The sequence below is a fragment of the Actinomadura sp. NPDC049753 genome (assembly GCF_040674655.1).
Taxonomy (GTDB): Bacteria; Actinomycetota; Actinomycetes; order Streptosporangiales; family Streptosporangiaceae; genus Spirillospora; species Spirillospora verrucosospora.
The window spans coordinates 55,215-109,364 of the sequence record NZ_JBFARL010000004.1 but is presented as its reverse complement, the minus strand read 5'-3'; the positions used below and the strand labels follow the sequence as shown (position 1 = coordinate 109,364).

Below are 54,150 nucleotides of genomic sequence, written 5' to 3'. Positions count from 1 at the left end.
GCGAGGGCGCCGTCCGGAAGGGCGTGCGCCGGGGCGCCGTCGAGGGTCAGGTGCCCGGCGGCGTCGCGGCTGGTGGTCTCCGCGCGCTCCCACGATGGGGCCTTCGCGGAGCACCGAGCCGTGCATGACGACCGGTGCGCAGGGGTCGGACAGGGCCGGGCGCACCGCGTCGACGTCGGCCAGCAGCCACTGCGCGGCCTCGTCGGTGATGCGCCTGGCCACGGGATCGCCCGCGGCCGCGGCGGCGGCGACCACCGGGCCGAGGCGGCCCAGGGCCGCGGGCGGGCGGCCGTACACCTCCTTGATGATCGCCTGGGCGAGGCGGGGATTGGGCGGGGTGCCGGGAGACTCGGGATGGCACGGCGGCCCGTGCGGGCCCGGCGGCCCGCCGCCGCAGGCGGGGCGGGCGGACGGCGGGTAGGCGGACTCGGGAGCGAGTACGGCGGTGGCGCGCCCGCCGGGGGAGCCCCCGCCGGCGGACAGCGCGGCGGGGTGCGGCAGCGCGGGAGAGCCCGGTGACGGCGAAGGGGCGCCGGCCATGGCCAGCGCCCTTGGGTGGCGGGGTCTTCGCCGTTCCGAGTCGATCTGCGCCACCACGGTGGGGCCGAGCAGCGCCCGGGGGACCGAGTCGGTGAGCAGCGTCGGGGAGCCGCGGCCGTCGTAGGCGGCGAGCGCGGCCCGGACGGCCTCCTTCCCGAGCCACACCGCCGAACCCTCGTCACCGACGAGCCAGCCGTAGCCGTCCGCGCGCTGCACGATCGCGCCGTCGTTGATGACCGCCGCGCCGGCGCCCGTGCCGGAGAACACCACGATGCCCTTGGGCTCGCTGGTCCCCGCGGCGAACGCCACCGCGATGTCGGTCACCACCGCGGGCGAGCCGCGCAGCCCGACGGACTGCCAGGCCCGCCGGGCCGCCGCGACCGCGGCGGGACGGCCGGCCGAGCCGGCGCCGGCGATGCCGAACACGCCGGTGAGGATGTGGGTGCGGTCTAGGTCCCCGAGCGCCTCCCGCAGGGCGGTGGTCAGCGCCCCGGCGGTGTCGCCTCCAGAGTTGGGGTTGGCCCCTGGGCCGGTGCCGGAACCGGCCAGGGCTCCCCCGAGCGTCAGCACGACGCAGCGGGTCTTCGTGCCACCCGCGTCGATACCGACCACGTAAGGACCGGCCAAATGGGTCAACACATGGCGACCGTAGCCTTTCCTAACGTTGACGTGACATCCAGCGCGTAAGAAAATTTCCTCCATGAGGAAACCCATCGGCCCCGACCGGGGCCCCGAGCGGGGGATCACGGGGGAGCCCGCGGCGCCACGGGGCGACGCGGCGGGCAAGGACAGGGACGCCACGCCGCTGAGCACGGTGGTGCGGGTCCGTTCGCTGCTGCCCTCGCTGCCCCCCGCCGAGCGAAGAGTCGCTCAACGCGTCATCGACGACCCCGAAGGGGTCGCCAACTCGACCATCACCGAGCTCGCCCAGAACTGCGGCACCTCCGAGACCACGGTCATCAGGTTCTGCCGGGCGATCGGGTTCCATGGTTACCCAGAGCTGCGGCTGACCCTCGCCACCGAGGCGGGACGGGCCCAGAGCGCCACCGGCGGCCGGGTCATCGGCAGCGACATCAGTCCCGACGACTCGCTGGAGCAGATCGTCGAGAAGGTCACCTTCGCCGACGCGCGGGCCGTCGAGGAGACCGCGTCCCAGCTCGACATCAAGATGCTGGAGCAGGTCGTCGACGCGGTCGTCAACGCGAACCGGGTCGACGTCTACGGCGTCGGCGCGAGCGCGTTCGTCGCCGCCGACTTCCAGCAGAAGCTGCACCGCATCGGCCGGGTCTGCTCCGCCTGGGCGGACGCCCACATCATGCTGACCAGCGCCGCCGTCCTGAGCCCCGGCGACGTGGCGATCGGCATCTCGCACACCGGGGCGACCGTGGAGACCATCGACGCGCTGGAGGTCGCCAAGACCCGGGGCGCCCGGACCGTGGGGCTCACCAACTTCCCGAAGTCCCCCATAGCGGAGGTCGCGGACATGATCCTGACGACCGCCGCCCGGGAGACGACGTTCCGCTCGGGCGCCACCGCCAGCCGGCTGGCGCAGCTCACGGTGGTGGACTGCCTCTTCGTCGGAGTAGCGCAGCGCACCTACGGGTCTACCCGCAAGGCCCTCGAAGCCACGTACGAGGCGGTCCGCGGACGGACCGTGCGACCCGACCGGAGGCGTCGGTGATCGATTGCGAGCTCCCCACGGAGGGACGGAACCCGCGGACCCTCGACGTCGACACGCTGCCGACCATGGAGGTGCTACGCCTGATCAACTCTGAGGACGCGACCGTGCCGAGGGTCGTCGGCTCCGTGCTGCCCGAGGTCGCCCGGCTGGTCGACCTCGCCGTGGAGTCCCTGCGCGCGGGCGGCCGCGTGCACTACTTCGGCGCCGGCACGTCCGGCCGGCTCGCGGTCCTCGACGCCGCCGAGCTGCCCCCCACCTTCGGCATCTGGGGCCGGGTCGTGGCCCACAACGCCGGCGGCCCCGGCGCGCTGTCGCAGGCCGTCTCCGGCGTGGAGGACGACGTCGAGCTCGGCCGCCGGGACGCCCGCGACGTCCGGCCGGGCGACGTCGCCGTCGGCGTCGCGGCGAGCGGCCGCACCCCGTACGTGGTGGGGGCGCTGCGCGCCGCCGCCGCGGTCGGGGCGCGCACGGCGCTGATCAGCTGCAACCCGCACACGCCGTACGGGGACGAGGTGGAGGTGCACATCGGGCTCGCCACCGGGCCCGAGGTGATCAGCGGTTCCACCCGGATGAAGGCGGGCACCGCGACCAAGCTGGTGCTCAACTCCTTCTCCACCACCCTGATGATCAGGATGGGGCGCACCTACTCCAACCTGATGGTCAGCGTGAACGCGCTGAACTCCAAGCTGCGCGCCCGGCTGGTGCGCATCCTCACCGAGGCGACCGGGATGGACGCCCGCACCTGTGAGAACGCGCTGGCCGAGGCGGGCGGCAACACCCGCGTCGCCCTGGTCTCGCTCCTCGGCGAGGTCCCCGCGGCACGCGCCACGATGGTCCTGGAGGAAACCGACGGCGGCGTCCGCGAGGCGCTGCAACGCCTCAGATCCGCCTAGCGGTGTTCATGGCAGTGCCCTCCTCCTTCGGGCCCGGAGGGCCCTCCATCGTCGGGCACTGCGGGCGATCGCTGCATCGCTCCGTCTCGCCTTGACGGCTCGCTGCGCGATCAGGTTCTCGCTTCGCTCGAACCTGCCTTCGGACGCGATCGCGGGCCCCAGGTCGTCGCGGGGTTGCGGGGGTGGCCGATGTTGTCGGGGCGGCGGGCGGAGGTGAGGTGAGGGTGCCGCTTGCAGCGCCCGTTGCGGCGGGTGCTGCGGCGGCCGGGGTCAGCTTTCGTGGCGGCGGAGTTCCTGGCGGGCCACGGTGCGGACGTGGACCTCGTCGGGGCCGTCGAAGATGCGCATCGCGCGGACCCAGGAGTACATCGCCGCCAGAGGGGTGTCGTCGGAGACGCCTGCGGCGCCGTGCACCTGGATCGCGCGGTCGAGCACCTCGTGGACGATGCGCGGCACGACCACCTTGATCGCGGCGATCTCCGTCCGGGCGCCCTTGGCGCCGTGCCGGTCGATCAGCCAGGCGGTCTTGAGGGTCAGCAGCCGGGCCTGCTCGATCGCCATCCGCGACTCGGCGATCTGCTCGCGGACCACGCCCTGCCGGGCCAGCGGCCCGCCGAACGCCTCGCGGGACAGCGCGCGCCGGCACATCAGCTCCAGCGCCCGCTCCGCCATGCCGAGGGCCCGCATGCAGTGGTGGATGCGGCCGGGCCCGAGCCGCGCCTGGGCGATCATGAATCCGTCGCCCTCGCCCGCGACCAGGTTCGACGCGGGCACCCGGACGTCCTCGAAGAGGATCTCCGAATGCCCGTGCTGGTCCTGGTAGCCGAACACGGGCAGGTGCCGCACGACCGTCACCCCCGGGGCGTCGCGGGGCACGAGCACCTGCGACTGCTGCCGGTGCGGCGGCGCGCCGGGGTCCGTCCTGCCCATCACGATGAAGATCTTGCAGCGTTCGTCGGCGGCGCCGGTGATGAACCACTTGCGGCCGTTGACCACGTACTCGTCGCCGTCCCGGACGATCGAGGTGGTGATGTTGGTGGCGTCGGAGGAGGCGACATCGGGCTCGGTCATCGCGAACGCGCTGCGGATCTCGCCGTCCAGCAGGGGACGGAGCCAGCGCTCCTTCTGCTCGTCCGTGCCGAACATGTGCAGGACTTCCATGTTCCCGGTGTCGGGCGCCGCGCAGTTGACCGCCTCCGGGGCGAGGTCGGGCGAGCGTCCGGTCAGCTCGGCGAGCGTCGCGTACTCCAGGTTGGACAGCCCGGACACGTCCGGCAGGAAGAGGTTCCACAGGCCCCGCTCGCGCGCCTCGGCCTTCAGCTCCTCGACGACCGGGGGCAGCGCGTGCGGGTCGTTCTCCGCCCGCCAGGCGGCGTAGACGGGCTCGGCCGGGTAGACGCGCGCGTCCATGAACTCCTGGAGCCGGTCCCGGTAGTCGCGTGCCTTCGGGCTGAGTTCGAAGTCCATGGCCCGCATTCTGACAGAACGGGATTCGGTTGTTTCGCCGGGGATCGCCTACCATCGGCGCGTGAGCGTCAAAGCTGTGATCACCGACTGGGGCGGCGTCCTCACCTCCCCCCTGGCCGAAGCCGTCGAGGTTTGGCTCACCGCCGACCGCATCGACGTCGAGCGCTACAAGACCGTCATGCGCGCCTGGGTGAAGCAGGCCTACGACGGAGCCGGGACGAACCCCATCCACGGCCTGGAGGACGGCACCCTGCCGACCGCCGAGTTCGAGCGGCTCCTCGCGGCCGAGCTGCTCACCGTCGACGGCGCCCCTGTGGAGGCCGCCGGGCTCATCGCCCGGATGTTCGGCGCGTTCGCGCCGGTCGAGCCGATGTACGAGGCGCTGCGCGCGGTCCGCGCCGCGGGCGCCCGCACCGCCCTGCTGTCGAACTCCTGGGGCAACGAGTACCCCCGCGACCTGTTCGCCGAGATCTTCGACGCGATCGTCATCTCCTGCGAGGTCGGGATGCGCAAGCCCGACGAGCGGATCTTCCGGCACGCCCTGGACCTGCTCGGCCTGGCCGCCGCCGAGTGCGTCTTCATCGACGACATCGAGCACAACGTCCGCGCCGCGCAGGCCCTCGGAATCCGCGGCATCCTGCACACCGCCCCCGACACCACCATCGCCGAACTGCGCGGAATGGACCTGCTGCCCTGACCGTCTGGCAGACTTGCTGACCGTCATGCGCGTCTACCTGCCGTCCACGCTCACGCTGCTCGCCGGCGTCCACGCCGCGCGCGAGATCGGTCCCGCGCCGCTCGCCGCCCACGCGGTCACGCCCGCGCTGCGCGAGTGGTACGCGGGCGGCGACGAGGAGGAGCTGGAGTACGCGGCGATGTCCGCCGCCGCCCGCGCCTCCCTGCGCCTGCTCGCCGCCGACCCGTCCGTCCCGCGCCGCCGGGTCGTGCTGGCCGCCGAGGTCCCCGACGGCCAGGTCGCCTGGCCGCGCGGCGACGCGGCCCTCGGCAACGGCGACCGCGCCCGCGTCGAGCTCGCCGCCCCCGTCCCCTGGAAGCTGATCGCCTCCGGTCACGTCGACGACCCCGGCGCGGTCCCCGACATCGCCGCCGCCGCGGAGGCCCTCGCGGCCGCCGACGCCGGAGACGAGGACGCCCGCTTCACCGTGGACGGCGCCGAGGGCCACGAGCTGCTCTGGTACGCCACCCAGGAACTCGGCGACCTCCTCGACTAGCGGCCCGGGCGCGGGGTAGGTCCCTCGGCACGTCGACAATGCCGCCGGATCGCAGGGGGACGTCATGGACGCCGTCACCACCGTGCCGGTTCCGATGAACGAACCGGTCAGGACGTACGCGCCGGGAAGCGCCGAGCGGGCCGCGCTGGAAGCCAGGATCAAGGAGCTGGGCGGCGCCCAGACCGAGCTGACCATGGCGATCGGGGGCGAGCGGCGCATGGGCGCGGGCACGCCCGTCGACGTCGTGGAGCCGCACGACCACGGGCACGTGCTCGGCCGGCTGGGCGAGGCGACCGAGGCGGACGTGACCGAGGCGATCGCCGCGGCGCGGGAGGCGGCGCCCGCCTGGCGGGCCATGTCCTTCGACGACCGCGCCGCGATCTTCCTGCGCGCCGCCGAGCTGCTGGCCGGGCCGTGGCGGGCGACGGTGAACGCCGCCACGATCCTCGGCCAGTCCAAGTCGGTGCAGCAGGCCGAGATCGACGCCGCCTGCGAGCTGATCGACTTCTGGCGGTACAACGTCCGGTACGCCCGGCAGATCCACGAGCAGCAGCCGCTGTCGCCGCCCGGCGTGTGGAACAGGCTGGAGTACCGGCCGCTGGAGGGCTTCGTCCTCGCCATCACGCCGTTCAACTTCACCGCGATCGCCGGGAACCTGCCGACCTCGCCCGCGCTGATGGGCAACGTCGTGGTGTGGAAGCCGTCCCCGACGCAGCAGCTCGCCGCCCACCACACGATGCGCCTGCTGGAGGCCGCCGGCCTCCCGCCCGGCGTGATCAACATGGTCACCGGCAACGGGCGCGCCGTCTCCGCCGTGGCGCTGCGCCACCCCGAACTCGCCGGCCTGCACTTCACCGGCTCGGCCGCCACGTTCCAGGGGCTCTGGCGGACGATCGGCGAGAACATCTCCGGCTACCGCGGCTACCCGCGCATCGTCGGCGAGACCGGCGGCAAGGACTTCGTGGTCGCCCACCCGTCCGCGGACCCGGCCGTCCTCAAGACGGCGCTCGTCCGCGGCGCCTTCGAGTACCAGGGCCAGAAGTGCTCCGCCGCGTCCCGCGCCTACATCCCGCGCTCCGTCTGGACGGGCATGCGCGACGACTTCTGCGCCGAGGTCGAGGCCCTCACCATGGGCGACGTCGCCGACGACCTGTCGGCCTTCATGGGCGCCGTGATCGACGACCGGGCCTTCGCCAAGCACCGCCGCGCCATCGAGCGCGCCCGCGGGATCGACACCATGCAGATCCTCGCCGGCGGCGAGCTGGACGACTCGCGCGGCTACTTCGTCCGTCCGACGGTCCTGGAGTCGTCCGACCCGACCGACGAGATCTTCACCACCGAGTACTTCGGCCCGATCCTCGGCGTCCACGTCTACGACGACACCGACTACGACAGGGTCCTCACCCAGATGGAGGGCGTCTCGGACTACGGCCTGACCGGTGCCGTCATCGCCGACGACCGCGCCGCCATCGCCGAGGCCACCGAGCGGCTCCGCTTCGCCGCCGGGAACTTCTACATCAACGACAAGCCGACCGGCTCGATCGTCGGCCAGCAGCCCTTCGGCGGCGCTCGGGGGTCCGGCACCAACGACAAGGCCGGCTCGATCTTCAACCTCACCCGCTGGACGAGCGCCCGCTCCATCAAGGAGACCTTCGTCCCGCCCACCGACCACCGCTACCCGCACATGGGCTGAGGCCCCGCACCGTTCTGGGGGGCGACCCCCGGCCCCCCGGAGACCCCTTCGCCGCGGCGGTCGAAGGGGCGGCAGGCTTGACGATAGGCTCGCCTCGCCGTCCGCCGGACGGCACCGGAGCACACCCCCTGGAGCCGTCATGGGAACGGGATGTCGACGCTGAACCGTCTCGTGCTGTGGAACATCGACCACACCCTGGTCGACGTCGGGCGGATCACCCGGGACGCCTACGCCGAGGCGTTCCAGCGGACCATCGGGCGTCCGCTGCTGCGCCTGGCGCCCACCCCCGGCCGCACCGAATCCGAGATCATCTTCGAGACCCTCGCGTTCAACGACGTCGTCACCACCGACGACCACCTGCCCGCCTTCTTCGACGCGCTGGCGGAGGCGTTCGCGAGCCGCCGCGCCGACCTGCGCGCGCACGGCCGCGTCCTGGCCGGCGCCGGGGAGGCCGTGGAGGCGCTCGCGCACGTGCCCGGCGTCGTCCAGTCGGTGCTGACGGGGTCCCTCCAGCCGAACGCGGTGCTGAAGGTGACCGAGCTGGGGCTCGCCGGACGCCTCGACCTTGAGGCCGGCGGTTACGAGAACGGCGTCTACAGCAAGGCCGCCCTCCTGGAGGTCGCCCGCGCCCGCGCCGGCGAGCGCCACGGCGCCCGCTATCCCGAGTCCGCGACCGTCTACGTCGCCGACTCGCCCCGCGACGTCCAGGCCGCGCACATCGCCGGCTCGCCGATCCTCGCCGTCGCCACCGGGAGCGCCACCGAGGCCGAGCTCCGCGCCGCCGGCGCGGACCGGGTCCTGGCCACGCTCGCCGACACGGACGCGGTGGTGAGCGCGGTCGCCGACCTGACCCGTATGTAAGGGCCCGCATGTGAGAAGGCCGGCATGGTGAGAAGGCCGGCAAGGTGAGACAAGGTTGTCACCTCGGAAAGGCGGCGCCGCCCGCACGCGCTCGGTAACTTCTGGTAATCGCTTGACCTCAAGGAGTGATCGCCGTGCCGTGTCGTGCCGTCGCCCTGTCCACCGTCCTCGCCGCCGCTCTCGGCGCCGCCGCGCTCCTGCTCACCACGCCCCCTGCCGATCCCGCCCGGGCCGCGGCGGAACGCGCCGGAGAGATGTTCGTGTGCGAGCAGGTGGAGTCGCGGTACCCCCAGGTCTTCGGCCGGACCTGCGACCCCGGCCGGTGGGGGCCGCTCTCGGACTTCACCGTCATCGACCGCCGCGACGACAGCACCTACCGCTGCCAGACCGGCTGGGCCGAGGGGCCGCTCAGGGTCAGCGGCCAGAGTTGCCAGCTCCAGCGGGGCTGATCCCCCCGGGAGGGCGCGTCCCGGTGCGGTGGCCGACACACCGCAGCCCCTACGGGTGTGCGCTCCATGAGCTGCCCGTTCGTGCGATGTGTGGGGACGGGGGATGTCCGCCCCCGGGTCTGTGTGGGGGCGCGGGGTTGCCCGGGCCCGCGTTTTGACCTGCGATAGGACGGGTTTCGGGGCTTGGCGGCGTGCGTGGCGGGCAGGTTGCGCGGTGTGCCGGGCGGGCCCGATATTGGGATGGTCGCGCAGCGTGGCGCGGCGGGGAGGGAGAGAGATGGCCCGGGAGGTATCCGAGGGTTCGGCGCTGTGGGAGCCGTCGGAGGAGGTGGTCGCGAACGCGCGGGTGACGCGGTTCGCCCACTGGCTGGGGGACCGGGGCGTCCTCAAGGAGTCCTACGACGAGCTCTGGCAGTGGTCGGTCACGGAGGTCGACGCGTTCTGGGACGCGATCTGGTCGTATTTCGACGTCGTCGGCGAGCGCGGCGACGGGCCCGTCCGGACGGGCGGGCCCATGCCGGTCGACGGGCTGAAGTGGTTCCCGGGCGCGACCCTCAACTACGCGGCCAACGCGCTGCGCCGGGTTCAGGAGTCGCCCGACGAGACGGCGGTCGTCTTCCGGTCGGAGGCGGGCGGGCACCGGCTGCTGTCGTACCGTGAGCTGGGCCTGCACGTCGCGCAGGTGCGCGCGGGCCTGGCCGGACTGGGCGTGGGCAAGGGCGACCGGGTCGCCGCCTACATCCCGAACATCCCCGAGGCGCTGATCTGCTTCCTGGCCACGGCGTCGCTGGGGGCGGTGTGGTCGTCGTGCTCTCCCGACTTCGGGTCCTCCTCGGTGATCGACCGGTTCGCGCAGATCGAGCCGAAGGTCCTGATCGCCGTGGACGGCTACGCCTACAACGGCAAGCGGTTCGACCGCCGCGAGGTCGTCGAGGAGATCGAGGCCGCGCTGCCGACCCTCGCCGCCACCGTGCTCGTCCCGTATCTGGACCCGGCCGCGACGCCGGAGGGGCTGCGCGTCGGCATGCACTACGCCGAACTGCCCCGCCAGGGCCACGAGACCCTGGAGTTCGAGGCCGTCCCGTTCGACCATCCGCTGTGGGTCGTGTACTCGTCCGGCACGACCGGGCTGCCGAAGCCGATCGTCCACGGCCACGGCGGCGTGGTCCTGGAGCACCTCAAGGCGCTGTCCTTCCACCAGGACCTCGGTCCCGAGGACGTGTTCTTCTGGTACACCACCACCGGCTGGATGATGTGGAACTACCTCATCGGCGGCCTGCTGGTGGGGTCCACCGTCGTCATGTACGACGGGGCGCCCCTCGACCTGTGGACGCTCGCCGCCGAGAACGGCGTCACCTACATGGGGGTCGGCGCCCCCTACATCTCCGCCTCGGCGAAGGAGGGGCGCCGCCCCGGCGAGGAACTCGACCTGTCCGCCCTGCGCGGCATCGGCTCCACCGGCTCGCCGCTCCCGCCCGAGGGCTTCGCCTGGGTGTACGAGGCGGTCGGCCGCGACCTGCTGCTCGGCTCGTTCTCCGGCGGAACCGACCTGTGCACCGGCTTCGTCGGCCCGTCGCCGCTCCTGCCGCTGCGCGCGGGCGTCATCCAGTGCCGCGGCCTCGGCGCCAAGGTGGAGGCGTTCGGCGAGGACGGCAAGCCGGTGATCGACGAGGTGGGGGAGCTGGTCATCACCGAGCCCATGCCGTCCATGCCAGTCTTCTTCTGGAACGACGAGGGCGGCGAGCGCTACCGCGACTCCTACTTCGACATGTACCCGGGCGTGTGGCGGCACGGCGACTGGATCAAGGTCCTGCCGGACGGCGGCTGCGTGATCTACGGGCGGTCCGACTCCACCCTCAACCGCGGCGGCGTCCGCATGGGCACCGCCGACTTCTACCGCGTCGTCGAGGCGTTCGACGAGATCACCGACAGCCTCGTCATCGACACCGGCCGGCTGGGCCAGGAGGGCCGGCTGCTCCTGTACGTCCAGCTCGCGGAGGGCGCGGCGCTCACCGATGAGCTGGCGGCGGACCTTCGCAGGCGGATCCGGTCGGCGCTGTCGCCCCGGCACGTCCCGGACGAGATCACCGCCGTGCCCGGCATCCCGCGCACGCTGTCCGGCAAGAAGCTGGAGGTCCCCGTCCGCAAGATCCTCCAGGGCACCCCGGTCGACAGGGCCGCCAACCGCGACTCCATGGCCAACCCCGAGGTGCTCACCCACTTCACCCCTTAGCGGCCGCGTAGGCGAGGACGTCGCGGCGGCGGTACAGGCGCCGCACGCGTCCCCCTGCCAGCGGCTCCACCCTGGCGGGCTCCGGCCAGCCCGCGGGCGGGCGCCTGGCGTAGACGGTGACGCTCGTCTGCGCCAGGCCGAGGATGCGTGCGGCCTCCGCCAGGGTGACCAGGTCGTCCGGCCCTTCCTCGGCGGGGCGCTGCTCCAAGGCGCGGTACCAGGCCGTCCAGGCGGCCTCGTCCCAGTACAGGGCCTTGCCGGCGCGGTGCGCGACGTCGGGGTGGCCGTTGGACGCGCGGTCCGCCCAGAGCTGCTTGAGGCGGTGGCGGCTGAGCCCGTGGCGCTCCGCCAGCTCGTCGCGGGTGGCGAGGCCGGGCGGGACGTCCCGGGACCGGCGCGCCGCGTACCAGCGGTCCCACTCGGCGGCGTCCCACGCGAGCTGGGAGCCGACCGTCCCCACCGGCTCGGGGTGGCCGTTGGAGGCGCGCTCGCGGTACCACTTCTCCAGGGTGCTGCGGCCGAGCCCGTGCTCGTCCATGAGTTCGGCGCGCGTGCGAACGCGGCGGCCGTCGAGTGTCGCCATGGGCTCAGTCTCCCGCGTGTGGCAGCGTTCCGCTTGTACGCCCCCGCCCCGCCGGTGACACTGTTCTCCGGCGACACCGTTCACCGGCGACGCCGCTTCCGTAGTGACAGTGGGCGCGCCCCCAACGCTGGGGGAAGTAACGCCATTAGGGTGGTCTACGACCCAAAGCCGGCCCGCGGAGATGATCGTCCGTATCGCTCCGAATGGTCGCGGGATCGGGTGAACTCGACTCCGGTCTCGCGCGTCACACAGTCGGAGGGGTGAACTCGGGTCGGGCCCGCTCGATTCGCCGATCAAGGAGAGGGACGGTTCCACTCATGGAGGTTGGGGCGCTGCGGTCCGGAGACCCGGACCGGCTGGGAACCTACGCCCTGATCGGCCGGGTGGGCGAGGGCGGCCAGGGCACGGTGTTCCTCGGCGTGGCCGAGGACGGCCGGCAGGTCGCGATCAAGCTGCTGCACGCCGAGCTGACGTCCGACGACAAGGCGCTCGCCCGCTTCCTGCGGGAGCTGGAGGTCGCCAAGCAGGTGGCGCCGTTCTGCACGGCGCAGGTGATCGACGCCGACGCGACCGGCGACCGCCCCTACATCGTCAGCGAGTACGTGCCGGGCCCGTCGCTGAACCAGCAGGTGCTGGAGCACGGCCCGCTCGCCGGCGCCGCGCTTGACCGGCTCGCCGTCGGCACCGCCACGGCCCTCGCCGCCATCCACCAGGCCGACATCGTGCACCGCGACTTCAAGCCGCACAACGTGCTGATCGGCCCCGACGGCCCGCGCGTCATCGACTTCGGCGTCGCCCGCGCGCTCAGCGGCGGCACCACCCTCACCAGCCGGGTGATCGGCACCCCGTCCTACATGGCGCCCGAGCAGATCAGCGGCGACGAGGTCGGGACGCCCGCGGACGTGTTCTGCTGGGCGGCGACGCTGGCGTACGCCGCGACCGGGGAGCCGCCCTTCGGGCAGGACACCATCCCCGCCGTGATCAACCGGATCCTGCACGAGGAGCCGGAGCTCGGCGGCCTCGACGGGCCGCTGCGCGACCTGGTGCTCGACTGCCTGGACAAGGACCCCTCCCGCCGCCCGGGCGCCCGGCAGGTGCTGATGCGGCTGCTCGGGCACGAGGAGGCCGCGGCGCGCCCGGCCGCCCGCCCGTCCGGCGACACCGACGAGACCGCGATGCTGGCCGCCGGGTCCGTCCTCGCGGCCGAGGCCGGCGAGGACGACGAGGCGTTCGAGCCCGCCGCCGCGTTCGCCGACGACCCCGGCCGCGCCGAGAGCCCGGTCTTCGACGACGACGCCGCCTTCGCGGCCCCGGCGGAGGCCGCCGGGGACGTCCCGGACGCCTACGGGGCCGGCCCGCCCGCCGCATGGGGCGCCGACGACACCATGCCCGGCGCCGGCGGGAAGGGCGGCGGTCTGCGGCGCTCGCTCGCCGGTTCGGGACGCTCCGCCGTGCTCGCCGGGGCGGCCGCCCTGGTGGTCGCGTTCATCGTGATCTCCTCCGTCCTGCTGCTCGGCTCCGGCGACAGCGGCAAGGCGGGCCGCAAGGTCAGCGACCCGAGCGCGCCGCCCGCCTCGACCGACGTCGTGCCCACCACCGCGCCGCCGACGACCCGCCGGCCCGTGCAGGAGGAGCCGCCGACGTCCTACGACCCGACGCCCACCGGCAGCCCGACGCCCACCGGCAGTCCCTCGTCGACGGGGTCCCCGACCCCGACCGGCTCGCCGACCGAGACGCCGACCGGCCCGAGCACGCCGACCGCTCCGAGCACGCCCACGGACCCGAGCACGCCCACCGACCCCGGTCCGACCGACCCCGGAGACGGCGGCACCAACCCGGGAGACGGCACCGGCACGGGAACGGGCACGGGCACGGGGACCGGCGCGCAGGGCGCGGGCTGACACCCGCACCCACCGATTTTCAAGATCACCCGGAGCCGCCCCCGGCGTCCTGGCAAGGTGGGATAGGCCACGTCGGCCATGCACGGGACCAGGTCGGCTTTGCGGCGATTCCTGGTTACGCTCGTGCAGTGAGCGGCGCCACAACGAGGTGGCGATGGGTCTCAAGGGGAGATTGTCGATGAGCGGCATGCTCGATCAAGCGAAGGACGACCTGCTCCGGCGGGCCGCCGAGGCGTGCGCGCGGCGTCCGGACGCGCGCGGGGACGTGGAGGAGGCCCTCGCCTACCTCCGCCTCTACTACCGGCAGGTCGCGCGCGAGGACCTGGTGGAGCGCGACCCGGCCGCCGTCTGCGGGGCCGCGATGGCGCACCGCGCGCTCGGCGAGGAGCGGCCGCAGGGACGCGCGAAGGTGCGCGTCTTCACGCCGACGCTGGAGGAGGACGGCTGGAACCCCGGCCGCACCGTCGTCCAGGTCGTCACCGACGACATGCCGTTCCTGGTCGACTCGGTGACGATGGAGCTGAGCCGGCACCAGTTCGCGACCCAGATGATCGTCCACCCGCTGCTCGGCGTCGACCGGGACGTCGCGGGCCATCTCCGGGCGTTCCGCGGCAAGCACGACAGCGACGCCGACGTCGACGAGTCGTGGATGCACTTCGAGGTCGACCGCACCACCGACCAGGCCGTCCTGGACGTGCTGGAGAAGGACCTGATCCGCGTCCTGCAGGACGTGCGCGTCGCCGTCGAGGACGAGCCCAAGATGCGCGCCCGCGCCCACGAGATCGCGACCGCGATCCAGGAGGTCCCGCCGCCGCTGTCCGACAAGGAGATCGGGGAGGGCGTCGAGCTGCTCGACTGGCTGGCCGACGGGCACTTCACGTTCCTCGGCTACCGCGACTACACGCTCACCGAGGACGGCACGGCGCTGCGCCCCGAGCCCGGCTCGGGCCTCGGCGTGCTGCGCATGGACAAGCGCGAGTCCGCCGGCTTCGCCGCGCTGCCGCCGGAGGTCCGCGAGAAGGCGAAGGAGAAGCGCCTGCTCGTCCTCACCAAGGCGAACTCGCGCTCCACCGTCCACCGCCCCCTGTACCTGGACTACATCGGGGTGAAGAAGTTCGACGCGGCGGGCGAGGTGATCGGGGAGCGCCGGTTCCTCGGCCTGTTCACGCACGTCGCCTACAGCGAGTCGATCGCGCACGTGCCCGTCCTGCGGCCCAAGCTCGACGAGGTGCTGGAGCGGGCCGGGTTCACCCCCGACAGCTACGACGGCCAGGACCTCATCGAGATCCTGGAGAGTTACCCGCGCGACGAGCTGTTCCAAATCTCGGTGGACGACCTGCTGAAGATCTCCCTCGGCGTGCTGCGGCTGCGCGAGCGCCGCCAGCTCAAGCTGTTCCTCCGCAAGGACCTGTACGGACGCTTCATGTCCTGCATGGTCTACCTGCCGCGCGACCGCTACACCACCAAGGTCCGGCTGCGCATCCAGGACCTCCTCAAGGAGGCGTTCGAGGGCGTCAGCGTCGACTACAGCGCGAACGTGACCGAGTCGAACCTGGCCCGGCTGCACGTCGTGGTCCGCGGCGAGCGCGGCCGCCCGCTGCCGGACGTCGACGTCGCGGCGCTGGAGGAGCGCCTCGCCGACGCGACCCGCTCCTGGGAGGACGACCTCGCCGACGCGATCGTCGACCAGTGCGGGGAGGAACGTTCCGGAACGCTCGGCCGCGCGTTCGGCGAGGCGTTCCCCGAGGGCTACAAGGCCGACTTCCCGGCCCGCACCGCCGTCGCCGACCTGCGCCGCCTCGACGCGCTCGACGAGGCCGCCGACACCTCGATCGACCTGTACGAGCCCGCCGGCGCCGGGCCCGGCGAGCGGCGGCTGAAGATCTACCGGATGGGCGAGCCGATCTCGCTGTCGCGGGTGCTGCCGCTTCTGCAGAACATGGGCGTCGAGGTGATCGACGAGCGGCCGTACGAGATCAACCCCTCCGACGGCCGCCGGTTCTGGGTCTACGACCTCGGGCTGCGGTACTCGCCGCCCGCCGACGTCCCGGAAGAGGCCGTCAAGGACCTGTTCCAGGACGCGTTCATGGTCCTGTGGCGCGGCGACATCGAGAACGACGGCTTCAACGCGCTCGTCCTGCACGTCGGCCTGACCTGGTGGCAGGCGATGGTCCTGCGGGCCTACGCCCTGTACCTGCGGCAGGCGGGCGCGGCGTTCTCCAAGCGCTACTTCGAGGAGGTGCTGCTGCGCAACGCCTCCATCACCCGGCTGATCATCCGGCTGTGGGAGAGCAGGCTCGATCCGACCCTGCAGGGCGGCGAGGAGGAGCGCAGCGACGGCATCACCGAGGAGATCCGCGGCAAGCTGGACGACGTCGCGAGCCTCGACGAGGACCGCATCCTGCGTTCCTACCTGGCGCTCGTCCAGGCGACCCTGCGCACGAACCACTACCAGAACAAGCCGTACCTGGCGATGAAGTTCGACCCCGCGGGCATCCCGGACCTGCCGCAGCCCCGCCCCACCTACGAGATCTTCGTGTACTCGCCGAAGGTCGAGGGCGTGCACCTGCGGTTCGGGTCGGTCGCACGCGGCGGGCTGCGCTGGTCGGACCGGCGCGAGGACTTCCGCACCGAGATCCTCGGCCTGGCCAAGGCGCAGGCGGTGAAGAACACCGTCATCGTCCCGGCGGGCGCCAAGGGCGGCTTCGTCGGCAAGCAGCTGCCCGACCCGTCCGTGGACCGGGAGGCGTGGCAGAAGGCCGGCATCGAGTGCTACAAGGACTTCATCTCCGGCCTGCTCGACCTCACCGACAACCTCGTGGACGGCAAGGTCGTCCCGCCGCCGAACGTCGTCCGCCACGACGGCGACGACACCTACATGGTCGTCGCCGCCGACAAGGGCACCGCGACGTTCTCCGACATCGCCAACGGCGTCGCCGCCGAGTACGGGTTCTGGCTGGGCGACGCGTTCGCCTCGGGCGGCTCGGTCGGCTACGACCACAAGGGGATGGGCATCACCGCCCGCGGCGCCTGGGAATCGGTGAAGTACCACTTCCGGGCCCTCGGCAAGGACATCCAGAACGAGGACTTCACCGTCGTCGGCATCGGCGACATGTCCGGGGACGTGTTCGGCAACGGGATGCTGCTGTCGGAGCACATCCGGCTGGTCGCCGCGTTCGACCACCGGCACATCTTCCTCGACCCCGACCCGGACGCCGCCGCCTCCTTCGCCGAGCGCCGGCGCCTGTTCGAGCTGCCGCGCAGCAGCTGGGCCGACTACGACACCTCGCTGATCTCCAAGGGCGGCGGCGTGTTCCCCCGCTCCGTCAAGTCGATCCAGATCACCCCGCAGGTCCGGGTGGCGCTCGGGCTCGGCGACGGCGTGAAGTCCCTTCCGCCCTTCGAGCTGATCCGGGCCATCCTGCGGGCGCCGGTCGACCTGCTGTGGAACGGCGGCATCGGCACCTACGTCAAGGCGTCCACCGAGAACAACGCCGACGTCGGCGACAAGGCCAACGACCCCGTCCGCGTGGACGGCGCCGAGCTGCACTGCAAGGTCGTCGGCGAGGGCGGCAACCTCGGCGTGACCCAGCTCGGCCGCATCGAGTTCGCGCGCGGCGGCGGCCTGATCAACACCGACTTCATCGACAACTCCGCGGGCGTCGACACCTCCGACCACGAGGTCAACATCAAGATCCTGCTCGACCAGGCGGTGCGGGACGGCGAGCTGGCCGGCAAGCAGCGCGACGGGCTGCTCTACGAGATGACCGACGAGGTGGGGCGGCTCGTCCTGCGCGACAACTACGCGCAGAACGTCGTCCTCGCCGCGGCCCGCGCGCAGGCGCCCGCGATGCTGCACGTCCACGCCCGGTACATGCGCAAGCTGGAGCGCGACGGCCGCCTGAAACGGCGTCTGGAGGCCCTGCCGGACGACAAGGCCCTCGCCGAGCGCCGCCAGTCCGGCCACGGGCTGACCAGCCCCGAGTTCTCGGTGCTGCTCGCCTACGCCAAGCTCGCCCTGGACGCCGACCTCGTCGCCTCCGACCTCGCCGACGACCCCTACCTGGAGTCGTGGCTGGTCGACTACTTCCCGACGCCCCTGCGCGAGCGGTTCCGCCCCTACATGGACCGGCACCCGCTCCGCCGCGAGATCATCACGACCGCCGTGGTGAACGACGTGGTCAACGCGAGCGGCTCCACGTTCGTGTTCCGGATGAACGAGGAGACGGGCGCCTCCTCGTCCGACATCGCCCGCGCCTACCTCGTCGCCCGCGACGTCTTCCAGATGCCGCGGTTCTGGCGGTCGGTGGAGAACCTGTCGCACCAGGTGGAGGAGTCGACGCAGGTCGCGATGCTGCTGGAGGCCCGCAAGCTCACCGAGCGCGGCGCCCGCTGGCTGCTGCACAACCGGCGGCCCCCGTTCGACATCCAGGAGACGATCGACTTCTTCTGCGGCGGCGCGGCCACCCTGAGCGCGCACCTGTCGAAGCTGCTCGTCGGGCTGGACCTCGCGGCCTTCGAGCAGCGCCGCGACGGCTTCGCCGAGCTGGGCGTCCCGGACGAGCTGGCCGAGCAGTGCGCCACGTTCGTCCCCGCCTACTCCACCTTCGACGTGGTCGGCATCGCGCATGACACGGGACGCCCGGTGGAGGAGGTCGCCGAGATCTACTTCGACCTGGCGGACCGGCTCCAGCTGTCCCGTCTGCGCGAACGCATCATCGCGCTCCCGCGCGACGACAAGTGGCGCTCGATGGCCCGCTCCGCCCTCCGCGACGACCTGTACGCCGCGCACTCCGCCCTGACCCGCGACGTCCTCGTCACCAGCGGGCCGGTCGGCAGCCCCGAGGAGCGAATGATCCACTGGGCGGACAAGAACAAGCCCGCCGTCCAGCGAGCCCAGCAGACGCTGAGCGAGATCTGGGAGAGCGACAGCTTCGACCTGGCGACCCTCTCGGTCGCCCTGGGTTCCATCCGCACCCTGGTCACCTCCAGTTCCCTCCCCGCGGAGTAACCCGCAAGCCCGCCGCGTGGTCCACTCCGGACCGCGCGGCGGTACACGGCGCTCCGACCCAGCCACAGCACCCCGCAACAAGCCGGGGGCTCAAGGCGCTCCGGAGCGTCGCCCGCAGTGCCCTCCTTCTCAGGGCCTTCAAGGCCCGAAGAAGGAGGGCACTGCCATGAACACGCCTACGACAACCCCAGCCACCACAGCAACCACGCAACAACCTCAATGGTTGCGATCGCGTCCGAAGGCAGGTTCGAGCTTGCGAGAACCTGATCGCGCAGCGAGCCGCCAGGCGAGTCGGAGCGATGCAGCGATCGCCCGCAGTGCCCGACGATGGAGGGCCGCCAGGCCCGAAGGAGGAGCGCACTGCAATAAACAGAGCCATCGGACGCCGGCCGGCTTCGCTGCAGCGGTCAGGAGGAGCGGGCCGGCCGGCGCCCGACGGGGTTTCAGGAGCCCTGGGCGGTGACGGCCTTGCGGTACATGCCGCTGACGGTGGCGCGGCCCTTGGGCGGGATGGTGGCGAGGTACTGCACGAGGACGGTGGTGTCCAGGCGCGTCCGGGCCGTGGTGGACGGGGCGAGCCCGACGAGGTCGCCGCTCACGGCGAGCCTGCCTTGCTGGGACGCCGAGTATGCCTCGTTCTGTTTGAGGACGTACCAGACGACGGCGCCGTGGTCCTTGGTGCGCAGCCCGTAGACCTTGTACTCGGCGGGGGAGAAGCGGGACGAGAGCGTGACGCCGCGCCCGGCGAGGGTCTTCTCGCCCGCCTTGAGCGCCTTGTAGGTCTCGCTGGTCTTCGCACCGTCCGCGAGGACGGACGCCCCGGCGGCGCGGGGGCCGTCGGTGAGCAGCGCCGCGTGGGCCCTGGGGAGCTTCGCGGGGGCGACCGCGAGGTCCTCGGCGTCGGGGGCGACCGGGGTGGCGTACCCCTGCGGGTCGAGCGCGACGCGGCCGAGGGCGAGTTCGGACGGGTACGGGTCGGCGGCCAGCAGCCACGGCGCGTTCTGCCCGGCCCGGGTGAACAGCAGCGCGTGCCGCAGGGCCTGCTTGCCCCTGCCGCTGACGGTGTCGGCGGCGAACCAGTGCGGGTAGCCGGTCAGCCGCGGGATGTAGAAGGTCGTGTGCGTGAAGGAGACCCTGGGCGGACGCTGCCGGACGGCGCGGCGGAGCTTGAGCGCGGCGACGTCCATGGTGAGCTGCGGGTCGGTCTCGACCGTGCGCAGCGTCTTACCGCTGAATCTGAGCCCCGCCTGGTTCATCCCCGTGGCGAAGGACGCGAGCACCTGCTGCGCCTCCTCCTTGGTGAGGGCGGGCGCCCCCTGCGGCTTCCCCGGAGCCGCGGAGGAGGTGTGGGCGCCGGAGCAGCCGGTGCTCACGGCGGCGGCCAGCAGGCCGGGTAGGAGTATCGGAACGAGCGTGCGTGTTGCCATGAGGCCCCCCGAATGGCGACGTTGGTCCGGACCACCCGGCATCCTCGCAGAGTGATCATGTGATCACTCTGCGAACACGAAAGTCGGTGCGAAAAGGTGGGGGACCGTCGGGGGACGATCTCGGGGTCAGGCGCTCTCCTGCTGGCGCAGCCAGCGGATCTCGGCCTCGATGAACTCGTCGATGTCGCCGTCCAGCACCGCGGAGGTGTTGCCGACCTCGACGCCGGTGCGCAGGTCCTTGACGATCTTGAACGGGTGCAGCACGTAGTTGCGGATCTGCGTGCCCCAGCTCGTGGTGCCCTCGCCGCGCAGCTCGGAGAGCTTCTCCGCCTCCTCCTTGCGCTTGCGCTCCAGCAGCTTGGCCTGCAGCACGTTCATGGCCGTGGCCTTGTTCTGGAGCTGGCTGCGCTCGTTCTGGCAGGACACGACGATGCCGCTCGGGATGTGGGTGATCCGCACGGCGGAGTCGGTCGTGTTGACGCCCTGGCCGCCCGGCCCCGACGACCGGTACACGTCGATGCGCAGCTCGCTCTCGTCGATCTCGACGTGGTCGCTCTGCTCCACCACCGGCACGACGTCCAGGCCCGCGAACGACGTCTGCCGCCGGCCCTGGTTGTCGAACGGGGAGATACGGATGAGCCGGTGGGTGCCGTGCTCGCCGCGCAGCGTCCCGTAGGCGTAGGGGGCCTTCACGGCGAACGTGGTCGACTTGATCCCGGCCTCTTCGGCGTAGGAGGTGTCGTAGACCTCCGTGGGGTAGCCGTGCCGCTCGGCCCAGCGCAGGTACATCCGCTGGAGCTGCTGGGCCCAGTCGGCCGCGTCGACCCCGCCGGCCTGCGCGTTGATGGTGACCAGCGCCTCGCGGGCGTCGTAGTCGCCCGACATGAGGGTGCGCACCTCGAGCTGCTGGACGGCCTTGTGCAGCGCCGCCAGCTCCTCGTCGGCCTCCGTGCGGGTGTCGGCGTCGTCCATCTCGCGGGCCATCTCGTACAGCGTGGCGGCGTCCTCCAGCCGCTGCCGCAGGCCCTCGACCCGGTTCAGCTCGCTCTCCAGGTACGACAGGCGGCGCGTCACCGCCTGCGCGCGCTCCTGGTCGCTCCACAGGTCGGGGTCGGCCGACTGCTCGCGCAGTTCGGCGATGTCGCGGCGCATGGTGTCGAGGTCCAGCACCTGCTCGATGCTGGACAGGGTCGAGCCGAGCTCCTTGAGCTGTTCTTCGGGTTCGATGCCTGCCACGGTCCGAGCCTATCGCCGTCCCGGCACTGCTTATCGCCTCACGGCGGGCGGGCGGAGGTCCGGCCAATATCATGCGGGTGGCAGAATCACGGGCCGAGGAGGTCGGCCGAGGGCGGCCGGCCCTGAAATCTCGCTCCGGGGGACGGGTCTTTGCACAGCTTCCTGCGGGTGGTCGCGGCCGGGGCGCTGCTCACCCTGCTCGCCGCCGCGGGCTGCGCCGAGGGCAAGACGGAGGCGCGGCCGACCGTCACCATGCCCGAGACGTCCCCGCCCGCGCCGGTGGCGCTCACCCCCCAGGTCGCCGACCGGGCGTTCCGCTCCTACGTCACCGACGAGGACGTGGCCAGGGCCGCCGGCGACGAACGCCTCGCGCTGACGTGGACGTCCGACGGCCAGTCCCAGCTGACCGCGGCGGAGTTCCGCAAGGCCGCCTACGACGGCGACCCGGTTCGGCGCTTCGTCTACGGCGCCCCAAAGCTCTACGTGCCGAAGCTGAGGGACGCCGCCTACCCGCAATGGTTCGTGGTGTCGGTCGACCGCTCGGTCGTGGGCCAGCCCAAGAGCAGGCGCAGGGCGCTGATGGGCTTCATCCTGCGCGGGCCGTCCGACCACTGGAAGCTCACGGTGGCGACCCTCCTGCAGGAGAAGGCGAAGGAGCCGAAGGTCGCGGTCGACGCCGCCGGGTACGCGACGGCCATGAGCGCGGAGGACGCGACCGTGCTGATCCGTCCCCGCGACGTCGGCGGGATCCAGGCGACGATCGCCGCCGAGGGGCCGCGCAGCGTCGCCGCGAAGGTGATGCGGTCGAATCCCGTCACCACCGGCTTCTACCAGGACGCCAAGCGCGCGAGGAAGAAGGCCAAGAAGAAGGACATCACCTACACCGCCGTCTACACCGCGACGCCGTTCCCCTACTTCGGGCTGCGGACCGAGCACGGCGGCGGGCTGGTGATCTACTCGCTGTTCCGCAACACCTCGCTGATCGCCAAGGATCCCGGAACGCCGAAGCCGGAGATCCCGCAGGAGGCCGAGCACCTGCTCGACGGGACGGTCGAGGGGAACGAGGTCGACACCACGGCCACGCTGCACTTCGCCGCGTTCGACCCGCCGAAGGCCCGGAAGGGCGCCGCGCAGCCGAAGGCGCACATGGTCGCCGACGACGGCGCCGTGACCAAGGCGGGCACGCCGCCGATCAAGAAGCCGTGACGCCGCGGGGGCGCCGGGCCCCGTCAGCCGTAGACGCGCTGGAGGACGAGCGCCGCGAACAGGAGCGCGACGAGGATCGCCAGGACGACGGCGGGCGGCACGGACGGGCCGTGGTCGTGCAGCTCCGAGCGGGCCTCCCGGCAGGTGGGGCAGCGTCCCTCCACCACCGGGTTCGAGCACCGGGCGCAGATGAGATGTTCGCAGCTCATGTCGTGGGCCCCAATCTCCGACAACGGCACGCGGTCCGTGCGGGAAGCGTCGGCCTGTCTGGTCGTTCGTCCACCTATTAGGTATCTTTCGCCATCATCCAGCGTAGCCGGACTGTATGGTCGTTCCGGCAAGTCCGGGGGCTAGACGGTATAAAACGGCCGGACGTCGGGAGACGGTTCACATGGCACTGATCGGACGTCACGAACTGATCGGACGCGGTGCCGGCCCCGGGCGCCCGTACCACTGCGAGTGGGACGAGGTGGTCGCCTCTCCCCTCTACACTGCTCGAAGGCTCCGCGTCCCACCTGGCCGTGAAGCCGGGCGGCGCAGGCAAGGGGTCACGGAGGCTTCCGTGGCCGCGGGCCGGCCCGCTCCCCAACCCCTACAGCGAACCGCCGTGATGCAGCCGTGATCCATTTCGACAACGTCACCAAGGTCTACCCGAGCCAGAACCGGCCAGCCCTGCAGCATGTGAACGTCGCCATCGAGAAGGGCGAGTTCCTGTTCCTGGTGGGCCCCTCCGGCTCCGGTAAGTCGACCTTCCTGCGCCTCGTCCTGAAGGAGGAGCGTCCTTCCCAGGGTCACGTGCACGTGGCGGGCAAGGACCTGAGCAGGCTGAGCAACTGGAAGGTGCCGCACCTGCGCCGCAGGATCGGCTGCGTCTTCCAGGACTTCCGGCTCCTGCCCAACAAGAACGTCTTCGAGAACGTCGCGTTCGCCCTCGAGGTGATCGGCAAGCCGCGGCGCTTCATCGGCAAGGTCGTCCCCGAGGTCATCGACCTGGTCGGCCTGGAGGGCAAGGCCCACCGGATGCCGGACGAGCTGTCCGGCGGCGAGCAGCAGCGCGTCGCCATCGCGCGGGCCTTCGTCAACCGCCCGATGATCCTGCTCGCCGACGAGCCGACGGGGAACATCGACCCCGCCACCTCGATCGGCATCATGAAGGTGCTGGACCGCATCAACCGGACCGGCACGACCGTCGTGATGGCCACCCACGACGCCGCCATCGTCGACGCCTTCCGCAAGCGCGTCGTCGAGCTGGAGGACGGCCGCGTCGTCCGCGACCAGTCGCGCGGCGTGTACGGCCAGGCGTACTGACACGGGCGCGCTGACACAGGCGTACCGACACAGGCGTGCCGACACGGGCGCACTGACATCTGAACCATCGATTCCCGCCGGGTCGTAGGAAACCCCGAGGGGTGCCCGAAAGGAAGCCGCCCGCGCCGCATCCCGCGGCGCCCCGGCTCCCGGCCCAGCAACGGCGATCAAGGACAGCGAGGCATGCGCGTACAGTTCGTTCTCCAGGAGATCTGGATCGGTCTCCGCAGGAACATGACGATGACGATCTCCCTCGTCATCACCGTCGCCATCGCCATGGCGCTCTTCGGCACCGGGCTGCTCCTGCGGCAGCAGGTCTCCGCGTCCAAGAGCTACTGGTACGACAAGATCGAGGTCTCGATCTTCCTGTGCGCGAAGACGAGCTCCAACCCCGTCTGCCAGAAGCAGGACGTCACCGAGCAGCAGCGGGAGACGCTCAAGGCGCAGTTGCAGAAGATGCCGCAGGTCTCGGATGTCCAGTACGAGAACAAGCAGCAGGCCTACGCCCGCTTCAAGGACCGCTTCGCCGGCTCGCCCGGGTTCGTGGAGAGCACCCGCGAGGGCGACATCCCCGACTCGTTCCGGGTCAAGCTGAAGAACCCGGAGGAGTACAAGGCGGTCGCGCAGGCGATGCTCAACCAGCCCGGCGTCGACTCGGTCATCAACGAGCAGGAGATCCTGAAGCGGTTCTTCCGGATCCTGAACGGACTGCAGGTCGCCGCGTTGACGATCGCCTTGATCCAGGTGATCGCCGCGGTGATGCTGGTCGGCAACACCGTCCGGCTGTCGGCGTTCAACCGGCGCCGGGAGACCGGGATCATGCGGTTGGTCGGGGCGTCCAACACCTATATCCAGTTGCCGTTCATCCTGGAGGGCGCGATCGCCGGGCTGATCGGCGGGTTGTTCGCGTCGGTGCTGCTGATCTTCAGTAAGAAACTCCTGGTCGACCGGCTCGCGGGAGACGTCCAGCTCGTCAGCCAGCTCGGCTGGAGCGTGGTGATCCTCGTCATCATCGTGTCGATCTGCTTCGGCGTCCTGCTGTGCGCCGTCTCCTCGTTCCTGACCCTGCGCAGATACCTGCGAATCTGACGCCTCCGCCGGATCCGGCCCAACCGCCGGATCCGGGCCCCGGCGCCGCCCTACACTTGCCGCATGGTCGTCCCCTCCGCGCCCCCGTCGCGCCCGTGTCCCCGCTGAGCAGGAGACGGGGCGGCGTGCTGCGCGGCGCGGCCATCGCGGCGGCGATCGTCTGCGCCTACGGCGCGGGGGTCGTGAGCGGCTCGGGCTCCGATCGGCACGCGGCCGTCGCCGGGGGCGGCTCCGTCCTCGACGAGGCCGCCGCGAAGATCGGCGGACGGGCCGCGCGGCCGGTCGACCGCGGCGCGCTCGACCGCGCCGCCATCGAGGGCATGCTGCGCGGGCTCGGCGACCGGTGGGCGCACTACTACTCGGCCCGCGAGTACGACGACGTCGAGGGCCGCCTCACCGGCCGCTACAGCGGCGTCGGCCTGTGGCTCGGCCGCGAGGAGGGCGACTCCCGCGTGCTGGTGGCGAGCGTCCAGCCCGGCACTCCCGCCGCCCGCGCCGGCGTCCAGGCCGGCGACGTCGTCACCCGCGTCGGCGACGCCTCCGTGACCGGCTGGGACATCTCGCGCGTCGCCGAGGCGCTGCGCGGGCGTCCGGACGAGACGGTCGAACTCACCGTGGAGCGCGAGCGTCGAACCAGGAGATTCCACCTCGTCCGCACGAAGGTCTCTGGAGGGGACGTCACGGTGACCGAGCTTCCCGAGCGCGCGCGGATGATCCGGGTCGGCGCCTTCACCCACGGGACGGGCGGGCAGGTCCGGGCGGCCGTGACCGGGCGCTCGCCCGAGGGCGGCGTCCTGCTCGACCTGCGCGGCAATCCCGGCGGGCTGGTGGACGAGGCGGTCGAGACGGCCTCGGCGTTCCTGGCGGACGGCCCGGTCGTGACCTACGAGCCGCGCGGCAGGCCCGCCGAGCGGCGCACCGTCACCGCCCCCGGCGACGCCCGCGCCCCGCTCGTCGTGCTCGTCGACGCGGGCACCGCGAGCGCCGCGGAGATCGTCGCGGGCTCCCTGCGCGACCGCGACCGCGCGGTGATCGTAGGATCGCGTACGTACGGGAAGGGCTCGGTGCAGGAACCCCTCCGGCTCGGCGACGGGTCGGTCGTCGAGCTGACCGTCGGTCGCTACCGCACCCCGAGCGGCCGTAACCTCGACGGGGTCGGCATCGAACCCGACGTGGAGGTCTCCGCCGACCGCCCCGCCAAGGCGGCCGAGCGGCGCGCCCGGACGGTGCTGCACGGCCTCGACGCGGCGATGCCGGGCTGAAGACGACGACGCGGGACTGAGGACTGAGGACGTGGCACGGGACACCGGGCGGAAGAACGACACCGGGCGCAAGCTCATCGCCCAGAACAAGCGGGCCCGGTACGACTACCACATCGACGACACGTGGGAAGCGGGCATGGTGCTGATGGGCACCGAGGTGAAGGCCCTGCGCGCCGGCCGGGCCTCCCTGGCCGACGGCTTCGCGCACGTGCGCGACGGCGAGGTGTGGCTGGAGAACGTCCACATCCCCGAGTACACGCAGGGCACCTGGACCAACCACGCCCCCCGCAGGCGCCGCAAGCTGCTGCTGCACCGCCGCGAGATCCAGAAGATCATCGCGAAGTCGGAGGAGCCGGGCTGGACGCTGATCCCGCTCTCGCTGTACTTCAAGGACGGCAAGGCCAAGGTCGAGATCGGCCTGGCCCGTGGTAAGAAGTCCTACGACAAGCGCCAGGCCATCGCCAAGCGGGAAGCCGAGCGGGAGATGCAGAAGGCTGCGGCGGCCCGGTTCAGGAGACGGTGAAGGGTGTCGATGACGAACCGAGGCCGGAGGCGGGCCCGTGCCGGGGCCCGGACGCCGCTGCTTTCGCCCGCGCGGCGCCGGGCGGTCGCGCTGGCGGCCTGCGGAGCGCTGGTCGGGACGATGACGACCGGGTGCTGGGCCGAGCCGTCGGCGATGCCCGCCGTCCGCGACTTCCTCATCGCCTGGCAGGTGGGCAACTACGAGGCCGCGGCCGGGCGGACCGTCGGCGCCGACCGCAGGCAGGTCGAGGACGCGCTCGGCCGCGTCCGGCAGCAGCTCGACGCGGCGTCCCTGCGGCTGTCGCTCGGCACCGAGGTCGAGGGCTCCGGTGTCGACCAGATCGTCAAGAAGGGCGACGAGGCCGACGCCCGCTTCACCGTGAAGATCGACCTGGGTGAGAACGGTCAGCCGTGGGAGTACCCCGGCCTGATGCACCTGCGCCGCGTCGGCGGCAAGTGGAAGGTCGTCTGGGACCCGTCCATCATCAACACCAAGCTGAAGCCGGGGCAGCGCCTCGCCGTGGTGACGCAGGTGCCCAAGCGCTCCCCGATCACCGACACGCAGGGCCGCTCCGCGCTGCGCGAGATCGGCGCCTACCAGGTCGGGGTGTTCCCCGGGCAGCTCGCCGACCCGCAGAAGACCATCGACCAGCTCGCCAAGCAGACCAAGATCGACGGTGGTCGGCGGCTGGACTCCGAGCGCCTCCTCGGCCGCGTCCGGTCGGCCCCGCCGCAGACGTACCTGCCGCTGCTGACGCTTCAGGTCCCCGCGCACAACGCGCTGATCCAGCGGCTCACCCACATCCCGGGGCTGCAGTTCCAGGGCGTCCGCGCGCCGATCGCGCCCGCGTACGCGCCCGAGCTGATCGGGAACCTCGGCCCCGCCACCGCCGACCGGCTCCAGCAGGTCGGCGCCCCCTACCAGCCGGGCGACACGATCGGCGTCAGCGGCATCCAGCTGCTCCAGCAGCGCCGCCTCGCCGGGACGCCCACGGTCAGCGTCGTCGCGCAGGACGAGACCGGCAAGAGCACCGAGCAGCTGCGCTCCTGGCCCGGCCAGGAGCCGCAGCAGGTCCAGACGACCCTCGACCCCGTCTACCAGCACCACGCCGACGACGCCCTGTCCGCCCTGCAGTTCCCGGCGTCCATGGTCGCCGTGCGGCCGAGCACCGGCGAGGTGCTCGCCGTGGCCAACCACGGCACGGGCGGCCAGAACCTGGCCTTCGAGGGCCATTACCCGCCCGGCCTGACGTTCGGGATCGTGTCCGCGCTGGCGCTGTTCTCCCAGGCCGGGATGAAGCAGTCCACCGAGACCACCTGCCCTGGCACCGTCACCGTCGGCGGCAAGACGTTCACCAACAAGGCCCGCCCCGACAGCAGCTTCGCCAACCACTTCGCCGCGTCCTGCAAGACGACCCTCGCGCAGCTCAGCAGCAAGGTCGACGGGCAGACCCTCCTCCGCGAGGCGTCCCAGCTCGGAATCGGCAAGAACTGGGGCCTCGGCGTCCCCGCCTTCACCGGCTCGGTCCCGGCGCCCGCGAACGACGGCGACAAGGCCGCGGCCATGGTCGGCGAAGGCGCCGTCCAGGTCAGCCCCCTGGCGATGGCCATGGTGGCCGCCGCCGCCTACAGCGGCACCTGGCGGCCGCCCTACGTCCTCAAGGACCCGTCCACGACGGCCCAGGCGCCGCAGGCCCAGAGCCCGCCGTCCGAGTCCATCTCGAACCTCAAGAGGGTCCTGAGCCGCACCGCGTCCCGGGGCAACGCCCGCGGCGCCCGCGTCTCCGGCGACGTCGTCGGCGTCGCCGCCCTCACCACCTACAACGAGGGCGGCCGCCCCAAGACCGTCTCCTGGTTCGTCGGCTCCAGCGGCGACCGCGCCTTCGCCATCGCCGTCGAGGGCGTCGTCAACACCCCGGCCCTGGCGGCGAAGTTCCTCGGCGGCTAGGCCCTTTGTCAGCTCTTTACGGACGGGACGCAACCAACCCGCCCCCCGCGTGCGTCTTTACGGGTGACTGAGCCACCGCTTGGGGGGTTGCGGGACTCAGTCGCCGTGATGAGACCAGAGCCTCGTCTCGGGGGAGGCTCTGCCGTCCGGACCGGCCCGACCCTGCCGGTCGACCCCGGTGGGCGCGACACCGTTCGCGTCCACCGGGGTTCACGTGTGTCCGGGGGAATCACGTTGCCCTCGCACGCGTTATCCTTGTAGCGTCATCGTGCGGACGTCCTCGGACGGAAGCTTTGACAACTGAACATGGGGGTGACCGGCTTCGACTTCGGTCGTTCGAGCCAGGGGAAGCGGGTCGAGGGTTGCTGTCGTGACCTCGTAAATCCTGTGACAGCAAACCAATAACTGCCAACAAGAAGCAGTCCGAGTTCGCCCTCGCCGCCTGAGCGAGGAGCGAACTCTGTCAGCCCGGGAGCGTCTCCGTCCCGGGGTCTGGCATCGTAAGGAGACTTCACCTTCCGGTCCGGTCGCGGGCCCGGCAGGGACATCTAACAGCGACTGAGTCCGTCGGCGACACGCCTGCGTGAGCGCCGGGACTGAGAAAACGCTAAGCAGGCTGCACCCGGAGAAGCCCTGACCCATCACCGAAGGACGCGGGTTCGATTCCCGCCACCTCCACGGCACACGAAGCCGCTGATCAGACAAGTTCTGGTCGGCGGCTTCTTGCATGTGCGCCCACTTTACGCCCACGTTAGGAGCCCCTCCTGCCGAGCGCCTCGGCCGCCTCGGCGGACGCCACGCTACGCCCCATGTAGACGTCCTGGGTCATGCTCGGCTTGGCGTGTCCGAGGTGGTCGGCGATGGCGCGGGCGCTCAGGCCGGCGTCGTCCAGCCGCGTCGCGACCGTCTTGCGGAACGTGTGCGAGGTGACCCACCCGAACCGCTCCGCGTCGATGCGGCTGAGCACCTCCTTGATGTCCCGGTTGCCGTTGGACGGGTTCCGCACCCCGCCGAACAGGCCCGGGAACAGCAGGCCCACCTCCGAGGCCGGGCGCTGGACGGCCTCGCCGTCCTCGGCGAGGACCGTGACCTGCCGGTCGCCGTGCGGCCACGTCATCGCCATGCGCCGGCGGCACAGCTCCACCACGTGGACGGGCAGGGCGATCACGCGCCAGCCCGCCTCGGTCTTCGGGCGCAGCTGCAGCACCGTGCCGAGGCCTTTCAGGCGCGTGGCGGTCGCGCACACCTCCAGCACGCCGGCGTCGAGGTCGACCACCTCGGCGCGCACGCCCAGCGCCTCGCCGATCCGCATGCCGGTGCCGTCGAGGAACTCCACCAGGTCGACGACGTCCAGCTCCCGCGCACCCTCGTCCGCGGCGACTTTCGTCAGCATCTCCGTCTCGTCCTTGACCGTCAGCGCCCGCGGCCGCGCCTTCCGCCCGGTTGAGATCTTCGCCGTGTCCCTCACCGGGTTGGTCCTGTCTCCGAGGGCGCCGTGCCGGACGCACATCCCGAGCAGGAGGGAGAGCACGGACTTGGCCGTCCTCGCCGCGCTTGGGCCGTGGTTCGCGCGCACGGCCTTGATGAAGGCGTCGCACCGGGGCACGTCGATCTCGCGTATGAGCAGGCCGCCCAGGGCCTTCAGGATCCGGTCGAGGGCCCGCTCGTAGATCTCCCGCGTCTGCGGGGTCAGCGTCTCGGACTGGGCGATCTCGGCCTGCCACAGCTTCGCCGCGTCGCGCAGCCGGGTCTCCGCCGTGATCTCGCCGTTCGCCGTCGGGCCGACGCGGTCGCGGATCGCTTCCTTCAGCCGGCGCTCGGCGGCGGCCTGGGTGGTGCCGTACCGGGTGATCTCGCGGACCTCGCCGTCGTGGTCGCGGTAGTTCGCGCGGGCTCGGATCCGACGCGGTGCCAGCTTCTGAAAACGCACTTTGCCTGCGGTGCCGACAGGAAGAGGGGGGCGTCCCATTGGTCGGCCTACTCTGCCCGCGAGACGTTCGGGTCGGGGTCCCACTTCACGTGCCGGAGCCATGCGGCAGCTTCGTCCACGCCTCGTCCCTGATGTATGGCTTCGTTGAGTTCCTGCTCTGCCGCTTGGATACGCGCTTCTCGTGAGGCACGGGGGTCGATGACGGTCAGCAGACCCCGGTCGCGCGCCCGGGTGACCCATCGTCCAGCCGTCGAGCGCGGGATGGACAACACGTGCGCGACGGCCCGCGTCGGCGCATCCCCTTCCAGGAGCGCCAGACGGTAGATGCGCGCTACCCAGCGCAGGGTTTCCGTCGTCGGGCCCGCCTTGCCGACGTTCTCCGGAGGACGCTCCCCGCGCTGGAGCAGCATCGTCTGGAGCGCAGACCTGACGCCACCCTGCAGAATCGTCGCGACCGGGATCGAGCGCAGCAACTCGCCAGTCACTTCGCCCCCGGGGATGGGGTCGACCTGGATAGACCGTGCGACGTAGCGCCCGGCACCCCCGTCGTACTCGGCGGCCAAGGTGACGAGCTCCAGCCCCCTAGCCTCGGCCCGCACCGTGATGCGTGTCGGGATCTTCAGCCCGTCGCCGATGTCGAGCTGGACGTCTTCGGGCGCGAAGCTGCCGCGTATGTCCATGCGATGAATGCTGCCTGTAATCCGCAAGTGTCGTCAAGAAGCGTGGGTAGGTGTTGACGAAGCTGTATCGGTGGTGAGACTATCCAATGGTGCGGCTCGGACGTAGCTGTACCACTAGCGGGGGCGGGACTCGGTCGATCGACGGAGGTGAGGGTGGCTGTGTGCCCGAGGGTGGGGCGCTGTCGCCGACGCCATCGCCTTCTATACTACGCTAGGTAATCAAGGGGTCAACGAAGAGTAACCCGAATGCGATGTCTGCCTGTGGAGGCGTGGATCCACAAGAATTTCTTTTGTCCACAGCTGCAAGGGGCTGTTACCTGCGTAAATGGCACTCGAATTTGTCGAAGACACACGACTATCCACAGTCTAGACACACCGAACGAGGGTCCTGTCCACAGGTTGTCCACAGATTCATCCACAGTCGCCGTCGTCAAGGTCAACCCCCATGGGCCATCCTTGGTTTACGGCTTCGGTCGACGCCGTTCGACGCGGGTCCGCGTTGTGCGACACACGAGAATGTCCGAGCCGCATGCTCAAATAGCAGCGGCCCCGCTGCGAGTCGAGCCGCCAAGCAAGGACTCGCAACAGGGCCACCTGCGACCGCCCGTCACCGTGCTCACAGCTAAGGCAGGTCACGTGAAGAGTAACAACACCGACCAACGACGTCCCAACATGGGCAACGTCAGGCTGACCGACAAGGCAGCCCAGCAAGTCCAGGACGCCGGGGTTTCCGCCCGGATGTCCACGCAGGTCGACCGCACCGGCGACCGCCTCGTGCCCTTCGAGGAGTCCGCCGAAATCACGACGCTCTCTCCGGCGACGCTTCGGTGGATGCGCCACCGCGGCGAGGGACCCCCCTTCTTCAAGGTCGGCGGCCGGCGACTCGTCGTCTGGGAGTCGGACCTGTACGCCTGGATCGAAGCGCAGGCTGCCAAGGACCAGGCGGTCGCCCGATGAGCGCCCCCACGACCGCGCGCCTTCTGGAGACCGCGCGCACCACGGACCTGTACGACGTGATCGCCGCCGCGCTCAACGAGCTCGCCAAGCGCGAAGCCCCCGCGGCCGAGGAGCCCCTCGACGCCCGCGTGAGGGCCCAGTACGCCGAGATCTGCCGGGGAGACGACGGCCAGTTCGACGCTATCTACTACGCCGTCGAGTGCGCCGAGGAGGCCGACCAGGAGCGGGGGGCGACGACATGACGACCCCGTCGATCACCGTCGGCGCCCTCGTCGAACTTCAGGTCGACCGGTACGGCTTCCTCGACGAGGCCGACGCCTTCCGGGCCTGCGCCGCGGTGGACGCCGATCGCGCCCCGGCGACCGTACTGATCCACGGCATCCTCCGGTCGGCTGACGCCTCCACCGGCGCGGCCCGGCAGGTCGGCGCGGCCCTCGCGGTCGCCTCCCGCATCGACATCCTGGGCAACGGGCCTGGCCTTGTCGCGTGGGCCGACCTTGTCCAGCGGCACGCGGCTGAGGAGCGCAGCTTCCGCGCCGCGAGCTGACCCACCTGATTCAGGCAACCGCCTGATGAGTCCAATTCTGATCATGTGTCCTCCTCGTCGACGGTACCTAGTGCCGTCGCTGAACTGGACATACGCGAAAACGAGGGACACGGGTGGGGGACAGGTACGACGTCGAGCGCGCGATCAAGAGGTCCGGGCTGCCGAGCCCGTCCCGACTGATCTTGTTCGTGCTGCTGACGCACGTCACGAACGGGACGCTGGTGGTCCCGTCGGAGTACACGCCGTCGCTGTCGCTGCTGGCCGAGGAGACCGGCCTCAGTCGACGGGCGGTCGCCGACCACCTGAACCGGGTCGAGGCGGAGGGGTGGCTGAAGCGCCTCCGCCCGCCCGTGCAGAAGGCGCGGACGGAGAAGGCGAGGACGAGCTACCGGATTACGATCCCCGCCGCCCTCCTAGCTAGTGCACCTGACGCACTAGTGCAGGAGGTGCACCAGACCCCGGCTAGTGCAGGAGGTGCACTAGCTCAGAAAGAACCGCAGGTCACAACTAGTGCAGGAGATGCACTAGTGCAGGAGGTGCACCGGGCTAGTGCAGGAGGTGCACACAATCCAACGTATTCCTCTTCTTCTCCTTCGGAGAAGAAGAGACAGGGGGGTGTGGGGGGAAGGGCTTCCCGGCGCAAGCCGGAGACTCCTGCCCCGGAGATCTTCCCCGTCACCGCATCGATGCGGGCATGGGCGCGCGACCACGAGCGCAGGATCACGGTCGATCTCGACGACCAGACCGAACGATTCCTGAACCACGCCCGCCAGAACGACCGCCGATGCCGCGACTGGCAAGCCGCCTGGCGCAACTGGATCTTGAAAGCTCAGGACTTCGCCGACCGCGACCACGCCCGCGCCGCCACGGGCACCGATGGCACTTACGGCCACGGTCCCCGGGCCCGCGTCAACGACCACGACTGGTCCCAAGGAGGCCCGACCGTATGACCGCCGACGACCGGCGCGACGCCTACGAGCAGTGGCGACAGGAGGAGCGTCAGCGCCTCCTCGACGCCTTCACGCAGGCCCGTCCCGCCGTCTTCGCCGCCCCCGGCCAGCTCGACCCGGCCGTCTTCGCGTGGCTGGAGCGATTCGTCCAGGGCGACGCCCGGACGCTCCTGCTCGGCGGCCGCACAGGCTCCGGCAAGACATGGTCCTGCTGGAAGGCCGTGGAGACGCTGCTGTGGAACGGCTGGCGCGGCACCTGGCGGATCGTCTCCGCCTACGACCTGCTGCGCATCGTCATGCCGCCCGTCGACGAGACCGCCCTCGACCGCCTCGCCCGCGCCGACCTCCTCGTCATCGACGACCTCGGGTCGATGAAGGTCACGGACTGGGCGTCCGCGCACCTGCACGGCCTCGTCGACCACCGGTGGAGCCGCAAGCTCCCGACGATCGTGACCACCAACGTCCCCGACATCGGCGAACTGGTCGGCGAACGCATCGCCTCCCGCCTCGCCGACGGCATGGAGTCCATCGCGCTCGCGGGCAAGGACCAGAGGCGGGCCCGGTGACCGACGACATCACGCTCCCCGGCCTGCAGCCGACCCCCGCCGTGGTTGCCGCGGAGATGGCTGTGCTCGGCGCGGCGATTGAGCGCAAAGCCGCCGCCGAGACAGCCGCCGAGCACGTCCTGCCCGCCGACTTCTGGAACCCGCAGCACCAGCTCGTCGCCGAGGCCGTCGAGACGCTCATCGGGGCCGGTGACCCCGTCAGCCCCGTCAGCGTCATGAAGGCGCTCGCCGACGCCGGCGCCCGGTTCGGGGAAGGCGGGCCCGGCCCGTTCCTCTTCCGGCTCATGGAGCACCGCAGCGCGGACGTGGTGTACGACGCCCGGATCGTCGCCAAGGACGCCATCCGGCGGCGCGTGCTCCAGGCCGTGCACCGCGCCGCGCAGATCGCCGCGCGCAGCGACTTCGAGCCCGACGAGGACCTCGACCTCATCCGCCAGGGACTCGACGCTGCAACGTCCGGCTTCACCGGCGAGCAGCTGCCCACCATCGGCGAGATCGTCCTCCGGCGCCTCGACGAGATCGAGCACGGCAAGGCCGACGATGACGCGGTCGAGCTGCCGTACGCCGACCTGCAGGCGCTGCTGAACGGCCTGCGCCCCGGCCAGGTCGTCATCATCGGGGCGAGACCGTCCGTCGGCAAAACCGTCGTCGGTCTGGACGTCGCGCGGTTCGCGGCGATCCGCCGCGGCCTGCCGACGCTGTTCTTCAGCCTTGAGATGTCATCCGCCGAACTGGCCGACCGCCTCGTCGCCGCCGAGGCCCGCGTCAACCTGCACGCCATCCGCGCGCGCAACCTCAAGGACGACGACTGGCACCGGATCGCCGACCGCACCACCGACATCGGTGGCGCGCCCCTTGTCATCGACGACAACCCGGCCTGCACACTCGCCCGCATCCGCGCCCGGCTACGCGGCATGGCCCGCACCCGTCCGGCCCGCCTCGTCGTCATCGACTACCTCGGCCTGATGGACGCCCCGCGCGCCGACTCCCGGGAGCGACAGGTCGCCGAGCTGTCCCGCGGCCTGAAGCTCCTCGCCAAGGAGTTCAGCGTCCCGATCGTCGCCCTGTCCCAGCTCAACCGGGAGAGCACCAAGCGCAACGACCGCCGCCCCACTATGTCGGACCTGCGCGACTCCGGCGCCGTGGAACAGGACGCCGACATCGTGATCCTGCTGCACCGCGAGGACGCCTACGAGAAGGAGTCACCCCGGTCTGGGGAGATCGACCTGATCGTCGACAAGCACCGTGCGGGCCCCACCGGGACCGTCACGGCCGCCTTCCAGGGCCACTACGCCCGCGTCATGGACATGGCGCCCGAGCCGACGCCTCGCGAGTACGGCCATCTGCAGCCCGTCCCCGACTTGCCCTAACGAAAGGAGATCACCATGCCCACCACCGAACAGGCGCCCAAGCGCATCGTGCGGTGCCGGTACCTGCGCCAGAACGACGAGCGGTGCACCGGCGAGGTCCTCGACCCCGCGGCCGACGTCCTGCTGTGCGTCAAGCACACCGCGCGTGTCGTTGAGCACGCCCGCGCCACGTACGAGCGGTTCCGCCGCGAGGCCAAGCGATGAACGACCGGCGGTGGGCCGCCGCGATGGCCCGCGCCAGCGCCCTGGCGGTCGTCGCCCTGCTCGTCATTGCCGCCCTCATCGACGCGACCCGATGACCGACAACAACGCGGCCGGGGCTGTCCCTAGCAGCCCCGGCCAGGAACGGAGCCTACCCATGGCCGACCAGATCACCTCCGGCGACCACGACATGCACGCACTGCACACCCGGCTCGCCGAAATCACCGGCCGCACGGTCGAGGAAGCCGCCGCGCTCACCAAGGACGACCTGATCGACCTCACCGCGCGGCTGTCCTTCGAGACCCTCGGCCTTCAGATCGCCCACCGCTTCGAGAAGGCCGACGACGTCCACCTCATGGAGGACGGCCCGAAGGAGCACGCCGCCCGAGTCGCCGAGGCGCTGGAGCACCTCCACGGGCGAGTGCCGCTGTGGCCGGCCACTCTGCAGGACGTCACCGCGGACCTGTTCGGGTTCGGTCGCGCCCCGATCCGGTTCGTCACCCAGGACGGTGACGAGGACGGCGAGCAGGTCCGCTACTTCCTCCTGTCCGAGCTCGCCGAGCCGCTCGGCATCACCCTGCCCAAGGCCCACGCGTGGGCCGAACAGGAGCAGGTCGAGGCGCTGCGCGCGCAGCGGGCGATCGACCAGGAGCGCGGCGAGCTGGGTTGGGAATGCATGAACGACGTGATCGACCTCGGCGTCTGGCTGACCGTCGACGACCCCGAGGCCAAGCCCGACGCCAGCGGCGCCCGCTGGTCGACCGCCGGCGAATGGCTCGTCAGCGACCGGCGTCTTCTGCCGCTGATGACCTGGTCGCCGTGGTCGAAGGTGTTCTACGAGAACGCCCGCCCGCTCCTGGCCCACGCGATGCTCCACTCCGGTCTGGCCGACAAGCTCGACGACGCGCCGACCTACCGGACCATCGAGACCTGCGACGGCGAGACCCGGACCGGTCGGACCGGCGAGACTCTCGGCGACCACATCCGCGAGGACGCCGCCCGCATGTCGGTCGAGGACGCCGCCAAGCGCGCCATGCGCGGGCTGTGCTTCGGAACCCCTGAGTAGCCAACTCGCCGCCCCGGCATGCCCGTGTGGTGCGCCGGGGCGGCTCCCGATTGGAGGTGAGGATGTGGCCAAGCCAGGCCTCGGCTACCGCCACCAGGTCATCGCCGCGATCGTCCGCAAGCGCGCCGCGGCCGGCGAACCCTGCTACCTGTGCGGCCAGCCCATCGACACGCGACCGGCGAAGGACGGCGGCCCGCCGCCCCGCTCGCCCTGGAGCTTTAGCGCCCACCACGTCCAAGAGCGCAACAACGGCGGTCAAACCACCCTCACCAACTACGCCCCCGCGCACCTCACCTGCAACGCCCGCCACGGCGACGGATCGTCGAAGCGCAAGAAGTGGAAGCCCCGCCGATGGTGAACTCCCAGGTCACAGGCCCGACCAAGTCGGCGCGCGTCGTCGCAGGTCAGCGGCCTGATCATTTTTTGAGCGGCGGAGGTCAAAGACCCGCACACCGTCAACTTTTTCCCCCTCCCGGCTCGTGCGCTCGGTCGCGGAGGGTGAGGGGAGCAGATCATGGGGCCAGTTGAGCAGGCCGTCCGGGATGAGCTGGCGTCGATGGGCGACGAGGCGACCGGCTCGGCGCTCGGCGCGTCGGCGGTCGACCTCGCGCGCCGCCAGGACGAGGCGCACCTGCCGAATCAGGCCGCGCAGTGCGCCAAAGAACTGAGGGAGACGTTGCGGGTGCTGGTCGAGCGGTTCCCGCCGGTTCCGAAGGCGGATCCGGTGGACGAGCTGCGGGCCCGGCGCGAGGAGCGTGGGGCGTGAGGCTGCTGGGTGTGCAGACGCCGCGGCTGCGGACGGTGCCGCCGTACGAGCGGACGTACGGGCCGGACGTCCGGGACCTGGCGGGGCTGGCCGGTCTGGACTTGGACCCTTGGCAGGGCGCCGCCCTCGACGATTTCTGTGCGCTCTCGCCGGCCGACCCGGGCCGGTGGAACACGCTGGAGAACGTCCTGATCGTCGGGCGCCAGAACGGGAAGTCGGCGGCGCTGGAGGCGTACCTGCTCGGCTGCCTCTACCTGTTCGACGACCCGCTCACGACGTACTCGGCGCACCGCTTCGACGCCTCGCAGGAGATGTTCCGCCGGGTGATCGGGCTGATCCGGAACACGCCGTCCCTGCTGCGGCGCGTCCGGAAGGTGAGTGAAGCCCACGGCAAAGAGGGAATCGAGCTCAAGGGCGGGCAGCGGCTGCTGTTCAAGGCGCGCAGCGACAAGGCCAACCGCGCGTTCTCGGGCGACAAGGCCGTGATCGACGAGGCGTTCAAACTCGACGCGGACACGATGGGCGCGATCATGCCGACCCTGTCGGCCAGGCCGAACCCCCAGATCGTGTACGCCTCGTCGCAGGGCTGGGAGATCAGCGAGCACCTGGGCAAGCTGCGGCACCGCGCGCTGACGGCGATCTGCCAGCGGCTGCGCGCCGAGGGCCTGGACGTGGACGGGATCGCCGCGCTGCTGGGACTGGAGGCTCCCCGCGTGGCGAGGTACCTGCAGCGGCCGGCGGGCGCCGGTACGGGGCTGGCGTTCCTGGAGTGGAGCGTCCCCGACAGCACGCCCCGCACGCGGGGCGCGATGGACGACCCGGAGCTGTGGGCGCAGGCGAACCCGGCGCTCGGCCGCCGGATCACCGGCCAGTTCGTCGGGGCCGAGCTGCGGACGATGGGCGCGGTGCAGTTCGGGCGGGAGCGGCTGGGGATCGGCGCGGACCTGCCGCCGGACGAGGAGGACGAGGGCGGCTGGGAGGTCATCTCCGAGGCCGACTGGTCCAAGCTCGCGGTGCAGGGCGAGGCTCCCCGGCCGGGCACCGAGGGCCCGCGGCGGCCGGTGTTCGCGATCGACATGAAGCCCGATGGCAGCAAGGCCGCCATCACGGCGGTGTTCCGGGATGAGCACGGCGCGCTGATCGTCGAGGTGATCAACCACGCGCAGGGCGCGGCGTGGGTCGTCCCGCGGGCGAAGGAGCTCAAAGGCCGCTACAAGGTGGTCGCCTTCGCGGTCGACAAGCGAGGCCCCGCCGGGTACCTGATCAAGGCCCTGAGGGACGCGGACCTGCCGGTGCACGTCATGGACACCGGGCAGATCGCGGACGCCTACGGGCAGTTCATGGACGCCGCGACCGATACCCGCGACCTGGTCCACTTGGACGACGAGCCGCTGAACGAGGCGGTGAAGGGGGCGACCACGCGGCCCCTGGGTGACCGGAAGACCTGGGACCGGAAGGGCGACGCCGACATCTGCCCGCTGGTCGCGGCGACGAACGGCGTGGGCGCGCATCTGGAGCTGGCGTCCACGGACGACGACCCGCTGAACAACATCTGGTAACCAGGCCTGAACCAATGTTGAGGTTTCTGCCAACCATGGTTGACAATGGGCGGGTGAGGTCCACGTGGTAGCGGTGAGTGCGCCGGGTTGGCCGGCGACGCTGAGGCGCCGTCTGGCGGCCCGCCGCGCGACTGGGGTACCCGTGACCGCCCGTGCCGCTGCCGCGGCGGGGACGGCGCTGAGGGCCGTGTTCACGGCGGTCCTGGCGGTGCGAGCCCTGGCGGGTGTGATGCTGGTGGCCTACGGGGCGTGGCTGGCGTGGCCGCCGGCCGGGTTCATCGTGGCCGGCGCGGCGCTGCTGGCCGACCGGCTCGACGATCGCCGGCGCCCTGACGGAGGGACACCCTCGTGAGCGTCCTGTTCGGCCGCGGCCTGGAGCGACGCGACGCGCAGATGGGCGGATTCGCGCCCCCAGACATCCCGCCCAACAGCCAGATCTCCACGGTCGGCGGCTCCGCGATCCCAGGCCGCATGGAGTGGTCGCTGCAGAAGATCGCCGTGTGGGGCTGCGTCAACCTCACCGCGACGATCGCGGAATGTATGCCGATCGAGGTGTTCTCCTCGGACGCGCCCGACAAGCGGAAGTTGCCGGTGCCGTCCTGGCTGGCCGACCTCGGCGGCGACGGGCACGGCCTGCCCGACTGGCTGTATCAGGCAGTCGTGTCGTGGATGCTGCGCGGCAACATGTACGGCCTGATCCCGGAGGGGATGCGCGACACGCTGCGCGGCACCCCGACGATGATCCAGCTTCAGCACCCCGACGCCGTGTCGGTGTTCCAGCCGTTCGGGGAGACGAACCCGCAGTGGCGGTTCAACGGCCACGAGGTCCCCGAACGGGACGTCTGGCACCGCCGGGTGTACCCGGTGCCCGGGCGTCTGCTGGGCGCGTCCCCGATCGAGTACGGCTCCGGCATCATCTCCCTCGGCGTCGCCACGACCCGATTCGGGTTGCAGTGGTTCCACGAGGGCGCGCACCCGTCCGGGCTCCTGACCAACGACGGCAACCTCAACCAGGACCAGGCGAAGGCCGCCAAGGAGCGGTTCATGGCGTCGCTGCGCGGGCGGCGGGAACCGGCGGTCCTGGGCGCCGGGTGGAAGTACCAGGCCGTCCAGATCTCCCCGAACGAAAGCCAGTTCCTGGAGACGCAGGGCTTCACCAGCGCGGAGTGCTGCCGCCTCTTCGGGCCGGGGTACGCGCAGGTGTTCGGCTACGGCACGGACAACAGCCTGACGTACGCGAACATCGAGCAAAGGTCGTTGGATCTGCTCACGTACAGCGTCGACCCGTGGCTGGTGCGGCTGGAGCGGGTCCTGACGACGCTGCTGCCCGCGGGCCGGAACGTGAAGTTCAACCGCAAGGGCCTGCTGCGCAGCGACCTGCTGACCCGGTACCGAGCGCACGAGATCGCGCTGCGCAACAAGATGGGCACCGTCAACGAGGCCCGTGCCGAGGAAGACCTCCCCCCGCTGGACGGCGGGGACGAGCCCCTGGCGGACGCCGCCCCGGCGCCGCCGCCGATCCCCGTGAGCGTGGAGAAATAGATGGGCAAGCAGGACCGCGCCGCCAAGCGGGGCATCGAGCGCCGGCACTACCCGGTGCGGCTGGAGGTCCGGCAGGCCTCGGCCGCCGGCGGGCCCGCCACCGTCGAGGGCTACGCCTCGGTGACCGACGAGGTGTTCGAGATGTGGGACATGTTCGGCGCCTACGGGGAGGTCGTCCGTTCTGGCGCGTTCACCAAGACGCTCAGCGAGAACCCTCAGGTGCAGCTGCTGCTCAACCACGGCGGGCTGTCGATGGCCTACACGCGGGCCGGGTCGCTGCGCCTGGCGGAGGACTCGACCGGGCTGCACATGTCCGCCGACGTCAACCCGATCCGGTCGGACGTGCGCGACATGCTGACGGCGCTGGAGGACGGCGCCGTCGACGAGATGTCGTTCGCGTTCCGGGTGACGCGCCAGCAGTGGAGCCCGGACTACGACCAGCGCGACATCATCGAGGTCGACCTGCACCGCGGCGACGTCAGCGTCGTGAACTTCGGCGCGAACCCGGCCACGTCCGTGGCGCTGCGCGCGCAGGACCTCGACTCCATGCCCGACGCTGAGGCGCGGGCGCTGTGGGAGCGGCTCGGCCGCCGGTTCGCCGCCGCGCCGGCGGCCGAGCTCCCGCTCGACCTCGCGCAGGCCAAGCTCCGGCAACTGTCCCTGTGAACCTCAACCTAGGTTGACGTTCTGGCGCTGGCGTTCCATGCTGGCCTTGTAAGCCTGCGTCGATCGACGCGCCGGACCCCACGCCGGACCCGCACGTAGGGCACCACCTGGGGCACCACCCGGAGAACCAGCAGGCATCCCGAACTGACGTACGGAGATGTCTCATGCCCGGACGGGTGGAGTTCCTCCGCGGCCGTGTCAACGAGCTGCTGGAGAAGCGCAAGACCGCGAAGGAAGCCCTCGCCGCGGTCATGGAGAAGCCGACCGCCGAAGAGCGGAAGCTGACCCCGGACGAGACCCGCGCCTTCAAGGAGCGCGAGGCCGAGATCCAGGGGATCGACACCGAGCTCGAAACGCTGCAGAGCGAGTTGTCCTCGACCGAGGAGCTGGAGCGCCGCGAGCAGGCCGCCAACGAGCTGCGCGCCAAGTACGGCGCCGTCGCCCCCAGCGGTCCCGAGCAGCGCGTCAAGGTCACCTCCGAGCCGGAGACCTACCGGCGCGGCGGCCCCAACAGCTACTTCCGCGACCTGACCCGCGCGCACCTGCACGGCTCCCGCGAGTCCGTCGAGCGCCTGGCCCGCAACGACCGCGAGGTGATGGAGAAGCGCGCACTGACCACCACCGACGGCGCCGGCGGCGAGTTCGTCCCGCCCGCCTGGATGGTGGACGAGTACGTGCGCCTGGCCCGCGCCGGCCGCACCTCGGCGAACCTGCTTCGCTCCGCGCCGCTGCCGCCCGGCACCGACTCGATCAACCTGCCGCGGCTGGCGACCGGAACGGCCGTCGCCGAGCAGGCGACGCAGAACACCTCCGTGCAGAACACCGACGCCACCACCGCCAGCGTCACCGCGAACGTCGCGACCATCGCCGGTCAGCAGGTCGTCGCGGTCCAGCTCATCGAGCAGTCCCCGATCAACGTCGACGAGATCCTCCTCGCCGACCTCGCCGCGGACTACGCGGTGAAGCTCGATGTGTTCGCGCTCAACAACAACGCCGCCGGCAAGCGCGGCCTGCTGAACGTCACCGGCGTGAACGCCGTCACCTACACCGACGCCACCCCCACGGTGGCCGAGGCCTACGCCAAGCTCGCCGACGCGATCCAGCAGGTCCACACCGGCCGGTACCTGCCGCCGTCGCACGTCATCATGCACCCGCGCCGGTGGGCGTGGATGCTCGCCGCGGTCGACGCGCAGGGCCGCCCGTTCGTGGTCCCGGCCGCGCAGGCGCCGATGAACTCGGCGGGCTCGGCCGCGCCGGTCGCCTCCGAGGGCTACGTCGGCACGCTGCAGGGCCTGCCGGTGTACGTCGACCCGAACATCCCGATCAACCTCGGTGCGGGCACCAACGAGGACCGGATCATCGTGGTCCGCGCCGACGACGTGATCCTCTTCGAGTCGACCCCGCGCAGCGAGGCGTTCCGGGAGACCAAGGCCGACCAGCTCAGCGTGCTGCTGCGGTTCTACAACTACGTGGCGCTGCACAGCGAGCGGTACCCCAAGTCGATCTCCGTCATCTCCGGCACCGGCCTGATCACGCCGACCTTCTAAGGAGCCCCGCCATGGCCGACGACAAGACGACCAGTTCCCCCAACGAGGCGAAGCGGCAGCAGGGCGACGGCGACTGGCCGCGCCCCGGCGACGAGGGCTACGTCAACCCCGACGGCACCCCCCAGGCCGCCCGGCAGCTGGAGGACAACCGCCGCGCCGCCGCCGACCGGGCCGCGGCCGGCAGCACCGTGCACGGCGCGCCGCTGGCCACCCCCGGCCCGCAGGCCGGCGCGGAGAACCTCGCCGCGGCCAAGCGCGCCGAGGCCTACTCCGGCACCACCCAGGCCGAGGCCGAGGAGGGGCTGACCAAGTTCGTGCGCGACAAGACCGAGGAGGCCGCGCGCGAGGGCGGCTCCTCGGTCCCGGCCGACCGGGCGGGCCAGGAGAACGCGGCCGACCGCACGCCCAAGACCAAGCGCTGAGAAGGGGGAGGGCGTGCCGGAACAGCAGGTGGTCTACAGCACGCGGACCGGCGCGCCCGACGTCGTCGAGGTGGCGACCGCGGCCGAGGCCGAGGTGCTCGCGCTGCTGCGTGAGCGTGAGGGCTACGCGCGGCGCGGTCTGACCGACCGTGTCGCGCAGGTCGACGCGCAGCTCGACGCGCGCGGCCACAAGCGCCCGGCCGAGGCCGCCCCCGCGGCGGCGGCCAAGCGCGGCCCGGGCCGCCCCCGCAGGACACCGCCGGCCGGGGGAGGGTAGCCGATGGCCGCGACCGACATCATCGACCTGGCCGCCGCCAAGGAACAGCTCAACATCGACCCCGACAACACCGACTCGGACGCCGAGCTGGCCCTGTACGTCAGCGCGGCGACCGAGGTTGTCGAGCGCTACGTCGGCGCGGTGATCCAGCGGCCGGTCACCGAGCGGTTCGACGGCGGCCGGTCGGCGCTGCTGCTGTCCGCGCTCCCGGTCGCGTCGGTCACGTCGGTGACCGTGGGCGGGTCGGTGCTGGACGCGGCCGGTGTCGCGGTGTCGGAGTCCGGCGTGCTGACCCGGGTGTCGGGCTCTGCGCGGATGAACTTCTCGTCCGGGACGCAGACGGTCGAGGTCGTCTACGTCGCCGGCCGCGCCGCGAGCGTCGCCGAGGTCCCCGCCCGATATCAGCTCGCCGCGCGGATCATCGTCCAGCACATGTGGGAGACGCAGCGCCCGGCAGCGCAGGGCCCGTTCTCGCAGGCCTCCGACGACTACGACCCCCGATACGCCTACAGCGTGCCGCGCCGTGCGCAGGAGCTGCTCGGCGTGGAGATCGGCGAGTGGGCGGGGTTCGCATGAGCACGCAGATTCCCGACGCGATCGACCGCCTCGTCGCCCTGTTCGAAGGCGCGCTCCCCGCGGGGACGCTCGTCGCCGACGGCCCGCAGGTGTCCTTCCCCACGGGGGAGTGGGCGGTGGTCGGCGGGGACGGCCCGGTCGACGAGGAGGAGGACGCGGCCCGCTCCACCCAGGCGTGGAAGGGCCTGGGCGCGATGGTGCGCGACGAGTCCATCGACGTGGTGTGCGCGGTCGGGTCGTCGACGGGCAACGCGGAGACGTCGATGCGGCCCCGGCGGACGGCGGCTACGGCGCTGCTGAAGGCGATCGAGGACGCGCTGCGCGCCGACCCGGGCCTGGGCGGATTCACCACCGGCGGCGCGGCCGCCGTGGCGGACGTGGCGCTGCGCTACCCCACCAACTCCCAGGGCCTGGCCGCGGTCCTGGTGTTCACGATCAACATCCCGGTCCGGTCCCGGATCACCTGAGGAGGAGTCGATGCGCAAGAGGTTCATCGGCCCGGCGAACCCGGGCCGCGACGAGGCCGGCGAGCGGGTCGACCTCGGTCACGAGGTCAACGTCCGAGGCCAGTACGTCGGCAACGTCCGCTCCGGCGACGTCATCGACATCCCCGACGCCCTGTGCGCGGGGACCGAGGACGACCCGGCGCCGGTCTGGCCGGCCGAGCTCTGGGAGGACGTCGCCGACGCTCCCGTCAAGACCAAGAAGGGTGAGGACTGATGGGGACCCGTTCGGGCCTGGACGCCCAGCTGGGGATCGCGGCGGAGTCGGTGTTCGGGACCGGCGTCACCGTCACGCGTTTCCTGGAGTTCGACAACGAAGACCTCAAGTTCATGCCCACCTGGCTGGAGGGCGAAGGCCTCCGGGCGGGCCGCAAGTTCAAGCGCGCCTCCCGCGTGTCGGTCAGCCGCAAGGACGTGAACGGCAAGATCGACATCAAGGTCCCGAACAAGGGCCTGGGCCTGCTGCTCAAGCACATGATCGGCTCGTCGGCGACGCCGGCGGCGATCGGGGCGACCTCCGCGTACGAGCAGATCCACACCCCCGGCGACATGTACGGCAAGAGCCTGACCATCCAGGTCGGCCGGCCCGAGCCCGGCACGGGGACCGTGCGCCCGTTCGCCTACACCGGCTGCAAGATCACGCAGTGGGAGCTGACGCTCCAGGACGGCGACCACCTCAAGCTGTCGGTGACGCTCGACGGCCGGGACGAGGACACCACCACGGGCCTGGCGTCCGCCTCCTACGCCTCCGGCGTGGAGCTGTACAACTTCAGCCACGCCACGCTGAAGCTCGGCGGCACCCCGGCGACCGCGTCCGGGAAGACGAGCATCACCGGCGGCGTCGCCGTGGCGGCAGTCGTCAACCAGATCCAGCTCAAGGGCGAGTCGCCGATGGCCGTTGACAGGTACGGCGTCGGGAACGGCGGACTGAAGGCCGAGCAGCTGGAAAACGACTACCCCACCGTCACCGGCAGCCTCGACGCGGAGTTCGCGAAGGCGGAGCTGTACGACGTCTACAAGGCCTACGACGCGCTGGCGCTGGAGCTGGTGCTGGAGTTCGGCGAGGCCGACACGGGGCAGCCGTTCCACCTGTCGTTCCTGGCCCCGGCGATCAAGCTGAAGGAGTCCGGCCCGAGCGTGGACGGGCCCGGCCTGGTCAAGGCGAGCGTGGACTTCGAGGTCTACGACAACGGCGTCGACCCGGCCTACCAGTTCCGCTACATCTCCACGGACACGACGCTCTGATGCACGTCTCCGTCTCCTCCAACGACCTGAACCGCCTCGGCAGCGACCTGAAGGCGGCCGGCCGCAAGGACCTCCAGAAGGAGGCCCTGAAGCGGATGCGGCGCAAGGTCGAGCCGATCCGCCCGGAGATCCAGCGGGCGGTCCGGGCGACGCCGGGCGGGACGGACGACCTGCGCTCCAGAAAAGCCAGGAGCGAGCGGCCGCGGCGCCTGCGGGACGCCACCGCGCGCGGTGTCCAGGTCAAGGCCAGCCTCAGCGGAAAGTACGCGGGCGTCCGCCTGCGGATCGACCCCCGCCACTTCCCGGACGGGGACAAGAACCTGCCGAAGTACCTGGAGGGGACCATGCCGCGGTGGCGGTCCCCGATGTGGGGCCGCGACCAGTGGAAGCAGCAGCGGCCGCGCCCCTACTTCTTCGTGACGATCCGCCCGCACATCCCTGCGGTGCAGGCCGACGTCGCGAAGGTGATCAAGGAAACGATGGACGAACTAGGCGGCGGCTCATGATCATCACGATTCAGAAATGCCTGGTCCCCCAGTGCGAAGGGGCCGCGCACAAGTGGGAGTTCGAGACGCCCACCCTCCGCGAGTTCCAGCGCATGGAGAAGATCGCCGGGATCAGCGTCGACCAGTTCGCCGGCGGCCTGGACGACGCGCTGGACACCGGCATCACCAGCGCGGCCATTGATGCGGTCCTGGCGATGGTCGACATGCTGCATCGCCGTGAAGGGGTCAAGGTGCCCTTCGAGGACATCGACATCGACCCCACCGACTTCAAGCTCGACGTGGCGGACGGCGACCTGGACGCCGACGACGAGCCCGGCGAGGCCTCGGAGGACGGCGCGGGAAAAGACCCCGACCCGACTCCGCCCTCCCACCCCCACGAGGCGACGGCGCCGGACGCTCCGGCATCTGGCCCCGAGAGCGGGGAGGCGTCCGAGCCCAGGTCATCGCTTACGCCGACGGCCTCTGGCGGTGGTTCGGCCTCACCCTGATCACCGTCTGGGACCTGACCCCGCCCGAGTTCACGGGGCTCGTCCAGTTCATCGACCAGCGCAGGCGCGAGGAGCGAGAGGAGGCGGACCGTGGCGAGTACTGAGACCCGGCGGATCCAGTTCGATTTCGTCGCCCGGGACCGGGGCGTGCAGCGCACCACCCGCGAGACCGGCGAGGCCATCGAGGACATGAACGATGGCATGGAGCAGGGCTCGGGGAAGATGGGCAAGCTCGGCGCGGTCGCCGGGAAGCTCGGCCCCATCCTCGGCGCCGTCGCCGGCGCCGCGGCGCTCATCGGGCCCGCGATCGCCAAGGGCCTGGACGCCCAGGAGGCCGGCGCGAAGCTCCGGGCGCAGCTCGGCGTCACGGCCAAGGAGTCGCAGCGGATCGGCGGGGTCGCCGGGCGCCTGTACTCCAAGGCCTACGGCGAGAACATGGACGAGGTCCGCGAGGCCATCACCAAGGTCATCCAGAACATGGACGGCATGCGGACCGCCTCCAGCGCGGACCTGCAGGCCACCAGCAAGCGGGCGATGGACCTGGCCGCGGTGATGGGCGAGGACGTCGCGCCGGTCACGGTCGCCGTCGGTCAGATGATGAAGACGGGCCTGGCCAAGAACTCCAAAGAGGCCTTCGACATCCTGACGCGCGGCGCACAGATGGGCGCCAACAAGGCCGAGGACTTGTTGGACACCTTTAACGAGTACTCGACGCAGTTCCGGGACCTGGGCCTGAACGGCGCGCAGGCGATGGGGATCATCCAGCAGGGGCTGCAGGGCGGCGCCCGGGACGCCGACGTCGTCGCCGACGCGATGAAAGAGCTCAACATCCGCGTCCAGGACATGTCGGCCGCGCCCGCGCTGACCAAGCTCGGCCTGAACGCGCGTGAGATGGCGGCCGCGTTCGGGAAGGGCGGCCCGGCCGCGACCCGTGCGCTCGACCAGATCACCGACAAGCTCCGCGCCGTCGAGGACCCCACCAAGCGGTACGCGCTGGCTCAGCAGATCCTCGGCACCCAGAGCGAGGACATGGGCAAGGCCCTGCTGAAGATCGACCCGTCCGAGGCGACGCGGAAGATGGGGAAGTTCGCCGGCGCGACCGACAACGCGGGCAAGGCGCTGCACGGCACGTTCAAGGCGCGGCTGACGGGGTTCAAGCGGACCGTCGAGACGCAGGTGACCCAGGTCGCCGGGCGAGCCCTGGACGCGGTGTCGAAGTTCGGCGCACAGATCAAGAAGGGGTTCAGCCTTCCCAGGACCGGCAAGGCCGCGAACGACTGGCAGAAGTTCGGCCAGGAGCTGCGGAAGGTCGCGGACTGGGCGCGGACGAAGCTGATTCCGGCCCTGCGGGACCTGGGCGACTGGTTCGGCAAGAAGATCGCCCCGGTGATCGTCAAGTTCTACAAGACGATCCTGAAGGAGCTGTTCTCCCAGCTCCGCCGCATCTACAACGAGATCTCGAAAAGCGACGTGCCCTGGGAGAAGATCCTCAAGGTCTTCAAGAAGATCTACGAATTCGTCGCGAAATTCTTCCTCAAGCTGTGGTCGGTCGAATTCAAGATCGCACTGAAGATCGTAGGGACCTGGATCGTCTACTCGATCAAGTCGTTCAAGCTGCTGTGGAAGGTCCTGGAGATCGGCTGGCAGTCGATCAAAAAGGGCTGGAAGGCGTGGCTGGAGTACTACGGCAAGGCCAAGCCCGCGATCGACAAGATCAAGGACGCGGTGGTCCGCAGCACGACCACCATGACCCGGATGTTCCTGGCCTTCGCGACGAACGTCGTGAAGGGCGCAGCGAAGGCCTTCGGGTGGGTGCCCGGCCTGGGCGGAAAGCTCAAGGGCGCCGCGAAGGCGATGGAGAAGTTCCGCAAGGACGTCAACGACGAGCTCGGCAAGATCACCTCCAAGCGGAACGTGAACGTCAGGGTCAATGCGGTCGGGAAGTGGACCGCGCACGACCCGTCCCGCCGCATCCCCGGCCTGTCCAAGGGCGGCCCGGTCCCGGCCATGTGGGAAGGCGCCACCCGCGCCTACGACTCCCAGCCCGCCCTGCTGCGCGTTGACGAGCACGTCTGGACGCCGGAGGAGGTCGACGCCGCGGGCGGCCACGACGCGATGCTCCGGCTCCGCGCAGCGGCCCGCAAGGGCCTGCTGAAAGGCTTCTCCGGCGGCGGCCAGGTCTCCCGGGGCGTTGGCCTCACGGTGTCCACGCCGAGCGTGGGCGCGCTCCGCCAGGACTTCGCGCCGATCTCGGTCGGCATGCTGAAGATGTACCTGAAGATCGCCCAGACGCTGGCGAAGATGTTCGGCGGCGCGAACGGCGTCGTCGCCGCCGCCAGGAGCATGATCGGCTACCCGTACTCGTGGGGTGGCGGCGGGGCGTCCGGCCCGTCCTACGGCATCGGCCGCGGCGCCGGGACCTACGGGTTCGACTGCTCGGGCCTCACCGAGTACGCCTGGTGGAAGGGCGGCAAGACCGCGATCGGCGGCACCACCTACTCCCAGTTCCCCAACTCCCACGCGACCTCGCGGCGGCCCGGCGCGCTCGGGTTCCCGCACATGGACCACGTCGTCATCGCCAGTGACAAGCCCGGCTACATCATCCAGGCGCCGTTCACCGGCTCCCACGTCCAGGAGGTCGCCTCCAGCCGCGGCTACCAATGGCGGTGGCCGAACAACGCCCGCTTCTACACCGGCGGCGCGGTCGGCCAGGCCGCCAAAGCCGCGATGCGCGGCACGACCCGTCAGCGCGTGATGGCCGAGCAGCTCGGGATGCTCGGCAACCCGAGCCGCCGCCGGGCCCGAGGCGGCCGCGTGTCGTTCGGGGCGCCCTACCTGGTGGGCGAGGAGACGGCAGAGGTGATGATCCCGAACTCGGCCGGGACGGTGCACCGCGCCGGGTCCAAGGTCGTCGTGGTCCACCAGCACATCGATGTGACCGTGAAGGTCCCGCCGACCGTCGACAAGGGCGCCATCGGCCGCGAGATCAACGAGTGCCTGATCGAGTACAAGCGCCGCGGCGGGAAGCTCGCCACGGCTGGAGGGCGACCCTGATGGCCGACTTCGAGTTCAACATCGTCAAGGGCAAGCTGGCCTACTACGCGAGCCTCCCGGCCGCGAACGACGCCCTCATCGCGGTCCTGCTGAAGTCCACGGGGCTGGAGGCCGACAGCGTCCTGAAGGACTACGACAATCTGCAGACGCTGCTCGCGGCGAGCAACGACGAGGCGACGTTCACCAACTACACCCGCAAGACCCTGACCGGCGTGACGGCGGCGGTGGACGACACCAACGACCGAGTCGACGTCGACGCCGACGACCTGTCGTGGGCGACGGCCGGCGGCGCGGCCAACAACACCTTGAGCAAGCTGCTCATCTGCTACGACCCGGACACAACGGGCGGCACCGACGCGGACCTGATCCCGCTGACGGCGCACGACATCAGCGTGACGACGGACGGCACCACCCTGAACATCGCGTTCCCGTCCGGCGGGTTCTACCGGGCCGCCTGATGACCTTCAGCATCGTCGGCGCAGGCAGCGACGGGGCGAACGCCGCGTCGCTGTCCGGCACGTCCTGGCCCGCGGGAGTCGCGGCCGGGGACGTGTTCCTCCTGTGGTGGACGATGCAGAACACCTCGACCCCCGACGTCAGCCCGGTCGGCGCGGCGCAGGTGTCCCTCCAGGTCGGCGACTCCGGGTCGATGCAGGTCGGGTTCTACACGAAGATCCTCACCGGGTCGGAGTCCGGGACGATCACCCTGACCGGGACCGCCGCGAACCGGCAGAGCGCGGAGTGGGTCGTCATCCGCGGCGCGCACGCGACGTCCCCGATCGACACCTGGTCTGTGCGCGACGAGGCCTCGGCCGTGTCCTCGCACGCCTGCCCCGCGGTGACGCTCGGGTTCGCAGACTGCGGGATCGTCACGGCGATCTCTGAGCGCGCCACCACCGGCACGACCGGGTGGACCCCGCCGTCCGGGTACACCGAGCGCGCGGACTCGACCACGCTCGCCACGGGGACGGGTGGGACGGTCGGCGCGATCGCCGATGACGGGCTGGCCACATCTCGCGCCGCCGGCGCCACGGTCACCCCGCCGAACTGGACGTCGACGAACACCTTCGCGAGCGCGAACGTGCTGGTGTGGACGGTGTCGCTGCGGCCCGCCGCGACCGTGACCACCGTCAACCCCGGGCGGGTCACCAGCACGGGGACGGCGCGGCCGGTCACCGCCTCCAAGAGCACGACCGTCGGCCAGGCCGCCGGCAGCGGCACGGCCCGCCCGGTCACCACGACTCAGCTGCACGTCCTCGGCCGCGTCACCACCGCCGGCGAGGCGCTGCCCGTGACGGCGTCCACGGAGGCGTCCGGAGAGGCGCTGTTCCCCGCCCTGTCGATCCAGGCCGCGTTCTCCGCTGGTGCGTCCACGTCGACGCTGCTGACGCTGGACGACCCGACCCGCGGCAAGCTCGACGTCGGGACGCTCGGCGACGGCTCGGACCTGGAACCGACCTGGACCGAGCTTGCCGACCGCGCCACCGAGGGCACGGGCACGGTGTCGCGCGGGTCGCAGCGGATCGACTCCCCGATCGTGCAGTACGAGCCCGGCACGCTCAGCGTGCCGCTGGCGAACGACGACCGCGCCCTCGACCCCTCGAACCTGAACGGGCCCTACGTCGACCCGCTGAACGGCACGAGCCGCGTCACGGCAATGCGCGCCGTCCGGGTCCGCGCGACGTGGGCGAACGTCACCTACGAGCTGTTCCAGGGGACCGCAAACGAGTGGCTGGTCGCCTACCAGGACCCCGGGCAGGCCATCACCACCCTGACCGCCACCGACGGCATGAAGGTCCTGACGGGCATCTCCCGCGCCACCGTCGAAGCGGTCGGCGACGGCGAGACCACCGGCGCCCGCATCAACCGGATCCTCGACTCGGCCGGGTGGGGCGCTGAGGACCGCCTCGTCGACGACGGCGACACGTTCGTCCAGGAGACCACCCTGGAAGGCGAGATACTCGCCGAGCTCCAGGCCGTCGCCGATACCGAGATCGGCGAGCTGTACGTGGACGGCGGCGGCCGGGTGCGGTTCCGTGCCCGGAACGGGCTGCTGACCGACGCCCGGTCGAACACCTCCCAGGCGGTGTTCGGGGACGACGGCGACGAGCTGCCCTACAAGGACGTCGCGGTCAGCACCGATGACGCGACGTTCTACAACGAGGTCCGCGTCACCCGCGCGGCCCGGACCGTGCCCGAGGGCGACCCGCCAGACGAGCCCGTCGAGCAGGTCGCCGACGACACCACCAGCCAGGCGCTGTTCTACCGGCGGACGTTCACACCACCCTCGGCGCCGATCCTGCTGACCGACGCCGACGCCAAGGCCTACGCCGACTGGCTCGTCAGCGTCTCGTCCGAGCCGGAACTGCGGTTCACCGAACTGACCATCGAGCCCGCGACGCAGCCCGCGGAGCTGTGGCCGCAGGCCCTCGGCCGACAGATCGGCGACCGGATCACCATCATCCGCCGGCCGCCCGGCGGCGGCGACCCCATCGAAATGGACTGCTTCATCCGCGGGATCACGCACGAGTTCGGCGGCGAGGAGTGGACGACGAAATGGGCGCTCCAGTCCGCGACCCGCTACGGCGGGTTCCTCGTGCTCGACGACCCGCTGCTCGGTCAGCTCGACGCCAACCGACTGGCCTACTGAGGAGGAACGAATGGGCTCTGGATTCAAGGACTTCCAGGTAGGTGAGGTGCTCGGCTCCGCCGACGTCGACAACTACCTGATGAAGCAGTCGGTGATGTCGTTCGCGTCGGCGGCCGCGCGGAACGCCGCGATCACCTCCCCGGAGGAAGGCATGTGCGCCTACCTCCGCGACGTCGACGCCCTCACCGTCTACACCGGCGCCGCTTGGGTCGTGGCCGCGTACCTGGGCGACGCGCAGTCCTACACGCCGCAGTGGACCGCGGTCACCAGCAACCCGAGCCTGGGGAACGGCGCCGTCGTCGGCCGCTACAAGCAGTACGGGAAGTCAGTCCAGGTCTACGCGCGCCTCACCACCGGCTCGACGTCCGGCTACGGGTCGGGCGGGTACCGGCTGTCGCTGCCGACCACCCCCGGGACGCCGTCCACGGTCATCGACCACCGGATCCACGCCCAGTACTTCGACTCCTCAGCGGGCGTCTACTACCCCGGGCACTGCCAGGTGTCCGACCTGGGCTACGTCAACCTCCAGTACTTCGGCGTCTCCGGAAGCAACGTCCGGATCCTCAACGCCGACAATGCCGGCCCGTTCACCTGGGCGACCGGCGACATCATCTACGTCTTCGGCATGTACGAGGTGGCCTGATGCTCCGCATGAAGACCCTGCTCGCCGCGTCCGCGGGCGCCGTCCTGGTCCTGGGGGGCTCGGCCGCCGCGGCGCCGCTCCTGCCTGCCACGGTCGTCGGCACGACGGCGGACCAGCGGCCCGTCGCGCTGTACGCCGACGACGCCGTGGTCGCCTCCACGATCCCGGTGGACCTATCGCCAGACACCCCGGTCCGGACGATGCGGGTTGTTGTGCCCGTCGCGGCCGGCGACGTCCTGGACGTCACGGCCGAGGGCAGGGTGACGAACGACCTGGCCTACAACGTCGGCATCGGGTCGCGACTGCAGTGGTACGACGTCGACGACGGCATCGCCTGGCCCCACGCCTGGCCGTGGACGACCATCGGCACCCCCACCGGCGACAACGTCGACCCCCAACGCCACCACATGCCGCTCACCCTGACGCGGGCCTACACGGTGCCGGCGGACTGGCCGGCCGGTCACCGCATGGTGATCAACCTGATGGTTGACGCGCACTCCACGGCCTGGAGGAGCGGCAACACGATCACGGTCGACGCCTACGGCGCGCTGATCGTACGGAAGTGGGCGACGGCGCAGTGATCGTTTCAACTGGAGAGGACGTGATCGGGTGTGGCGTGGCCCAGCGTGGGTGACGGTGCTGCGGGACGTGCTGCTGCTGGTTCTGCCCAGTGGCGCGTTCGCGTGGGAGGCACTGAAGGACAAGCCAAGCGTCGAGCTGCTGATCCTGTACATGGCGCTGCTGGCGTGCCCGTGGATCGCGAGTGTGATCTTCCTGGCGCGTCACTGGCCCGGCGGTATCGAGCCGCCATCGCAACCGTCTCTGCCGCCGCCGTCTCCGGCGCCGCCGCCGTCATCATCTTCCTCGATGCCACAGGGCGGCTGACGTGATGCGCGA

At 71.2% G+C, this 54,150-nt stretch carries 54 protein-coding genes and 1 other RNA gene (1 of these 55 cut by a window edge); 47 read left to right on the top strand and 8 right to left on the bottom strand.

The features are described 5' to 3' along the window. Nucleotides 1–1,179 (bottom strand): BadF/BadG/BcrA/BcrD ATPase family protein (locus AB0K37_RS02420; RefSeq protein ID WP_363973605.1); only part of this gene is annotated, 1,179 nt, incomplete at its 3' end. Nucleotides 1,180–1,240: 61 nt separating this feature from the next. Between AB0K37_RS02420 and AB0K37_RS02415 the strand changes: the two genes are divergently transcribed. Together AB0K37_RS02415 and AB0K37_RS02410 are read left to right on the top strand one after the other, a co-directional pair. Beyond that, nucleotides 1,241–2,221 (top strand): MurR/RpiR family transcriptional regulator, encoded by a 981-nt coding sequence (locus AB0K37_RS02415; protein WP_363973602.1) that lies wholly within the window; start codon nucleotides 1,241–1,243, stop codon nucleotides 2,219–2,221. Continuing rightward, nucleotides 2,218–3,114 (top strand): N-acetylmuramic acid 6-phosphate etherase, encoded by an 897-nt coding sequence (locus tag AB0K37_RS02410; protein ID WP_363973599.1) that lies wholly within the window; start codon nucleotides 2,218–2,220, stop codon nucleotides 3,112–3,114. The genes AB0K37_RS02415 and AB0K37_RS02410 overlap by 4 nt, the downstream gene beginning before the upstream one ends. 270 nt (nucleotides 3,115–3,384) lie before the next feature. On the opposite strand, the gene AB0K37_RS02405 is transcribed toward AB0K37_RS02410, so the two are convergent. Continuing rightward, a complete protein-coding gene (locus tag AB0K37_RS02405) occupies nucleotides 3,385–4,581 on the bottom strand; it encodes an acyl-CoA dehydrogenase family protein (RefSeq protein ID WP_363973595.1) in 1,197 nt (398 codons plus the stop codon). Nucleotides 4,582–4,642: 61 nt separating this feature from the next. Between AB0K37_RS02405 and AB0K37_RS02400 the strand changes: the two genes are divergently transcribed. The 6 genes from AB0K37_RS02400 to AB0K37_RS02375 all read left to right on the top strand — a co-directional run bounded on the left by AB0K37_RS02400 (nucleotide 4,643) and on the right by AB0K37_RS02375 (nucleotide 11,049). Further along, the gene (locus tag AB0K37_RS02400; RefSeq protein WP_363973592.1) at nucleotides 4,643–5,278 is read left to right on the top strand and encodes an HAD family phosphatase; all 636 of its coding nucleotides are present in this window, start codon (nucleotides 4,643–4,645) and stop codon (nucleotides 5,276–5,278) included. Nucleotides 5,279–5,303: 25 nt separating this feature from the next. Next, nucleotides 5,304–5,813 (top strand): hypothetical protein, encoded by a 510-nt coding sequence (locus AB0K37_RS02395; protein WP_363973611.1) that lies wholly within the window; start codon nucleotides 5,304–5,306, stop codon nucleotides 5,811–5,813. 64 nt (nucleotides 5,814–5,877) lie between these two features. Further along, the gene (gene pruA / locus AB0K37_RS02390; RefSeq protein WP_363973589.1) at nucleotides 5,878–7,506 is read left to right on the top strand and encodes an L-glutamate gamma-semialdehyde dehydrogenase; all 1,629 of its coding nucleotides are present in this window, start codon (nucleotides 5,878–5,880) and stop codon (nucleotides 7,504–7,506) included. Between the two features lie 150 nt (nucleotides 7,507–7,656). Next, the gene (locus tag AB0K37_RS02385) at nucleotides 7,657–8,367 is read left to right on the top strand and encodes a haloacid dehalogenase-like hydrolase (protein WP_363973586.1); all 711 of its coding nucleotides are present in this window, start codon (nucleotides 7,657–7,659) and stop codon (nucleotides 8,365–8,367) included. Between the two features lie 134 nt (nucleotides 8,368–8,501). Next, nucleotides 8,502–8,816 carry a hypothetical protein gene (locus AB0K37_RS02380; protein ID WP_363973583.1) on the top strand — a complete coding sequence of 105 codons (315 nt, stop codon included), beginning with the start codon at nucleotides 8,502–8,504 and terminating at the stop codon, nucleotides 8,814–8,816. Between the two features lie 277 nt (nucleotides 8,817–9,093). Continuing rightward, nucleotides 9,094–11,049, top strand: coding sequence for an acetoacetate--CoA ligase (locus tag AB0K37_RS02375; protein WP_363973580.1), 1,956 nt, complete (start codon nucleotides 9,094–9,096; stop codon nucleotides 11,047–11,049). Here AB0K37_RS02375 and AB0K37_RS02370 read toward each other — a convergent pair. Then, nucleotides 11,039–11,632 (bottom strand): hypothetical protein, encoded by a 594-nt coding sequence (locus tag AB0K37_RS02370; protein ID WP_363973577.1) that lies wholly within the window; start codon nucleotides 11,630–11,632, stop codon nucleotides 11,039–11,041. The genes AB0K37_RS02375 and AB0K37_RS02370 overlap by 11 nt on opposite strands. Before the next feature lie 317 nt (nucleotides 11,633–11,949). Between AB0K37_RS02370 and AB0K37_RS02365 the strand changes: the two genes are divergently transcribed. Both AB0K37_RS02365 and AB0K37_RS02360 read left to right on the top strand, forming a co-directional pair. Next, nucleotides 11,950–13,533, top strand: coding sequence for a serine/threonine-protein kinase (locus AB0K37_RS02365; RefSeq protein ID WP_363973574.1), 1,584 nt, complete (start codon nucleotides 11,950–11,952; stop codon nucleotides 13,531–13,533). Nucleotides 13,534–13,711: 178 nt separating this feature from the next. Next, nucleotides 13,712–18,544, top strand: coding sequence for an NAD-glutamate dehydrogenase (locus tag AB0K37_RS02360; protein WP_363973571.1), 4,833 nt, complete (start codon nucleotides 13,712–13,714; stop codon nucleotides 18,542–18,544). 443 nt (nucleotides 18,545–18,987) lie between these two features. On the opposite strand, the gene AB0K37_RS02355 is transcribed toward AB0K37_RS02360, so the two are convergent. Together AB0K37_RS02355 and prfB are read right to left on the bottom strand one after the other, a co-directional pair. Beyond that, nucleotides 18,988–19,971: a hypothetical protein gene (locus tag AB0K37_RS02355; RefSeq protein WP_363973568.1), complete on the bottom strand. Its 984-nt coding sequence runs from the start codon at nucleotides 19,969–19,971 to the stop codon at nucleotides 18,988–18,990. 126 nt (nucleotides 19,972–20,097) lie between these two features. After that, nucleotides 20,098–21,207 carry a peptide chain release factor 2 gene (prfB, locus tag AB0K37_RS02350; protein ID WP_363973566.1) on the bottom strand — a complete coding sequence of 370 codons (1,110 nt, stop codon included), beginning with the start codon at nucleotides 21,205–21,207 and terminating at the stop codon, nucleotides 20,098–20,100. Nucleotides 21,208–21,357: 150 nt separating this feature from the next. On the opposite strand from prfB, the gene AB0K37_RS02345 reads away from it, so the two are divergent. Further along, nucleotides 21,358–22,413: a hypothetical protein gene (locus AB0K37_RS02345; RefSeq protein WP_363973563.1), complete on the top strand. Its 1,056-nt coding sequence runs from the start codon at nucleotides 21,358–21,360 to the stop codon at nucleotides 22,411–22,413. A gap of 23 nt (nucleotides 22,414–22,436) precedes the next feature. Here AB0K37_RS02345 and AB0K37_RS02340 read toward each other — a convergent pair whose 3' ends face one another. Continuing rightward, complete coding sequence (locus tag AB0K37_RS02340; RefSeq protein ID WP_149259206.1) at nucleotides 22,437–22,622, bottom strand: hypothetical protein; 186 nt, start codon at nucleotides 22,620–22,622, stop codon at nucleotides 22,437–22,439. A 409-nt stretch (nucleotides 22,623–23,031) separates the two neighbouring features. Here AB0K37_RS02340 and ftsE point away from each other — a divergent pair, with 409 nt between their 5' ends. From ftsE to ssrA, 6 genes are all read left to right on the top strand, one after another. Then, nucleotides 23,032–23,721: a cell division ATP-binding protein FtsE gene (gene ftsE / locus AB0K37_RS02335; protein ID WP_067453578.1), complete on the top strand. Its 690-nt coding sequence runs from the start codon at nucleotides 23,032–23,034 to the stop codon at nucleotides 23,719–23,721. 183 nt (nucleotides 23,722–23,904) lie between these two features. Continuing rightward, complete coding sequence (ftsX, locus tag AB0K37_RS02330; RefSeq protein ID WP_345177836.1) at nucleotides 23,905–24,810, top strand: permease-like cell division protein FtsX; 906 nt, start codon at nucleotides 23,905–23,907, stop codon at nucleotides 24,808–24,810. Between the two features lie 125 nt (nucleotides 24,811–24,935). Continuing rightward, nucleotides 24,936–26,072: a S41 family peptidase gene (locus tag AB0K37_RS02325; protein ID WP_363973558.1), complete on the top strand. Its 1,137-nt coding sequence runs from the start codon at nucleotides 24,936–24,938 to the stop codon at nucleotides 26,070–26,072. Between the two features lie 31 nt (nucleotides 26,073–26,103). Further along, entirely contained in the window at nucleotides 26,104–26,595 is a 492-nt protein-coding gene (gene smpB / locus AB0K37_RS02320; RefSeq protein WP_363973555.1) for an SsrA-binding protein SmpB, read from the top strand. 9 nt (nucleotides 26,596–26,604) lie between these two features. After that, nucleotides 26,605–28,542, top strand: coding sequence for a penicillin-binding transpeptidase domain-containing protein (locus AB0K37_RS02315; RefSeq protein ID WP_363973552.1), 1,938 nt, complete (start codon nucleotides 26,605–26,607; stop codon nucleotides 28,540–28,542). Between the two features lie 308 nt (nucleotides 28,543–28,850). Continuing rightward, nucleotides 28,851–29,223, top strand: a transfer-messenger RNA (tmRNA) gene (gene ssrA / locus AB0K37_RS02310). Nucleotides 29,224–29,293: 70 nt separating this feature from the next. On the opposite strand, the gene AB0K37_RS02305 is transcribed toward ssrA, so the two are convergent. After that, nucleotides 29,294–30,472, bottom strand: a complete 1,179-nt coding sequence (locus AB0K37_RS02305; RefSeq protein WP_363973549.1) for a site-specific integrase — start codon at nucleotides 30,470–30,472, stop codon at nucleotides 29,294–29,296. Between the two features lie 47 nt (nucleotides 30,473–30,519). After that, the gene (locus tag AB0K37_RS02300) at nucleotides 30,520–31,152 is read right to left on the bottom strand and encodes a hypothetical protein (protein ID WP_363973546.1); all 633 of its coding nucleotides are present in this window, start codon (nucleotides 31,150–31,152) and stop codon (nucleotides 30,520–30,522) included. A 672-nt stretch (nucleotides 31,153–31,824) separates the two neighbouring features. Between AB0K37_RS02300 and AB0K37_RS02295 the strand changes: the two genes are divergently transcribed. From AB0K37_RS02295 to AB0K37_RS02150, 30 genes are all read left to right on the top strand, one after another. Continuing rightward, nucleotides 31,825–32,109 (top strand): helix-turn-helix domain-containing protein, encoded by a 285-nt coding sequence (locus AB0K37_RS02295; protein WP_363973543.1) that lies wholly within the window; start codon nucleotides 31,825–31,827, stop codon nucleotides 32,107–32,109. Continuing rightward, on the top strand, nucleotides 32,106–32,351 hold the full coding sequence (locus AB0K37_RS02290) for a hypothetical protein (protein ID WP_363973540.1): 246 nt from the start codon (nucleotides 32,106–32,108) through the stop codon (nucleotides 32,349–32,351). Before AB0K37_RS02295 ends, AB0K37_RS02290 begins: the two co-directional genes overlap by 4 nt. Further along, a complete protein-coding gene (locus AB0K37_RS02285) occupies nucleotides 32,348–32,656 on the top strand; it encodes a hypothetical protein (RefSeq protein ID WP_363973537.1) in 309 nt (102 codons plus the stop codon). The genes AB0K37_RS02290 and AB0K37_RS02285 overlap by 4 nt, the downstream gene beginning before the upstream one ends. A 113-nt stretch (nucleotides 32,657–32,769) precedes the next feature. Continuing rightward, nucleotides 32,770–33,606 carry a hypothetical protein gene (locus AB0K37_RS02280; RefSeq protein WP_363973534.1) on the top strand — a complete coding sequence of 279 codons (837 nt, stop codon included), beginning with the start codon at nucleotides 32,770–32,772 and terminating at the stop codon, nucleotides 33,604–33,606. Then, entirely contained in the window at nucleotides 33,603–34,172 is a 570-nt protein-coding gene (locus AB0K37_RS02275; RefSeq protein WP_363973531.1) for an ATP-binding protein, read from the top strand. The genes AB0K37_RS02280 and AB0K37_RS02275 overlap by 4 nt, the downstream gene beginning before the upstream one ends. Then, the gene (locus AB0K37_RS02270) at nucleotides 34,169–35,542 is read left to right on the top strand and encodes a replicative DNA helicase (RefSeq protein WP_363973528.1); all 1,374 of its coding nucleotides are present in this window, start codon (nucleotides 34,169–34,171) and stop codon (nucleotides 35,540–35,542) included. Before AB0K37_RS02275 ends, AB0K37_RS02270 begins: the two co-directional genes overlap by 4 nt. Before the next feature lie 15 nt (nucleotides 35,543–35,557). After that, nucleotides 35,558–35,746, top strand: a complete 189-nt coding sequence (locus AB0K37_RS02265) for a hypothetical protein (RefSeq protein ID WP_363973525.1) — start codon at nucleotides 35,558–35,560, stop codon at nucleotides 35,744–35,746. 154 nt (nucleotides 35,747–35,900) lie between these two features. Continuing rightward, on the top strand, nucleotides 35,901–36,809 hold the full coding sequence (locus AB0K37_RS02260) for a hypothetical protein (RefSeq protein ID WP_363973523.1): 909 nt from the start codon (nucleotides 35,901–35,903) through the stop codon (nucleotides 36,807–36,809). Between the two features lie 64 nt (nucleotides 36,810–36,873). Then, on the top strand, nucleotides 36,874–37,167 hold the full coding sequence (locus AB0K37_RS02255) for an HNH endonuclease (protein ID WP_363973520.1): 294 nt from the start codon (nucleotides 36,874–36,876) through the stop codon (nucleotides 37,165–37,167). A gap of 156 nt (nucleotides 37,168–37,323) precedes the next feature. Next, nucleotides 37,324–37,575: a hypothetical protein gene (locus AB0K37_RS02250; RefSeq protein ID WP_363973517.1), complete on the top strand. Its 252-nt coding sequence runs from the start codon at nucleotides 37,324–37,326 to the stop codon at nucleotides 37,573–37,575. After that, the gene (locus AB0K37_RS02245) at nucleotides 37,572–39,134 is read left to right on the top strand and encodes a hypothetical protein (RefSeq protein ID WP_363973514.1); all 1,563 of its coding nucleotides are present in this window, start codon (nucleotides 37,572–37,574) and stop codon (nucleotides 39,132–39,134) included. Before AB0K37_RS02250 ends, AB0K37_RS02245 begins: the two co-directional genes overlap by 4 nt. A 142-nt stretch (nucleotides 39,135–39,276) precedes the next feature. After that, on the top strand, nucleotides 39,277–39,486 hold the full coding sequence (locus AB0K37_RS02240) for a hypothetical protein (protein ID WP_363973511.1): 210 nt from the start codon (nucleotides 39,277–39,279) through the stop codon (nucleotides 39,484–39,486). Further along, complete coding sequence (locus AB0K37_RS02235; RefSeq protein WP_363973508.1) at nucleotides 39,483–40,676, top strand: phage portal protein; 1,194 nt, start codon at nucleotides 39,483–39,485, stop codon at nucleotides 40,674–40,676. Before AB0K37_RS02240 ends, AB0K37_RS02235 begins: the two co-directional genes overlap by 4 nt. Next, a complete protein-coding gene (locus AB0K37_RS02230) occupies nucleotides 40,677–41,342 on the top strand; it encodes an HK97 family phage prohead protease (RefSeq protein WP_363973505.1) in 666 nt (221 codons plus the stop codon). 164 nt (nucleotides 41,343–41,506) lie between these two features. Then, nucleotides 41,507–42,889, top strand: a complete 1,383-nt coding sequence (locus AB0K37_RS02225; RefSeq protein WP_363973502.1) for a phage major capsid protein — start codon at nucleotides 41,507–41,509, stop codon at nucleotides 42,887–42,889. A gap of 11 nt (nucleotides 42,890–42,900) precedes the next feature. Beyond that, nucleotides 42,901–43,311 carry a hypothetical protein gene (locus AB0K37_RS02220; protein ID WP_363973499.1) on the top strand — a complete coding sequence of 137 codons (411 nt, stop codon included), beginning with the start codon at nucleotides 42,901–42,903 and terminating at the stop codon, nucleotides 43,309–43,311. 13 nt (nucleotides 43,312–43,324) lie between these two features. Beyond that, nucleotides 43,325–43,588, top strand: coding sequence for a hypothetical protein (locus tag AB0K37_RS02215; protein WP_363973496.1), 264 nt, complete (start codon nucleotides 43,325–43,327; stop codon nucleotides 43,586–43,588). Nucleotides 43,589–43,591: 3 nt separating this feature from the next. Continuing rightward, nucleotides 43,592–44,164: a head-tail connector protein gene (locus AB0K37_RS02210; RefSeq protein ID WP_363973493.1), complete on the top strand. Its 573-nt coding sequence runs from the start codon at nucleotides 43,592–43,594 to the stop codon at nucleotides 44,162–44,164. Continuing rightward, complete coding sequence (locus AB0K37_RS02205) at nucleotides 44,161–44,631, top strand: hypothetical protein (RefSeq protein WP_363973490.1); 471 nt, start codon at nucleotides 44,161–44,163, stop codon at nucleotides 44,629–44,631. Before AB0K37_RS02210 ends, AB0K37_RS02205 begins: the two co-directional genes overlap by 4 nt. A gap of 10 nt (nucleotides 44,632–44,641) precedes the next feature. Next, nucleotides 44,642–44,884, top strand: coding sequence for a hypothetical protein (locus tag AB0K37_RS02200; protein WP_363973487.1), 243 nt, complete (start codon nucleotides 44,642–44,644; stop codon nucleotides 44,882–44,884). Continuing rightward, on the top strand, nucleotides 44,884–45,912 hold the full coding sequence (locus tag AB0K37_RS02195; RefSeq protein WP_363973484.1) for a phage tail tube protein: 1,029 nt from the start codon (nucleotides 44,884–44,886) through the stop codon (nucleotides 45,910–45,912). The genes AB0K37_RS02200 and AB0K37_RS02195 overlap by 1 nt, the downstream gene beginning before the upstream one ends. After that, nucleotides 45,912–46,418 carry a hypothetical protein gene (locus AB0K37_RS02190; RefSeq protein WP_363973481.1) on the top strand — a complete coding sequence of 169 codons (507 nt, stop codon included), beginning with the start codon at nucleotides 45,912–45,914 and terminating at the stop codon, nucleotides 46,416–46,418. Before AB0K37_RS02195 ends, AB0K37_RS02190 begins: the two co-directional genes overlap by 1 nt. Then, nucleotides 46,415–46,906 (top strand): hypothetical protein, encoded by a 492-nt coding sequence (locus tag AB0K37_RS02185; protein WP_363973478.1) that lies wholly within the window; start codon nucleotides 46,415–46,417, stop codon nucleotides 46,904–46,906. The genes AB0K37_RS02190 and AB0K37_RS02185 overlap by 4 nt, the downstream gene beginning before the upstream one ends. Before the next feature lie 90 nt (nucleotides 46,907–46,996). Further along, on the top strand, nucleotides 46,997–49,960 hold the full coding sequence (locus AB0K37_RS02180; protein WP_363973475.1) for a phage tail tape measure protein: 2,964 nt from the start codon (nucleotides 46,997–46,999) through the stop codon (nucleotides 49,958–49,960). Continuing rightward, a complete protein-coding gene (locus AB0K37_RS02175) occupies nucleotides 49,960–50,418 on the top strand; it encodes a hypothetical protein (RefSeq protein ID WP_363973472.1) in 459 nt (152 codons plus the stop codon). Before AB0K37_RS02180 ends, AB0K37_RS02175 begins: the two co-directional genes overlap by 1 nt. Beyond that, a complete protein-coding gene (locus AB0K37_RS02170) occupies nucleotides 50,418–52,610 on the top strand; it encodes a hypothetical protein (protein WP_363973470.1) in 2,193 nt (730 codons plus the stop codon). Before AB0K37_RS02175 ends, AB0K37_RS02170 begins: the two co-directional genes overlap by 1 nt. Nucleotides 52,611–52,620: 10 nt before the next feature. Beyond that, nucleotides 52,621–53,253 (top strand): hypothetical protein, encoded by a 633-nt coding sequence (locus AB0K37_RS02165; protein WP_363973467.1) that lies wholly within the window; start codon nucleotides 52,621–52,623, stop codon nucleotides 53,251–53,253. Then, nucleotides 53,253–53,834, top strand: coding sequence for a hypothetical protein (locus AB0K37_RS02160; RefSeq protein WP_363973464.1), 582 nt, complete (start codon nucleotides 53,253–53,255; stop codon nucleotides 53,832–53,834). Before AB0K37_RS02165 ends, AB0K37_RS02160 begins: the two co-directional genes overlap by 1 nt. A gap of 55 nt (nucleotides 53,835–53,889) precedes the next feature. Continuing rightward, nucleotides 53,890–54,138, top strand: a complete 249-nt coding sequence (locus tag AB0K37_RS02155; protein ID WP_363973461.1) for a hypothetical protein — start codon at nucleotides 53,890–53,892, stop codon at nucleotides 54,136–54,138. Nucleotides 54,139–54,142: 4 nt separating this feature from the next. Further along, nucleotides 54,143–54,150 carry the 5' end (the start) of a hypothetical protein gene (locus tag AB0K37_RS02150; RefSeq protein ID WP_363973458.1) on the top strand. 280 nt of this gene lie beyond the right edge of the window, so the window shows 8 of its 288 coding nt (coding positions 1–8); the start codon lies at nucleotides 54,143–54,145; its stop codon lies off the right edge, out of view.

Coding starts and splice junctions, on each gene's coding strand:
- AB0K37_RS02415 (WP_363973602.1), top strand. CDS start 1,241: ATGAGGAAACCCATCGGCCCCGACCGGGGCCCCGAGCGGGGGATCACG.
- AB0K37_RS02405 (WP_363973595.1), bottom strand. CDS start 4,581: ATGGACTTCGAACTCAGCCCGAAGGCACGCGACTACCGGGACCGGCTC.
- AB0K37_RS02395 (WP_363973611.1), top strand. CDS start 5,304: ATGCGCGTCTACCTGCCGTCCACGCTCACGCTGCTCGCCGGCGTCCAC.
- pruA (WP_363973589.1), top strand. CDS start 5,878: ATGGACGCCGTCACCACCGTGCCGGTTCCGATGAACGAACCGGTCAGG.
- AB0K37_RS02385 (WP_363973586.1), top strand. CDS start 7,657: ATGTCGACGCTGAACCGTCTCGTGCTGTGGAACATCGACCACACCCTG.
- AB0K37_RS02375 (WP_363973580.1), top strand. CDS start 9,094: ATGGCCCGGGAGGTATCCGAGGGTTCGGCGCTGTGGGAGCCGTCGGAG.
- AB0K37_RS02370 (WP_363973577.1), bottom strand. CDS start 11,632: ATGGCGACACTCGACGGCCGCCGCGTTCGCACGCGCGCCGAACTCATG.
- AB0K37_RS02365 (WP_363973574.1), top strand. CDS start 11,950: ATGGAGGTTGGGGCGCTGCGGTCCGGAGACCCGGACCGGCTGGGAACC.
- AB0K37_RS02360 (WP_363973571.1), top strand. CDS start 13,712: ATGAGCGGCATGCTCGATCAAGCGAAGGACGACCTGCTCCGGCGGGCC.
- AB0K37_RS02355 (WP_363973568.1), bottom strand. CDS start 19,971: ATGGCAACACGCACGCTCGTTCCGATACTCCTACCCGGCCTGCTGGCC.
- AB0K37_RS02340 (WP_149259206.1), bottom strand. CDS start 22,622: ATGAGCTGCGAACATCTCATCTGCGCCCGGTGCTCGAACCCGGTGGTG.
- ftsX (WP_345177836.1), top strand. CDS start 23,905: ATGCGCGTACAGTTCGTTCTCCAGGAGATCTGGATCGGTCTCCGCAGG.
- AB0K37_RS02315 (WP_363973552.1), top strand. CDS start 26,605: ATGACGAACCGAGGCCGGAGGCGGGCCCGTGCCGGGGCCCGGACGCCG.
- AB0K37_RS02300 (WP_363973546.1), bottom strand. CDS start 31,152: ATGGACATACGCGGCAGCTTCGCGCCCGAAGACGTCCAGCTCGACATC.
- AB0K37_RS02295 (WP_363973543.1), top strand. CDS start 31,825: ATGGGCAACGTCAGGCTGACCGACAAGGCAGCCCAGCAAGTCCAGGAC.
- AB0K37_RS02290 (WP_363973540.1), top strand. CDS start 32,106: ATGAGCGCCCCCACGACCGCGCGCCTTCTGGAGACCGCGCGCACCACG.
- AB0K37_RS02285 (WP_363973537.1), top strand. CDS start 32,348: ATGACGACCCCGTCGATCACCGTCGGCGCCCTCGTCGAACTTCAGGTC.
- AB0K37_RS02275 (WP_363973531.1), top strand. CDS start 33,603: ATGACCGCCGACGACCGGCGCGACGCCTACGAGCAGTGGCGACAGGAG.
- AB0K37_RS02265 (WP_363973525.1), top strand. CDS start 35,558: ATGCCCACCACCGAACAGGCGCCCAAGCGCATCGTGCGGTGCCGGTAC.
- AB0K37_RS02260 (WP_363973523.1), top strand. CDS start 35,901: ATGGCCGACCAGATCACCTCCGGCGACCACGACATGCACGCACTGCAC.
- AB0K37_RS02250 (WP_363973517.1), top strand. CDS start 37,324: ATGGGGCCAGTTGAGCAGGCCGTCCGGGATGAGCTGGCGTCGATGGGC.
- AB0K37_RS02230 (WP_363973505.1), top strand. CDS start 40,677: ATGGGCAAGCAGGACCGCGCCGCCAAGCGGGGCATCGAGCGCCGGCAC.
- AB0K37_RS02225 (WP_363973502.1), top strand. CDS start 41,507: ATGCCCGGACGGGTGGAGTTCCTCCGCGGCCGTGTCAACGAGCTGCTG.
- AB0K37_RS02220 (WP_363973499.1), top strand. CDS start 42,901: ATGGCCGACGACAAGACGACCAGTTCCCCCAACGAGGCGAAGCGGCAG.
- AB0K37_RS02210 (WP_363973493.1), top strand. CDS start 43,592: ATGGCCGCGACCGACATCATCGACCTGGCCGCCGCCAAGGAACAGCTC.
- AB0K37_RS02205 (WP_363973490.1), top strand. CDS start 44,161: ATGAGCACGCAGATTCCCGACGCGATCGACCGCCTCGTCGCCCTGTTC.
- AB0K37_RS02200 (WP_363973487.1), top strand. CDS start 44,642: ATGCGCAAGAGGTTCATCGGCCCGGCGAACCCGGGCCGCGACGAGGCC.
- AB0K37_RS02195 (WP_363973484.1), top strand. CDS start 44,884: ATGGGGACCCGTTCGGGCCTGGACGCCCAGCTGGGGATCGCGGCGGAG.
- AB0K37_RS02190 (WP_363973481.1), top strand. CDS start 45,912: ATGCACGTCTCCGTCTCCTCCAACGACCTGAACCGCCTCGGCAGCGAC.
- AB0K37_RS02185 (WP_363973478.1), top strand. CDS start 46,415: ATGATCATCACGATTCAGAAATGCCTGGTCCCCCAGTGCGAAGGGGCC.
- AB0K37_RS02175 (WP_363973472.1), top strand. CDS start 49,960: ATGGCCGACTTCGAGTTCAACATCGTCAAGGGCAAGCTGGCCTACTAC.
- AB0K37_RS02170 (WP_363973470.1), top strand. CDS start 50,418: ATGACCTTCAGCATCGTCGGCGCAGGCAGCGACGGGGCGAACGCCGCG.
- AB0K37_RS02165 (WP_363973467.1), top strand. CDS start 52,621: ATGGGCTCTGGATTCAAGGACTTCCAGGTAGGTGAGGTGCTCGGCTCC.
- AB0K37_RS02160 (WP_363973464.1), top strand. CDS start 53,253: ATGCTCCGCATGAAGACCCTGCTCGCCGCGTCCGCGGGCGCCGTCCTG.